Annotated in this window: 48 protein-coding genes, 2 tRNA genes and 2 pseudogenes (1 of these 52 running past the window's edge); 21 read left to right on the forward strand and 31 right to left on the reverse strand. The window is 52.4% G+C overall.

What is annotated here, in order from left to right; all coding sequences use genetic code 11:
• On the forward strand, positions 1-265 hold a 265-nt coding region (locus tag WH50_RS26660), incomplete at its 5' end, for a hypothetical protein (protein ID WP_207780353.1).
• 194 nt (positions 266-459) lie between these two features.
• Here WH50_RS26660 and tyrS read toward each other — a convergent pair.
• Positions 460-1,752, reverse strand: a complete 1,293-nt coding sequence (tyrS, locus tag WH50_RS16510) for a tyrosine--tRNA ligase (protein ID WP_110188304.1) — start codon at positions 1,750-1,752, stop codon at positions 460-462.
• Between the two features lie 221 nt (positions 1,753-1,973).
• Here tyrS and WH50_RS16515 point away from each other — a divergent pair, with 221 nt between their 5' ends.
• Complete coding sequence (locus WH50_RS16515; RefSeq protein WP_110188305.1) at positions 1,974-3,563, forward strand: M23 family metallopeptidase; 1,590 nt, start codon at positions 1,974-1,976, stop codon at positions 3,561-3,563.
• On the forward strand, positions 3,563-4,681 hold the full coding sequence (locus WH50_RS16520; protein ID WP_110188306.1) for an anhydro-N-acetylmuramic acid kinase: 1,119 nt from the start codon (positions 3,563-3,565) through the stop codon (positions 4,679-4,681). The genes WH50_RS16515 and WH50_RS16520 overlap by 1 nt, the downstream gene beginning before the upstream one ends.
• A 110-nt stretch (positions 4,682-4,791) precedes the next feature.
• Here the strand turns inward: WH50_RS16520 and erpA are convergent, their stop codons facing one another.
• On the reverse strand, positions 4,792-5,139 hold the full coding sequence (erpA, locus tag WH50_RS16525; protein ID WP_104151765.1) for an iron-sulfur cluster insertion protein ErpA: 348 nt from the start codon (positions 5,137-5,139) through the stop codon (positions 4,792-4,794).
• Between the two features lie 427 nt (positions 5,140-5,566).
• On the opposite strand from erpA, the gene WH50_RS16530 reads away from it, so the two are divergent.
• The 4 genes from WH50_RS16530 to WH50_RS16545 all read left to right on the forward strand — a co-directional run bounded on the left by WH50_RS16530 (position 5,567) and on the right by WH50_RS16545 (position 9,968).
• A complete protein-coding gene (locus tag WH50_RS16530; RefSeq protein ID WP_110188307.1) occupies positions 5,567-7,300 on the forward strand; it encodes a chloride channel protein in 1,734 nt (577 codons plus the stop codon).
• Positions 7,297-7,944, forward strand: a complete 648-nt coding sequence (gene thiE / locus WH50_RS16535) for a thiamine phosphate synthase (RefSeq protein WP_110188308.1) — start codon at positions 7,297-7,299, stop codon at positions 7,942-7,944. Before WH50_RS16530 ends, thiE begins: the two co-directional genes overlap by 4 nt.
• A 153-nt stretch (positions 7,945-8,097) precedes the next feature.
• Entirely contained in the window at positions 8,098-9,378 is a 1,281-nt protein-coding gene (gene hemL / locus WH50_RS16540; protein WP_110188309.1) for a glutamate-1-semialdehyde 2,1-aminomutase, read from the forward strand.
• Positions 9,375-9,968 (forward strand): hypothetical protein, encoded by a 594-nt coding sequence (locus WH50_RS16545; RefSeq protein ID WP_110188310.1) that lies wholly within the window; start codon positions 9,375-9,377, stop codon positions 9,966-9,968. Before hemL ends, WH50_RS16545 begins: the two co-directional genes overlap by 4 nt.
• Here the strand turns inward: WH50_RS16545 and WH50_RS16550 are convergent.
• Positions 9,946-10,617: a tetratricopeptide repeat protein gene (locus tag WH50_RS16550; protein ID WP_133251351.1), complete on the reverse strand. Its 672-nt coding sequence runs from the start codon at positions 10,615-10,617 to the stop codon at positions 9,946-9,948. The two genes, WH50_RS16545 and WH50_RS16550, sit on opposite strands and share 23 nt — an antisense overlap.
• A 2-nt stretch (positions 10,618-10,619) precedes the next feature.
• Complete coding sequence (mrcB, locus tag WH50_RS16555) at positions 10,620-12,968, reverse strand: penicillin-binding protein 1B (RefSeq protein ID WP_110188312.1); 2,349 nt, start codon at positions 12,966-12,968, stop codon at positions 10,620-10,622.
• 72 nt (positions 12,969-13,040) lie between these two features.
• Between mrcB and WH50_RS16560 the strand changes: the two genes are divergently transcribed.
• A complete protein-coding gene (locus tag WH50_RS16560) occupies positions 13,041-13,370 on the forward strand; it encodes a Rieske (2Fe-2S) protein (protein WP_110188313.1) in 330 nt (109 codons plus the stop codon).
• Here the strand turns inward: WH50_RS16560 and sfsA are convergent.
• Positions 13,351-14,082 (reverse strand): DNA/RNA nuclease SfsA, encoded by a 732-nt coding sequence (gene sfsA, locus WH50_RS16565; RefSeq protein ID WP_110188314.1) that lies wholly within the window; start codon positions 14,080-14,082, stop codon positions 13,351-13,353. The genes WH50_RS16560 and sfsA overlap by 20 nt on opposite strands.
• Positions 14,079-15,275, reverse strand: a complete 1,197-nt coding sequence (locus WH50_RS16570) for a pyridoxal phosphate-dependent aminotransferase (protein ID WP_110188433.1) — start codon at positions 15,273-15,275, stop codon at positions 14,079-14,081. Before WH50_RS16570 ends, sfsA begins: the two co-directional genes overlap by 4 nt.
• Before the next feature lie 431 nt (positions 15,276-15,706).
• On the opposite strand from WH50_RS16570, the gene dksA reads away from it, so the two are divergent.
• From dksA to WH50_RS16615, 9 genes are all read left to right on the forward strand, one after another.
• Positions 15,707-16,138, forward strand: coding sequence for an RNA polymerase-binding protein DksA (gene dksA, locus WH50_RS16575; protein ID WP_110188315.1), 432 nt, complete (start codon positions 15,707-15,709; stop codon positions 16,136-16,138).
• Positions 16,139-16,296: 158 nt separating this feature from the next.
• Positions 16,297-17,205, forward strand: a complete 909-nt coding sequence (gene gluQRS, locus WH50_RS16580; RefSeq protein ID WP_110188316.1) for a tRNA glutamyl-Q(34) synthetase GluQRS — start codon at positions 16,297-16,299, stop codon at positions 17,203-17,205.
• The gene (locus tag WH50_RS16585) at positions 17,205-20,165 is read left to right on the forward strand and encodes a sensor histidine kinase (RefSeq protein WP_110188317.1); all 2,961 of its coding nucleotides are present in this window, start codon (positions 17,205-17,207) and stop codon (positions 20,163-20,165) included. Before gluQRS ends, WH50_RS16585 begins: the two co-directional genes overlap by 1 nt.
• A 2-nt stretch (positions 20,166-20,167) precedes the next feature.
• Complete coding sequence (locus WH50_RS16590; protein WP_110188318.1) at positions 20,168-21,571, forward strand: sigma-54-dependent transcriptional regulator; 1,404 nt, start codon at positions 20,168-20,170, stop codon at positions 21,569-21,571.
• Positions 21,572-22,224: 653 nt separating this feature from the next.
• Complete coding sequence (gene pcnB / locus WH50_RS16595) at positions 22,225-23,700, forward strand: polynucleotide adenylyltransferase PcnB (RefSeq protein ID WP_110188319.1); 1,476 nt, start codon at positions 22,225-22,227, stop codon at positions 23,698-23,700.
• On the forward strand, positions 23,693-24,196 hold the full coding sequence (folK, locus tag WH50_RS16600; RefSeq protein WP_110188320.1) for a 2-amino-4-hydroxy-6-hydroxymethyldihydropteridine diphosphokinase: 504 nt from the start codon (positions 23,693-23,695) through the stop codon (positions 24,194-24,196). The genes pcnB and folK overlap by 8 nt, the downstream gene beginning before the upstream one ends.
• 122 nt (positions 24,197-24,318) lie before the next feature.
• Entirely contained in the window at positions 24,319-25,113 is a 795-nt protein-coding gene (gene panB / locus WH50_RS16605; protein ID WP_110188321.1) for a 3-methyl-2-oxobutanoate hydroxymethyltransferase, read from the forward strand.
• The gene (panC, locus tag WH50_RS16610; protein ID WP_110188322.1) at positions 25,113-25,961 is read left to right on the forward strand and encodes a pantoate--beta-alanine ligase; all 849 of its coding nucleotides are present in this window, start codon (positions 25,113-25,115) and stop codon (positions 25,959-25,961) included. Before panB ends, panC begins: the two co-directional genes overlap by 1 nt.
• A gap of 145 nt (positions 25,962-26,106) precedes the next feature.
• A complete protein-coding gene (locus WH50_RS16615) occupies positions 26,107-27,285 on the forward strand; it encodes an acetyl-CoA C-acetyltransferase (RefSeq protein ID WP_110188323.1) in 1,179 nt (392 codons plus the stop codon).
• 108 nt (positions 27,286-27,393) lie between these two features.
• Here WH50_RS16615 and WH50_RS16620 read toward each other — a convergent pair whose 3' ends face one another.
• The 16 genes from WH50_RS16620 to rlmE form a co-directional block, all read right to left on the reverse strand.
• On the reverse strand, positions 27,394-27,852 hold the full coding sequence (locus tag WH50_RS16620; RefSeq protein WP_165838454.1) for a c-type cytochrome: 459 nt from the start codon (positions 27,850-27,852) through the stop codon (positions 27,394-27,396).
• Positions 27,853-27,999: 147 nt separating this feature from the next.
• On the reverse strand, positions 28,000-30,090 hold the full coding sequence (gene pnp, locus WH50_RS16625; RefSeq protein ID WP_110188434.1) for a polyribonucleotide nucleotidyltransferase: 2,091 nt from the start codon (positions 30,088-30,090) through the stop codon (positions 28,000-28,002).
• A 212-nt stretch (positions 30,091-30,302) separates the two neighbouring features.
• Positions 30,303-30,572 (reverse strand): 30S ribosomal protein S15, encoded by a 270-nt coding sequence (gene rpsO, locus WH50_RS16630; RefSeq protein WP_110188436.1) that lies wholly within the window; start codon positions 30,570-30,572, stop codon positions 30,303-30,305.
• Positions 30,573-30,645: 73 nt separating this feature from the next.
• A complete protein-coding gene (gene truB, locus WH50_RS16635) occupies positions 30,646-31,581 on the reverse strand; it encodes a tRNA pseudouridine(55) synthase TruB (RefSeq protein WP_110188325.1) in 936 nt (311 codons plus the stop codon).
• A gap of 10 nt (positions 31,582-31,591) precedes the next feature.
• Positions 31,592-32,008, reverse strand: coding sequence for a 30S ribosome-binding factor RbfA (gene rbfA, locus WH50_RS16640; protein ID WP_104151784.1), 417 nt, complete (start codon positions 32,006-32,008; stop codon positions 31,592-31,594).
• A gap of 12 nt (positions 32,009-32,020) precedes the next feature.
• Positions 32,021-34,558, reverse strand: a complete 2,538-nt coding sequence (infB, locus tag WH50_RS16645) for a translation initiation factor IF-2 (RefSeq protein WP_110188326.1) — start codon at positions 34,556-34,558, stop codon at positions 32,021-32,023.
• 27 nt (positions 34,559-34,585) lie between these two features.
• Positions 34,586-36,070, reverse strand: coding sequence for a transcription termination factor NusA (gene nusA / locus WH50_RS16650; RefSeq protein WP_104151786.1), 1,485 nt, complete (start codon positions 36,068-36,070; stop codon positions 34,586-34,588).
• A gap of 37 nt (positions 36,071-36,107) precedes the next feature.
• Positions 36,108-36,611 carry a ribosome maturation factor RimP gene (rimP, locus tag WH50_RS16655; protein WP_104151787.1) on the reverse strand — a complete coding sequence of 168 codons (504 nt, stop codon included), beginning with the start codon at positions 36,609-36,611 and terminating at the stop codon, positions 36,108-36,110.
• A gap of 76 nt (positions 36,612-36,687) precedes the next feature.
• Positions 36,688-36,764 (reverse strand) — tRNA-Met (locus WH50_RS16660).
• A gap of 67 nt (positions 36,765-36,831) precedes the next feature.
• Positions 36,832-36,917 (reverse strand) — tRNA-Leu (locus WH50_RS16665).
• Positions 36,918-36,923: 6 nt separating this feature from the next.
• A complete protein-coding gene (gene secG / locus WH50_RS16670) occupies positions 36,924-37,289 on the reverse strand; it encodes a preprotein translocase subunit SecG (protein ID WP_110188438.1) in 366 nt (121 codons plus the stop codon).
• Between the two features lie 6 nt (positions 37,290-37,295).
• Positions 37,296-38,039, reverse strand: a complete 744-nt coding sequence (gene tpiA, locus WH50_RS16675) for a triose-phosphate isomerase (protein WP_110188327.1) — start codon at positions 38,037-38,039, stop codon at positions 37,296-37,298.
• Positions 38,040-38,093: 54 nt separating this feature from the next.
• The gene (gene glmM, locus WH50_RS16680) at positions 38,094-39,449 is read right to left on the reverse strand and encodes a phosphoglucosamine mutase (RefSeq protein WP_110188328.1); all 1,356 of its coding nucleotides are present in this window, start codon (positions 39,447-39,449) and stop codon (positions 38,094-38,096) included.
• 10 nt (positions 39,450-39,459) lie between these two features.
• Complete coding sequence (gene folP, locus WH50_RS16685) at positions 39,460-40,284, reverse strand: dihydropteroate synthase (RefSeq protein WP_165838455.1); 825 nt, start codon at positions 40,282-40,284, stop codon at positions 39,460-39,462.
• A 116-nt stretch (positions 40,285-40,400) separates the two neighbouring features.
• A complete protein-coding gene (ftsH, locus tag WH50_RS16690) occupies positions 40,401-42,338 on the reverse strand; it encodes an ATP-dependent zinc metalloprotease FtsH (protein WP_207780361.1) in 1,938 nt (645 codons plus the stop codon).
• 54 nt (positions 42,339-42,392) lie between these two features.
• Complete coding sequence (gene rlmE / locus WH50_RS16695; protein ID WP_110188331.1) at positions 42,393-43,013, reverse strand: 23S rRNA (uridine(2552)-2'-O)-methyltransferase RlmE; 621 nt, start codon at positions 43,011-43,013, stop codon at positions 42,393-42,395.
• 220 nt (positions 43,014-43,233) lie between these two features.
• Here rlmE and WH50_RS16700 point away from each other — a divergent pair, with 220 nt between their 5' ends.
• Positions 43,234-43,542: a YhbY family RNA-binding protein gene (locus tag WH50_RS16700; RefSeq protein WP_207780354.1), complete on the forward strand. Its 309-nt coding sequence runs from the start codon at positions 43,234-43,236 to the stop codon at positions 43,540-43,542.
• Positions 43,543-43,677: 135 nt separating this feature from the next.
• Here WH50_RS16700 and WH50_RS16705 read toward each other — a convergent pair.
• Positions 43,678-43,930: pseudogene (locus tag WH50_RS16705) on the reverse strand (integrase core domain-containing protein); the annotation flags it as partial.
• A 113-nt stretch (positions 43,931-44,043) separates the two neighbouring features.
• On the opposite strand from WH50_RS16705, the pseudogene WH50_RS16710 reads away from it, so the two are divergent.
• Positions 44,044-44,393, forward strand: a pseudogene (locus tag WH50_RS16710) (helix-turn-helix domain-containing protein); the annotation flags it as partial.
• A 460-nt stretch (positions 44,394-44,853) separates the two neighbouring features.
• On the opposite strand, the gene greA reads toward WH50_RS16710, so the two are convergent.
• From greA to carA, 3 genes are all read right to left on the reverse strand, one after another.
• Positions 44,854-45,333, reverse strand: a complete 480-nt coding sequence (greA, locus tag WH50_RS16720; protein ID WP_110188332.1) for a transcription elongation factor GreA — start codon at positions 45,331-45,333, stop codon at positions 44,854-44,856.
• The gene (carB, locus tag WH50_RS16725; protein ID WP_110188333.1) at positions 45,330-48,551 is read right to left on the reverse strand and encodes a carbamoyl-phosphate synthase large subunit; all 3,222 of its coding nucleotides are present in this window, start codon (positions 48,549-48,551) and stop codon (positions 45,330-45,332) included. The genes greA and carB overlap by 4 nt, the downstream gene beginning before the upstream one ends.
• A gap of 66 nt (positions 48,552-48,617) precedes the next feature.
• On the reverse strand, positions 48,618-49,754 hold the full coding sequence (carA, locus tag WH50_RS16730; RefSeq protein ID WP_110188334.1) for a glutamine-hydrolyzing carbamoyl-phosphate synthase small subunit: 1,137 nt from the start codon (positions 49,752-49,754) through the stop codon (positions 48,618-48,620).
• Positions 49,755-50,196: 442 nt separating this feature from the next.
• Between carA and smpB the strand changes: the two genes are divergently transcribed.
• A complete protein-coding gene (gene smpB / locus WH50_RS16735) occupies positions 50,197-50,673 on the forward strand; it encodes an SsrA-binding protein SmpB (RefSeq protein WP_104151796.1) in 477 nt (158 codons plus the stop codon).
• Positions 50,674-50,735: 62 nt separating this feature from the next.
• Here the strand turns inward: smpB and fkpB are convergent, their stop codons facing one another.
• The 5 genes from fkpB to murJ all read right to left on the reverse strand — a co-directional run bounded on the left by fkpB (position 50,736) and on the right by murJ (position 57,384).
• The gene (gene fkpB, locus WH50_RS16740; protein WP_110188335.1) at positions 50,736-51,185 is read right to left on the reverse strand and encodes an FKBP-type peptidyl-prolyl cis-trans isomerase; all 450 of its coding nucleotides are present in this window, start codon (positions 51,183-51,185) and stop codon (positions 50,736-50,738) included.
• 64 nt (positions 51,186-51,249) lie between these two features.
• Complete coding sequence (lspA, locus tag WH50_RS16745) at positions 51,250-51,762, reverse strand: signal peptidase II (protein WP_110188336.1); 513 nt, start codon at positions 51,760-51,762, stop codon at positions 51,250-51,252.
• A 53-nt stretch (positions 51,763-51,815) separates the two neighbouring features.
• A complete protein-coding gene (gene ileS, locus WH50_RS16750) occupies positions 51,816-54,686 on the reverse strand; it encodes an isoleucine--tRNA ligase (RefSeq protein WP_110188338.1) in 2,871 nt (956 codons plus the stop codon).
• A 12-nt stretch (positions 54,687-54,698) separates the two neighbouring features.
• Positions 54,699-55,655, reverse strand: coding sequence for a bifunctional riboflavin kinase/FAD synthetase (ribF, locus tag WH50_RS16755; protein WP_110188340.1), 957 nt, complete (start codon positions 55,653-55,655; stop codon positions 54,699-54,701).
• 166 nt (positions 55,656-55,821) lie between these two features.
• Positions 55,822-57,384: a murein biosynthesis integral membrane protein MurJ gene (gene murJ / locus WH50_RS16760; protein ID WP_110188342.1), complete on the reverse strand. Its 1,563-nt coding sequence runs from the start codon at positions 57,382-57,384 to the stop codon at positions 55,822-55,824.
• A gap of 243 nt (positions 57,385-57,627) precedes the next feature.
• Here murJ and rpsT point away from each other — a divergent pair, with 243 nt between their 5' ends.
• Positions 57,628-57,671, forward strand: partial view of a 30S ribosomal protein S20 gene (rpsT, locus tag WH50_RS16765; RefSeq protein WP_104151802.1) — the 5' portion only. 229 nt of this gene lie beyond the right edge of the window; the window shows 44 of its 273 coding nt (coding positions 1-44); it begins with the start codon at positions 57,628-57,630; the stop codon falls past the right edge of the window.

Raw genomic sequence — 57,671 nt, forward strand, 5'->3', positions numbered from 1 at the left:
AGTTCAATTCATACAGTGCTTTAAGTGCACCAAACTTGGCTCAGAGATCCACATTACTCAACGAATTGAGCATCGTTCTCTGACTATTTTGTCGAGTCAGGAACAAGTGCCCACACGAATTATCCGATTGATTTTTAAAGAGCAGCTGGTGATCGCAACCACCAGTGAAGAAGAGGTGCGCATTCTATCGAATCACCGGAAGATGTCAAGCCGCGTTTTCGCTTGGCTTTTCTCCAGCATTCGCCGTTGCCGGCTAAGGTACTGAATTTGAACATCTTCTTTTTCTTCCAGAGCACTCAGCGTGTCGCTGCGTGTTCAGTGGGGGCGCATTATAGGCACTTCCGGGAGTCTGTCAACACTCTTCTCAACAAAATGCCCCCCCTAAAACTGACCACCACAAGCGCAAAAGGCCCCGTAGGGCCTTATGTGATAAGCAAAGCGATTTTGAGTCCGATGAACCTAGCTTAACGTAAACAAGTGATGCTTTTTCTTACCCAACTTAACCAAGAAGTACCTTCCAAACAGTGCACGCTCGGCAGCAAACACGTTGGCAGCATTCATATTCTCTTCCATACCGATATCAACGCCATTGATACTTACCGCTCTGCGCTGCAAAGCATCCTTCACCTGCTTTCCGTTCGCTGCGATATCGGCATCAACAAACAGAGAGGTTAACGGCAGCTCCAACAGGTCATCAGATAGCACAGATGAAGGCAACCCGTCCTGCGACAGCTGCGCATAGTCCTGATCACTCAACTTGGACATATCACCAGAGAATAGCGCGTGAGTAATACGCTCTGCAGCAGTAACGCCATCGACACCATGAACCAAGCGTGTCACCTCACGCGCCAGCACTGTCTGAGCCTCAGGCTTACCTTGCCGTTCTTTATCCGCATCTTCTAAAGCATCAATCTCCCTGACAGAAAGGAAAGTGAAGAACTTGAGGAATCGATACACATCGGCATCTGGCGTCTGTAACCAGAATTGATAGAAGGCATAGGGGGAGGTTTTCTTTGCATCCAGCCAAACTGCACCACCTTCGGTCTTACCAAATTTAGTTCCATCCGACTTAGTGATCAGAGGCAGTGTCAGCCCGTACGCCTGGGTACCATTCATTCTGCGTGTCAGATCAATACCACCAGTGATATTCCCCCACTGATCGGAACCACCGATCTGCAGGCTGCAGCCATACACTTTGTTCAACTGCTGAAAATCATAGGACTGCAGAATCTGATAGGTAAATTCTGTAAAAGAAATACCCGAGTCTTCTCGCTCAATGCGCTGACGCACTGACTCTTTGGCAATCATCTTATTTACAGTGAAGTGCTTACCTATATCTCGCAGAAAGGTAAGAACATCAACATTCGCAGTCCAATCATAATTATTGACCAGTATCGCACCGTCTTTGTCATTGAAGTCGATAAAACGACTAATCTGGGCCTTGAGGCTATTACTCCATTGCTGAACAATTTCTGTGGAGTTCAGTTGGCGCTCTTGAGCTTTAAAACTGGGGTCGCCGATCATTCCAGTAGCCCCCCCCACCAGAGCGACAGGACGATGACCGTACTGCTGGAATCGTTTAAGCATCAGCAAAGGCACAAGATGGCCAAGATGAAGACTGTCTGCGGTAGGATCAAAGCCGCAATATAGAACGCGCACGCCACTTGATAGATGCTCTTCTAGCTCAGTCTCTGCCGTCATCTGAGCGATCAGTCCTCTGGCCTTTAGTTCTTGAATCAGCGCGTTACTCATTGTCTCTCTATTCCTTAGTCACAGGGCTGCCTAGTTGTCAATTACAGCATTCTTGCTAGGCCGCGGATTCTAACCCTTTGCCCTGTCAAGGGGAAAGAAAACCATCATAAAAATGGTTCAACCTATATAACTTTGATGATATTTTTGTTCACAGTTTTTATACTGTCGCTTTTTTACATAGTCAGTTTTTTCAAGCATCACTTTACATGGGTATCTGAAGTATGTTGGGACGCCTTCCCAAGTTGCACGTTGCAGCTATCTTTCTACTTGGCACAGTTGTCGGCGCTTTAATTTTTATTCCTTCAGAAAAGGTTTCTGCCACCCGCTCACCAGAAAGTGAGCAACGCTCACTGGCGTTGCGCCTGGAACTAACACCACCGAAACCTCCCTTGGTTAACTCCGACTCTGCAACTAACCTGAGTTCACTTCCTTTAACCCCCATAGAAGGTGATGAATCAAACAAGCCAGTTATCAGCATGAGTCTGTTCAATCAACAGGATAGTAGCGACAGTCCCCCTGATGACAATAGTGATGGCGACAGCACTTCATCACTCGACACGCCGGAAGACTACTCTGATGATGCTAACGCCCTAGATGATGACACTCTGCAAAAGCAGATGCTCAGCAAAGAAGAGCAGGACGCCCTGGCATCCGAAGACACAGAAGAGCAGCAAGCAATAAAAGAGCACGATAAAGATGACTCTGTACCCAATGACGGCTGGGTAAAGGTAACAGTAGAGTCTGGGGATAACCTTACGTCCGTATTTCAAAAAGCAGGATATAGTGTCGGCCAAGCCATTGAGGTCGATAACGCCTTCAAGAAAGAACGTCCTTTCCGCCGTATGCATCCGGGTGATGCTTTTGCATTCAAAGGGAAAGATGGCGAGATAGAACAGATCAAATATAAAGATGGTGCGTACAGTACATTAACCGTCTCAAAAACCGACAAAGGCTATGAATTAAGCGAAGACGTGCTGCCAACAGAGGTCAGACACAAGATGGTGTCCATGACCGTCAAGGACACGCTGTTCAATGCATCGAAGGCTGCAGGCATTCCTTATCGCCTCATTGCCAATATGTCTACCCTTTTCACAAACGATGTAGACTTCCGTACGGACGTACGTAAGGGCGACACCTTCACCCTCATTTATGAAGAAAAGTACATCAATGGAAAGCGGGTAGGCCTGGGTGACATTATTGCTGCGCGTTATACCAACAAAGGCCAAGCTTATTATGCTATCCGCAACATGGACGATGATGACGGAGAAGCACAATATTTTGATCAGAATGGGGAGGGCAAACAGAAAGCCTTTGATCGTAGCCCAGTAGCCGGGGCACGTATATCTTCCCCCTTCAGCCCTCGCCGCTACCACCCCAAACTCCATATCTGGCGTTCACATGAAGGCGTAGATCTGGCAGCCCCTTACGGCACCCCTATTCACGCCACAGGTTATGGGAAGGTTATTTTTGTTGGTCGCAAGGGCGGCTACGGCAATGTTGTAGTGCTGGCACACAGCAACAAGATCAGCACCCTTTATGCTCATATGAAAGGCTTTGCCCCTAATCTGTCCTTAGGAGACAAAGTAAAACGCGGCCAGGTTATTGGCTATATTGGCACCAGCGGTCTGTCTACCGGCCCACATGTGCATTACGAGGTGCGCCTTGGTGGTACTCACATGAACCCCATGACAGTTGCACTTCCGAAATCTGATAGCCTTACCGGCAAGGAAAAGGCTCGCTTCGCCGCTCGTGCCAGGCAGATAATTGCAGCCATGAATGGGAAGACATCACTACAAGTTGCACTGAAGTAATGGGCGACAACAACACACCACTACTTTTCATTGGAGTCATGTCCGGGACCAGCATGGATGGCGTTGACGCCGTGCTGGTCGACTTTGCAACTACACCACTTCGCACTATTGCCTTTAACCACCTCCCTTATCCTGAAGAGTTGAGAGCTGACGTTCTATCACTCTGCCAACCTGATGACGATGAAATCAACCGCCTCGGTCAACTAGATGTGCAGCTTGCGCGTTTATATGCAGATTGTGTAAATGAACTTATCTCTTCGGCTGGTGTGGAAAGACATCAGATCCACGCCATTGGCTGCCACGGACAAACCATAAGGCATCAACCCAATCCTCCTCATGCGTTTACGCTGCAGATAGGTGATCCCAACACCCTGGCAGAGCTTACAGGAATATCTGTTGTAAGTGACTTTCGCCGCCGAGATATAGCTGCAGGCGGGCAAGGTGCACCGTTGGTACCAGCGTTTCATCACCACCTTTTCCATGTTGATGACAAAGTAAGATGTGTGGTCAATATTGGCGGTATCGCCAACATCACTCTCTTACAACAACGAGACATAGTCGGCTTTGATACAGGACCAGGTAACGTACTGATGGACTACTGGTGCAATAGGCACCAGCAACAACGCTATGACAAAGACGGTGATTGGGCAGCCAGTGCAGAGCCAGACGAGCAATTGTTAGCAACCATGCTACAGACGCCCTACTTTGCCATGGCCGCCCCCAAAAGCACGGGCAGAGAACTCTTCAATGCAGGCTGGTTGATGGAGCAACTCTCAGATTATGGGCATCTCGATACAGCAATAGTACAAAGTACACTCTGCAGTTTGACGGCCATTAGTATAAGCCAGGCAATCAATGCTTATGCAAACACCCATAATGGAGAACTGTACATTTGTGGTGGGGGCGCCTTTAACTCTGAGCTGTTGAAGCGCCTGGCACAGAGCTTGCCCGGATGGCACGTTGCTACAACAGATGAGATTGGCCTGGCACCTCAGTGGGTAGAAGCCACTGCCTTTGCCTGGCTGGCAAAGCAGCGCGTGAATGGAAAAACGGGAAACTTTCCAGCCGTTACAGGAGCACTTGCACCACGAGTTCTGGGTGCCATTTATCCGCCCTGACACCACGTCATGAGATTAAAAAATCCCATCCAACTCGAGCTGGATAGGATTTTTATCATGCATCTGGCGCGGTTGTTCACACACGAGCCAATTTCATTGGCCCAGAAACGTCAGATACTGAAGCTTGAACCACATCCACATGTAGTGGACGCATTCGGATTATTGACACTGAACTGCGAGCCCTGCAGCCCCTCTTTATAGTCAACCGTCGCACCCGATAGATACTGAAAGCTGAGTGGATCAACCACCATTGTCACCCCATCACGTTCCACGATGGTATCGTCTTCGGCTACAGCCTCATCGAACGTGAATCCGTAGGAAAAACCAGAACATCCGCCGCCTGTTACGAAAACACGAAGCTTCAGGTTAGGGTTTTCCTCTTCTTCAATGAGGCTTCTGACCTTGCGTGTCGCATTTTCAGTGATACTGATGGGCGCATCCAGAGCTTCTTCAAACATGCACCAGGCACTCCATATAAAACCAAGTAATTAAGTAGGGTATTACTTTACTATAATCCCTCTCCGACGCACAGCTCGGCTTTGGGATAAAGTTATTTCATAACAGAACAAATGCTGGCTCAAAACAAAACGGCACCGCAATAGCAATGCCAAGCTTCCGCACTGCCCATCTGCTCAATCAAGCTGAGTACAACCCCAGCCCACGTCGTTGAAGATTGTATGCTAGCCAATAACCTTGTTTTGCAGCGCAAGCACAAGAAAGTTCTACAACGATTCTGTCAGTTAAGCCTAAAATACCCGCCTCACCCGTAATGGTATTTCCAGCCCGCTCAACCATGAACCATGCCAATCATAAGGGTCTGATAATCAAGAAAAAAGACGTCTGCATGGATCAGGAGCGCTCTCCCATCAAAAAAATGGGCCTTACATGCTGAAGGATGTCTTTACCCTTAACCACTTCCGTGGCCGCCTGGCACACACAGGCGCCCTTCCACAGTTAGCACTGCTTGGCTTGCTCTCTGGTTTGGCTACCGGATTTGTGATGGTCATTTTCCGCTTTGCCATTGAACTTCCATTAGAGTGGTTACTGGGTGACCCTGAAGCGTTTGAGCAACTCCCCTGGTTATTAAGAGGCCTGTTCCCTCTACTGGGAGCTGGCGTTATTGCACTTATCCTTCTCCCCTTCCCCCCTTCTCGCCGACGGGTAGGCGTAGTTTACGTGCTCGAGCGTCTTAACTTCCATCAAGGTTATCTGCATGGCCGAAATGCCATCATCCAGTTCATCACCGGCTCCATTGCAATTATTTCAGGTATGCCCGGGGGCCGAGAGGGTCCCGCGGTCCATCTGGGTGCGGCCATCTGCAGCCAGTTGGGACAGCGCATAAAAGTGCCCAACAACACCATGCGACTGATGGTCGGTTGTGGTGTGGCTGCCGCCATATCTGCCTCGTTCAATACTCCTCTAGCGGGCGTACTATTCGCGATGGAAGTGGTGCTGATGGAATATACCGTCAACGGTTTTCTACCGGTGATGATTGCATCGGTCACTGCAGCAGTGATGAATTACTTACTCTTCAGCAGTGATGTCGCCTTTATAGTGCCTGAGCTCCAGTACCGGTCTTTGACTGAACTCCCCTTCATCATGCTGCTGGGCGTCGTACTGGGAGCACTGGCTGCCGCCTTTTGCAAGATCGTTACCCTATGCCAGCACTTACATCACTGGCCTCTCAGCGCACGCCTTTTCTGTGCGGGAGCAGTAGCAGGTATCGCGGGTATCGTTGCTCCTCAGGTGATGGGGATTGGTTACGATACGATCAGCGATATTCTGCAGCCCCATTTATTACTTTCCACCCTGCTGATCATCACCGTTGTCAAGCTGGTGGCTACAGCATTCTGTTTTGGCATGGGCATGCCGATGGGCTGTATTGGTCCCATTCTGTTTGTGGGGGCAGCAGCGGGTGGAGCCTTGGGCGTTATCGCCAACGTTGGTAGCCATCAACCAGTAGGTGCGATCGGTTTCTATGCGATGCTTGGTATGGGATCAATGATGGGTGCAACACTACAGGCACCGCTGGCTGCGCTAACTGCACTGCTGGAGCTGACTCACAACTCCAATATCATCTTTCCCGGTATGCTGGCTATCGTCGTAGCCAATCTGACCTGCACCTATGTCTTCAAACAGAAGTCGCTGTTCTGGTCACTGCTCCTGTCGTCCAATCAGGCCCAGCGCCAAACGCCGGTATCACAGGCACTCAGTCGAGAAAGCGTCGCTGCGATTATGCGCCGTGGCGTACCACTGTATCCTTACAAGGTGCCGCCAGAGCTGGCTCACAGCATGCTGGATCACAACGGTCCCTGGTATCTGATCAGTCGAGACGATGTACCCGTCTGCCTGCTCGCTACCAACGACCTACGCGCTTTTGTTCTGGCGGAACATGCCCCTACCCAGGAAGAAGATACGATTAACCTGCTTGCCATTCCCGCCATCCGTAAGGACGTCAAGGCCATCGCTATTCAGTCAACACTCAAAGAAGCCATGGACCTTTTCAATCAGAGCGGTGCGGAAGCTCTCTACGTTACGGGCTGGAACGGTAATATTGTTGGCGCTTTCACTCGTGACGATCTGACCAGCTATATGAACAATCAGCAGACTCTTTTATGACTTTCTCACTTACCCAAGGCGGCCTGTACGCCATCACCGATAGCCGCTGTCTGTCTGGCACAAGTCTGGAACAGGAAGTCGAGGATGCGCTGCAGGGCGGCTGCACACTTATCCAGTATCGAGACAAAAGCAGTGATCATGCAAAACGCAGCCAGCAGGCACAGGCCCTACTGAAACTCTGCCACAGTGTCGGTGCCTGTCTGCTGATCAATGACGACTGGCGTCTGGCTGCAGACATCGGCGCTCATGGAGTTCATTTGGGTCAGCAGGATGAGCAGCTGGAAATCGCTCGACGGGAATTGGGCAATCAAGCCATCATCGGTATCACCTGCCACGATCAGCTGTCACTTGCCGTTGAAGCACAACAGCAGGGGGCAGATTACGTCGCCTTTGGCGCATTCTACCCCTCCAGCAGCAAACCCAACGCCAGGCCTGCACCTCTGTCACTCCTAAACAAGGCTCAGCAGTCATTGCAGTTACCTGTGGTCGCTATCGGCGGCATTACACTTCAACGCGCCCCGGAACTGTGGCAGCAGGGAGCAGACTGGCTAGCCGTAATCAACGATATTTTTGCCAGACAGAATATCGCCGAGCATTGCCGCTCCTATCTGGCCTGCCGGCAACCATTGCGTGATCAGCGATGACGGGATTAACACCACTCAGGTTGAAATCAGTAAATCAAACAATACTAGTGGTGCAGCGATCTGCTAACCGGCATTGTCCAACCCTGTAGCCCAATGTCCGGAGCCACTACACAGCGTGCTCATTCTTCTACTATCTGACGAGAAACACTCCCAATGAACCGATCAGAAAGCCTGTTCAACGAAGCTCAACGTTATATCCCCGGCGGCGTAAACTCGCCCGTGCGTGCATTCAAGGCCGTCGGCGGCACACCGGTTTTCTTCAAAAAAGCCCAGGGCGCCTATCTGTACGATGTCGATGATAAGGCCTACGTGGATTATGTAGGTTCCTGGGGTCCGATGTTGCTGGGTCATAACCATCCGGACATCCTCGCAGCCGTCAAGGAAAGCATCGAACTGGGCCTGAGCTTCGGCGCCCCCACTGCTATTGAAGTGGAGATGGCACGTAAGGTATGTGAGCTCGTCCCTTCAATGGAGATGGTACGCATGGTCAACTCCGGTACCGAAGCAACCATGAGCGCGATCCGTCTCGCTCGCGGCTTTACGGGCCGGGACAAGATCGTCAAGTTTGAAGGCTGCTATCATGGCCACTCCGACTCGCTTCTGGTCAAAGCGGGCTCCGGCGCACTGACACTGGGAATTCCTAACTCGCCCGGCGTGCCCGCCGCCCTCGCGGAGCACACCATTACGCTCAATTACAACGATATGGATTCTGTACATCAGGCCTTCAGCGAGGTCGGTGAACAGATCGCCTGCATTATTGTCGAGCCCGTCGCTGGCAACATGAACTGCATCCCACCCGTTCCCGGCTTTCTGGAAGGCCTGCGTAGCGTCTGTGACCAATACGGCAGCCTCTTAATCTTCGACGAAGTCATGACAGGCTTCCGTGTCGCTCTGGGCGGTGCTCAGCAGCACTACAACATCCAACCCGACCTGACCACGTTAGGTAAAATTATTGGCGGCGGCATGCCTGTGGGTGCTTTTGGTGGTCGACGCGAAGTAATGCAGCATATTGCCCCCCTTGGCCCGGTATATCAGGCAGGCACACTGTCGGGTAATCCCATCGCCATGAGCGCTGGACTCGCCATGCTCAATGCATTAAGTGCTCCAGGCATACATGAGCAGATCACCGCGAAAACCGCCTATCTGACGGCAGGTCTGCGCGAACGGGCCAGTGCTGCTGGTGTAGCCTTTCTGACCAATGAAGTCGGTGGCATGTTCGGTCTGTTCTTTACTGAGCAGCAGCAGGTCAATCGCTACAGCGAGGTGATGGCCTGTGATAAAGAGCGCTTCAACCACTTCTTCCATGGCATGCTGAATGAAGGCGTGTATCTGGCCCCTGCGTTCTATGAAGCTTGCTTCATGTCGCTGGCTCATGATGACCAGGCTCTGCAACATACTCTGGATGCTGCTGAGCGAGTCATGGCTAAGCTATGACGGCGGTGATTGCTATCAATGTGCTGATTGCAGCGGTAGCCGTGACGATGCTGATCGGATTGAAGCATCGTCAGACTTCATCAGTACACCCCACTATCTCCGCCCTGATGCTGGGTTATCTGGCGGTTGTGGCGCAAGGACTGGTCGAATGGCTGTTACCTGATGCAAAGGATGCACTGCACCTCAGCCGCAATCTGGTGAATTTTGTCGCGGTAAGTTTTATAGGCTTTGGCGTACTCAGCCTCACCCTGACCAACCCATGGGCGAAAGCGATTTGGGGTAAAGGGCTGCTCGGGCTGATGGCCTGCTTTGAACTGTTCCGTCGTTTTGACTGGGCACTGCAGTGGCAGACCATACTATGGGTAATTACGGCGGGGGCGCTGTTACTGCTCGCCTGGAAAAGCAGAGGGATGGCCAAAGCTATCCCTCTGTGCAACTTACTCACTGGTCTGGAGTTACTCTCCACCCCGGAAGTGGGCTTACTCCACAACACCTGGGGGCTGACCAGCTTTCTGCTGTTAAGTAGCGTAGCGGCCGGCCGCCTGCTGCTGGTACGACAGCTACCAGCTACTGAGCCAGACGTGCTCTGAACGGTAACCGCTCGGCTTCGCTGCGGGCAACGCTGAGCCCGCGGCTGGCCATCTCTCTGGCCTGATCATGCTGACCGGCCTTGTCATACAACCCCATCAGGGTGCGATAGACGTTGGGATCGCGTGGGTCCAGACGCAACGCTCGCTCGGCACGACTGATCGCCTGCCCCAGATCACCACTGCTGGCCATAGTGGTAGATTGACTGAGCAATGCCAGTACCGCTGGTGATGAGCTGCTCAGTGAGCTGGTACTGGGCAAACTGCTCTGGCCAGCACTGCCGGACAGTGCAGCACCGCCAGCCCCCACACCACTTTGCTCGCTGTTGATATCACTATTGATCTCGCTGCTGAGATCCGAGCCTGAACTCAGATCAGCTCCTGAATTACTGTTCATGTCAGTACTGCCGGATACGCCCGTGCCCACCGTTACCGAACCGGAAACGCTACCGTACGAATCCAGCGGCATGGACTGCGCACTGCTTTCAACCTGCTGAACCTGCCTCTGCTGTGGCATGGCCGTCGCATCCACTACTGGCACCTGTCCGGTTTGTACGGAACTACAGCCTGCCATGATTGCTGTGAACGCCAGCAATGCCAGTCCCCGCACACGAACTACTCTGGGCGCTGATGCAAACATCGTTGTACTCACAATTAGCCTCCAAACAAGCGTTGAAACCAGCTGCGTTGTTGCCCGTCATCATCGGGCTGCGCAGCAGGTGCAGAATGACAACTATTAAACGTCTTGGGTTCTGAGCCAGGAATAAAAGGCAGCTGCCGTGCTCCGGGGCAATCCTGATCCGTCAGATTGCCACTGCTATCCACCCAGGCCTGACTCAGGCCCGGTGCCAGAGCGGGTTGCCAGGCGGCAGGCTGAAGCCCCTTCATCATATCGATCCAGACCTGCAGTGCACCCGTCGCACCCGTCAGCGGAGTCGGTTGCGGGTCGTCCTTACCCAGCCACACTACACCCAGATAGTTTTCGGTGAAGCCGGCAAACCAGCTGTCCTTCTGATCATTAGTCGTACCAGTCTTCCCGGCAGCAAAGATGTCAGGGGTCAGCACGGTACGAATCTGCCGCGATGTTCCCTCATTCACCACCTGTTCCATACCATAGGTGACCAGCCCCATGAAGCGGGGATCGACCACCTGTTTGGGCTGGAAGTGCAGCGAAGACTCCTGCAACGGCTTGCCTTTCTCATCCAGTACCGCGGTCACCGCGCGCAAGGGCATATAGAACCCCTGAGAGGCGATAGTCTGATACATCTGGGTTACTTCAAAAGGCGTCAGATCAATAGCCCCAAGTAATAAAGAAGGGACGGCATCAATCTGACTGGTGATCCCCAGTCGCTGTAACGTCTGGGCAATACGTGGCAGACCAACCGCCAGCCCGAGATGGGCCGTAGACTGGTTATAGGACTTTGCCAGTGCTTGCCACAGAGGCACCATGCCATGACTCTGGTGATCAAAGTTCTGCGGCTTCCAGCGTGTACCATCACCGGCCTTGATGTCTACCGGACCATCGTCCAGCGGCGTCGCCAGGTTATATTGCTGATACTCCTCCAGTGCCGACAGATAGACCGAAGGCTTGACCAGCGAGCCAATCTGACGGTGAGCATCCAGCGCCCGGTTGAACCCCTGGAAGCGTGGATCACGCCCGCCCACCATGGCGAGAATCTCTCCCGTGTTGGGGCTGGTCACAATCATGGCCCCTTCCAGTCCTTCCAGACGCTTGCCATAGCGTTTGTCCAGCTGTGCAGTGACGTCCTGCAAACTGCGCTCGGCGGTATGCTGTACATAGGGGTCAAGGGTAGTGAAGACTTTCAGTCCGGCACTGGTCAGGGTATCCGCATCGTAGTACTGCTGAAGCTGTTGTCTGACCAGTTGCATAAAAGCAGGGTAGCCTCCTTTCGAGCGCAGCGGCACATCACTGACACCCAACGGTTGCTTGGCCCAGCCCTCGGCATAGGACTGCGGCATGATGCCCTGATCGGCCAATACCTGCAGCACCACATTGCGCCGCTCGGTAGCGGTATTAGGATTACGTCGAGGATTGTATAGCGATGGCCCCTTCACCATCCCCACCAGCAAACTGATCTGCGCAGGATTCAGCTCGTTTACAGGCTGGCCGAAATAGAACAGGCTGGCCTGACCAAAGCCATGAATGGCACGAGAGCCATCCTGCCCCAGGTACACCTCATTCAGATATGTCTCAAGGATCTCCTGTTTGCTGTAATGCATCTCCAGCAGCAGGGCCATGGGCGCCTCACGCAGTTTACGAATCAGGCTGCGGCTGTTGTCATCCAGATAAAAGTTCTTGACCAGCTGCTGGGTCAGGGTGCTGCCACCCTGAACAAAACGCCCGGCGCGAATATTGGCCAGCATGGCGCGGGTAATTCCACGCAATGAAATGCCCCAGTGGGAATAGAAGTTACGATCCTCGACGGCGATCAAGGTAGAGACCAGCAGCGGCGGTACATCTTTCAGTGTGACCAGTTCACGATCTTCATTCTTACTGGGATAGAAACCACCAATCAGCTGAGGCTCCAGACGCATCAGGGGCAAGTCATGACCTTTGCCATCCCGCAGCGCCTGAACCCGGCCATTAGCCAGCTCGACCTCACCCAGCTGAGCAGGCTCGCGACCATCGGCAAAATTGAAGCTGCGGCCATAGATCACAAAGTCGCCCGCACCTTTACGCTGCACCTGTCCAACACTGTCGACCTTGTCTACCAGACGATAGCCCAGTGCCGCCAGCTCGGCACTCAGGCGCTTGTCAGTCAGGCTGAGGCCGGCATAGATTTCCAGAGGACGGGCATACACCTTGGCGGGAATAGCCCAGCGTTTGCCCTCAAACTTTTCGACTATCTGCGCATCGAGATAGGCCATCACTCCGGCAAGTACGACCACACCGACCAGCATCAGCTTTATTAACAGCCCTAACCATGATCTTCCCTTTGCTGACTTGCGAGCGGCTGGCTTCTTGTTCGGCTTCTTACTCATGAGTTCGCGATTTCACCCTTGGCTTCCGATATCCTTACCGCGCCCATCATACCGGTCACCTGGAGATACGTCATGTTCTTACTCTGCCCGCTGGAGCAGCTTGTCGAGGGAAAAAGCCGTGGTTTTCAGCGCAATGGAATAGCCATTGTTGCCGTACGCAAGAACCAGCAAGTCTACGCCTACGTGAACCGCTGCCCGCATCGAGGCATCCCGCTGGAATGGCAACCGGATGACTTCCTCGACTACAGTGCTGAATTTATTCAGTGTGCAACACACGGCGCCTTATTCAGCATCAGCAGTGGCGAATGCATTGCCGGCCCCTGTGTCGGGCAGGGATTAGAGCCACTGCAGGTCAGTATCGACGCGCAGCAGCAAGTATGGGTTAACGAGCTGGACGACTGATGGGCGCCATCAGCAAGACCGGCAGTTCCTTATGCAACTGCATACCTTCTTCACTGAAGGCTACCTGCCAGGCCAGCACCTCGACTCCCTGCTCAGCCACCTCCAGCAGTAAACGGGCATAGTCAGGGTCGATGTGCCAGGCCGGAGTGACGCTGTCGATGCCACTATGACAGACGCAAAAGAAGATCACTGCACGCTTGCCTTCCTCCACCATAGCTGCCAGCTCACGCAGGTGCTTGCTGGCCCTCACACTGACCGCATCGGGGAAATAACCCAGACCGCCTTCCTTCAAAGTCACACTCTTGACCTCGATAAAACAGTCTGCCTGCGCTCCGTCCTGTAACAACAAATCAATCCGGCTGTTTTCATGACCGTATTTCACCTCTCGCCGTACCTGCCGGTAGCCGGATAATGTCGGGATGTCACCCGCAATGACCGCCTCTTCCACCAGACGATTGGCACGCTGCGTGTTGATACAGGCAACCTCACCCGGGGCCGTTTCGACCAGCTCCCAGGTACAGGGAAGTTTGCGTCTCGGGTCTTCCGAGTCCCAGAACCAGACCTTACTCCCCTCCTCGCCGCAGTTACGCATGGAACCGGTATTCGCACAGTGTAGGGTCAGCAGCCGACCATCATCAGTAACAATATCGGCCAGAAAACGTTTGTAGCGTTTAATCAGTCGCCCCTGCTGCAACGGCTTCGGCCATTTCATGCCTGACAGCCCCCGATAAAGCGGCGAATGCGCTCTACTGCTCGCTGTAAATTAGTCATGGACGTGGTGTAGGCAAAGCGAATGTAGCGCTCTGCATGATGACTGCCGAAATCCAGCCCGGGGGTAATCGCTACGCCCTCTGCTTCCAGCAAGTCAAAGCAGAAGCGGAATGTATCATCAGTCAGTGCAGAGGCATCTGCGTAAATATAGAAGGCCCCCTGAGGCGCAAAGGGGATATGCATGCCCAACTCCCGCAACGCAGGCAGTAAATAATCGCGCCGTTCTGCAAAAGAGGCGCGGCGTTGCTCCAGAATCGCCAGCGTGTCAGCCTCAAAACAGGCCAGTGCGGCGTACTGGGCTACGCTCGGTGCAGATATATACAGATTCTGCGCCAGCTTCTCCAACTCCGGCACTGCCGCTTGCGGTGCCACCACCCAGCCCAGCCGCCAGCCAGTCATGCCAAAGTATTTGGAGAAGCTGTTGAGCACAAAGGCATCGTCATCCACCTGCAGCACAGAGGGAGCCTCCATTCCGTAGCTCAGGCCGTGGTAGATTTCATCCACCAGAAGATGCCCACCCAATTCGCGCACGGTATCACAGAGCGCGCGTAAATCCGCTTCAGCAATGACGACACCTGTTGGATTAGCCGGCGAGGCCAACAACAATCCGGCGCAAGACTTATCCCAGGCAGATCGCACCGCATTCGGAGTAAGACAAAAACCATTATCCGGCTCGGTGGGCACCAGTTTGGCCCGCGCCTCGACCAGACGCAGGAACTGGCGGTTACAGGGATAGGCAGGATCCGCCATCATCAGCGTCTTGCCAGGATCAACCAGTAACGCAGACAGTAGCAGCAAAGCCCCAGATCCACCCGGCGTGACCACGACACGGGCGGGATCAAGGTCAAGGTCGTATCGCTGCCTATAAAAAGAAGCAATAGCCTGACGCAATGGCTGAATCCCCAATGCCGGGGTGTACTGCGTCAATCCGTCCGCCAACGCCTGCTGACCAGCTCGCACTATGGGCTCAGCGGTAGAGAAATCGGGCTCGCCGATCTCCATATGGATCACATCCCGCCCCGACGCCTCCAACTCTTTGGCACGACGCAACAGGTCCATCACCTTGAAAGACTGAATATCTGCGACTCGCTGTGCCCAAGGGGTCGTCTGCTTCTCCACGCTACTCTCCGTCATTACTGCTTTGATACCTGCCATTGTTCAGCCTGGCAGCGGTGCTACTTACAGCCCTGCTAAGCTCACTCGCCGAATCTGCAACCTGCTTGCCAGACAACCGGAAGCTACCACTCTGCGCAGCATCTCCTGAACAATTTCATCAAACATGCGTTGGTTATACACTCTGTTATCTGGATCAGCCGCGGTGGGCATTGTGAGATATTCACCCGTCACATGCCAGCCAACCAAAGTTACACAGAGCAACACCGTGGCATTCAGCAGAGGCTCCAATAAGGAGGTTCACTTCCCTACAACTAAGCGCTAAATTGCCAAATTAGCTATGGAGTAACAGGATAATATCTGGTAGCTTGTTTCGCCTTTGCGATAGGCGCTCTTTATTCATGCAAATATTGAGCGGCCTGTAACAGCTAAGTGATCAGTGAGGCTGTCCTATGCCGAATACTAATTCCTCTTTTTTGAACAACTTTCAGCCCTATCAGGCCAAGGCTGACGAGGAATATATGAACGAGGCCCAAAAGGCCCACTTCACCAAAATCCTTATGGGCTGGAAGAAAGAGCTGATGGAGGAGGTCGACCGTACCGTTCACCATCTGCAGGAAGAAGCTAACAACTTCGCCGACCCCAATGATCGTGCCAGCCAGGAAGAAGAGTTCAGTCTTGAGCTACGTGCACGTGATCGTGAACGCAAGTTGACCAAAAAAATCAACGAAACGCTGGAGCGTATCGAGAAGGATGATTATGGTTACTGCGAATCTTGCGGCATCGAAATCGGCATCCGCCGACTGGAAGCCCGTCCGACTGCCACGCTTTGCATTGACTGCAAAACGCTGGCAGAGATGAAAGAGAAACAGATGGGGGGCTGAGCCTCTGCAGGAAAAAGGCGATCACTATGGTCGCCTTTCTTCTTTCTACCCCACCGCACCTGATACTCTCTTCCCACCTGCAGACAACCTTAAAAGAGGGTATGTATAACATGCTCGCTGTTTATTCCTGCTTTTCGCCATCTGTTAGCTAACCACCTATGTCTGGCTATATCGGACGCTTTGCCCCCTCCCCTACCGGCCTGTTGCATTTCGGTTCGTTGCTGGCAGCACTGGCCAGCTATCTTGATGCTCGTGCTCATCAAGGGTTATGGCTGGTACGCATCGAAGATCTGGACCCACCAAGAGAAATGCCCGGCGCAGCAGCGCATATTCTGCGCACCTTGGAACGCCTGCAGCTACATTGGGATGGCCCTGTCCGTTATCAGCACCAGCAACATGAACGCTATCAGGCAGCGATTGATATCTTATTGACCCAGCAACAGGCTTACCCTTGCAGTTGCTCACGCAAACAACTGGATCAACGGCATGTGAGTCGAGGCCCCCAGGGGCAGGTGTATGACCGCTACTGCCTGACGCACCCTCCTGCTGCCGGTAACGCCTGCGCCATCCGACTCAAGGTGGAGCAGACACGTTGCCGTTTCATCGACCGTGTACAGGGGCCCGTTGAGTATGATTTCGCTAGCCTGGGAGATGTCGTCATCAAACGCAAGGACGGCCCCTTCGCTTATCAGCTGGCGGTAGTACTGGATGATGCTGAGCAGGGCATTACCCATATCGTCCGGGGTAGTGACCTGCTCGACTCGACCCCCTGGCAGGTGTCTCTGCAGCAGGCTTTGGCCCTTCCTCACCCCAGCCATGCTCACATCCCGGTTATCGTCAACAACGACGGGCAGAAGCTCAGCAAACAGACGTTTGCCCAGCCACTGGATGCCAAAGACAGCAGCCAGCTGATCTGTGCCGCATTGGACTGCTTGCATCACCCACTTCCTGACGAACTTCGTAAGGCTCCCGTACCTGAGCAGCTGGCATGGGCCGTGCGACACTGGCGGATTGCACACCTGCCTGCCGAACTAACCTTCCACCATCCGTACTGGGGAAAGCGCTGATGTCACTCACAGCTGTGGTGCTGACCTGTATCACCTACATACTTGCCCTGTTTGGTCTGGCTTGGGCTACAGACAATGGGCGCATCCCCAGCCGCTGGCTGCATCATCCGTTTGTCTATGTGCTGTCGCTCGGCGTCTATGCCAGTGCCTGGACATTCTATGGTGCCGTCGGGCTGGCCAATACCTATGGCATTGGCTTTCTGGCAGCCTATCTCGGCGCCTCGCTGGCCTTTGTTCTGGCGCCCGTGATTTTTGTCCCCATCCTGCGCCTGTGTCGTAGCTATCAATTCAGTTCACTGGCAGATCTGCTGGCCTTTCGCTTCCGAAGTCGGGTGGCTGGCGTATTGACGACCCTGTTCATGCTGATGGCATCCATTCCTCTCCTGTCCGTGCAAATCCAGGCTGTGGCAGAGTCAGTCAACATCCTGAATCAACGCCTGCAGGGCCCCGTCGTCGCCCAGGTGTTTTGCGTTACGCTGACGCTGTTCACCATGCTCTTTGGTGCGCGCCACCCCTCGATTCGAGATAAGCACGAAGGTCTGGTGTTCACCCTTGCGATCAAGTCCCTGCTCAAGCTGGCTGCGATGGTGATCATGGCCTGTTATGTGCTTTGGGGTATTTTTGATGGCCCGAACGACCTGCTGGAATGGCTGCAACTGGCCACATTGACCCAGCCCCAACCCATTAACGATGATGCTTGGCGCACCCTACTACTGGCATTCTTCGCCAGTGTCATCGTGATGCCTCATATGTTCCATATTTCCTTTACCGAAAATCTGAACAATCGGGCATTCCGACAGGCAGCTTGGGTGATGCCCTGTTTCCTGATTCTGATGTGTCTGGTGATTCCACTGATTGTCTGGGCAGGTATACGACTGGCCATCAATGGCAACCCGGAGTACATGATTCTTTATCTGGGGCAGCAACAGCAGCAACTTCTGCTGACCATCCTGTCGTTCGTCGGCGGCCTGGCCGCGTCCAGTGGCATCATGATCGTCAGTGTACTGGCCCTCGCTGCGATGATCCTCAACCACCTGCTGCTACCCACCTTTCAGCCCAACCCCAGGACGGATTTCTACCGCTGGTTGCTATGGTCAAAACGGAGTCTGATCGTAACCGTGGTATGGCTGGCTCATTTTTACTACAGCACTGTTGGTCAGGCCTATCCGCTGTACCTGCAGGGTCTCATCGCTTTCGTTGCCTTTCTGCAGTTCATGCCTGGCCTGCTTGCCACGCTATTCTGGCCTCGCGGACACCGCCTGGGATTTATCTGGGGCCTGCTTACAGGCATGGGATACTGGCTAGTGAGCATGCTGTTACCTCTGGTAACAGGACACACCGACGCCCCCAGCCTCAGCCTGTACACCGATAACTGGCATCAGTCGGCGCTGTACTCTCTGACCCTCAACACGCTGATTTTCAGTGTCATTTCCATCTACTCCAAGGCCACAGCCAAAGAACAGCAGGTGGCACAGATTTGCGCTCTTAATGCCCTGCCCAGCCCAGTGGGTAAACAGGTGATGGTCACCAACTGTCAGGACTTTATTCTTTGCCTGACTCCCCATCTGGGCTACCGCACGGCCGAGAAGGAAGTATTGCAGGCCATGGATGATCTGGCTCTGGAGCCGGATGATCATCGCCCTTCGAGCCTCCGACGGTTGCGTGACCGACTGGAGACCAATCTGTCCGGCCTGCTGGGCCCGACCGAGGCGGAAGAGATACTCGACTCCTCCATTCCGTCACAGGGTGACGACACGCTGTACAAAGCCACTGATATTCACATCATTGAGAGTCAGTTGAGCCAGTACAAGTCACGTCTCACAGGCCTTGCGGGAGAGTTGGACAGCTTACGCCGCTTTCACCGCAACATTCTGCTGCACTTGCCCATTGGCGTCTGCGCACTGGGAGAGGATCAGGAAATCGCGCTATGGAACAACGCCATGGTGACCTATACCGGCCTCAGTGCAGAACAGGTACTTGGCAGTACCCTGAATGACCTACCTCATCCCTGGCAGGATCTGCTCAGTGGATTTATCTGCAGTGGCCAGGCGCGCCAGAGCACCCAGGAAGTCAACTGGGAAGCTCACACTCGCTGGTTCAGTTTGCAGCGTCTGGATATTCAGGCCGAAACCGATGAAGCGCCAGTAGGAGAGCACAGCGTCATCCTGCTCGAAGATGAGACCGAGACCAAACTGATTGATGATCGCCTCGCTCACAGTGAACGACTCATATCCGTCGGCCGACTGGCAGCAGGCGTGGCCCATGAGATCGGCAATCCGGTGACCGCGATTGCCTGTCTGGCACAAAATCTCAAGTACGAAACGGATGTCCCGGAGATTCTCGAAATTGCTGGCCAACAGGTGCAGCAGACCGAGCGCATCAGCCGTATTGTTCAGTCACTGCTGACCTTCTCCCATACCGGCCAGCACTCCGACCCTCGCCACTATGAGCCGTTGAACATCAACGACTGCATCAGCGAAGCCATCCACCTTGTGCGCCTTGACCATCGCGGTCGCCAGTTGCATTTCATCAATCACTGTCATACGCAGTTGCTGGTTGCGGGTGATGCGCAACGCCTGATCCAGGTATTCGTCAACCTGTTCAACAACGCCAGAGATGCTTCTGCAGACGGGGCCCCTATCGAAGTTCGGGGTTACACCGATGAGTTTTCAGTGATTGTTCAGGTTGAGGATCACGGTCGTGGCATCCCGGCCGATGCACTGGAGCACTTGTTTGAACCCTTTTTCACCACTAAAGAGCCGGGCAAGGGCACAGGGTTGGGCTTGTCCCTCGTCTACAGTATCATCGAGGAACATTATGGTAAGATCGAAGTCCAAAGCAGAACGGCTGCAGCCCCCAAGGACTCAGATGGAGCCGATGCCCAAGAACAATCAACCGGCACCTGTATCACCTTAACGCTTCCCCGCTACCTGTCGGTGGAAGCCTCGAGCGAAGGCTAATTATGCGCCGTATCCTGATAGTAGAAGATGAAATCATCATCCGTCAGGCGCTGAAGAAACTCCTTGAGCGCAACAGTTACACCGTAGACGACACTGGCAGTGTCGACGAAGCCCTAAGTAAAAATCTCGACGATTATCAACTTATTATCAGCGACCTGCGCCTGCCCGGGCGCCCCGGCACCGACCTTATAAAGGAAGCGGGCACAACGCCGGTACTGATAATGACGAGCTATGCCAGCCTGCGCTCTGCCGTAGATGCCATGCGCGAAGGGGCAGTCGATTACATCGCCAAACCCTTCGACCATGAGGAAATGCTGAACAGTGTTCAGCGTATTATCCGTCAACGTGAAGAACGTACGTCCCGCCCGGGACGTGCAGCTGCGAATAACAGCACGACGCCACAACGCAGCAGTGCCGAAATAAAGACGCGCATCATTGGCTCCTGCGAACCGATGCAGACACTCTTCAAGCGTATCGAAAAAGTAGCCGGGACCGACGCAACCGTTCTTATTCAGGGGGAGTCAGGCACAGGTAAAGAGCTTGCAGCACGTGCCATTCATGAGCTCAGCCGTCGTGCGGACAAAACCATGATATCGGTTAACTGTGCAGCCATTCCGGAAAGCCTGATCGAGTCAGAACTGTTCGGCCATGAGAAAGGGGCATTCACCGGCGCCGTGGCCGCCCGCAGCGGGCTGATTGAAGCCGCAGACAGTGGCACCTTGTTTCTGGATGAAGTGGGAGAACTGCCTCTGGAGGCGCAGGCCAGACTGCTGCGGGTACTACAGGAAAATGAAATACGCCGTGTCGGCTCCATCACCTCAAAGAAAGTCGACGTCCGCCTGATTACTGCAACGCATCGCAATTTGCGGGAAATGGTCAAGGAAGGAAAATTTCGGGAAGACCTCTATTACCGCCTGTATGTAATGGAAATCCGTATGCCTCCATTGCGTGAGCGCGGTCAGGACATTACCGAAATTGCTGAAGTATTCCTGCGTTTGACCAGCGATCGGATGGGTAAATCAGGCCTGCTGTTTGCGCCAGACACATTAGACACCATGCTCCACTATCCCTGGCCCGGGAATGTCAGAGAATTGGAAAACGCCATAGAGCGGGCGGTAATTCTGGTAGATGATCACCTGATTACCACCGAACTGCTGGGCATCGAGATAGAAGACGATGAACTGGAGCAGATCGAAGCGCGCCTTGCTTCCACAAGTCCAGCTCAGATGCGCCCACTCAGCTCACGTGCAGTCAAAGAAAATCTGTCGCTGGATGACTATTTCCTGCGTTTCGTGCTGGAACACCAGGACAAGATGAGCGAAACAGAGCTGGCACAAAAGCTCGGGGTCAGTCGCAAGTGTTTATGGGAAAAGCGCCAAAAGCTTGGCATTCCACGCAAGCGCTGATCGTTTCAGGCGGTAACATGGCAAGCAGGTAGCACCTGGCAAACTTTGTTACCGCGTTACCTTGATATGATCCCATAGGTAACACATTCCTTCTTTTCACTTCTTTAAAAAACATAAAATTCAATAAAATCAGCAACTTAAAAAGTTGGCACAGACTCTGCTCTATACATAGCAAAGAAAAATTCTGGCACCTCCAGATCGCCAATAAAAATAAAAATTGATCAGGAACGTGTAGAACGCCTCGGTAAAAATAAAAATAAATAGGGGCAGGAAAAAACTGATCGCTTTAGACATCCAGCTTTTTTAACAACCGTTGACGGCTGGAATGGGTTAGGCATAAGAACGAACCAAAAATAAAAATAAAACCGGTAGACGTACTTGCAACCCACTCCACAAAAGCCACTGGCTGTACTGGATATTTAAAGCGATCTGTTTGTTCTTCTTGTTACTCTCAACCACAAGAACAATGTCATGAGTCCGCGTGAATAAAAACAACAGCGGTAGATTCTGTTCACTGCATAAGTTTTCCTTCGAGTAACAGTTCCCGTTTTTACCTTTTCCCCGTCGGTGGTATCATCCGCTACTCTCGTAGTCGTCCAGCAGATGAGACGCTTACGGCACGATTACACTCCCTTTGCTAATCCAAGAGCGGTATGGAACATCAGGTTGATTTGTATTATCTGATTGGCTTTGCAGCCATCACAGGCATAGCGATACTGGTCGCCCGCCTTCTAAGCCGTCCTCGCAACTCAGACAGAGTAATGAATACAGGTCCGGCTCACCACGACACAGTTCCCGTTGCCCCTCAGGACTCGCGCATCATTCAACGCGATCACCATTCCATTTCCCGCAAAGACATTACCCCGAGCGCACTGAAGGTGTTATACCGCCTGCAGGAAGCTGGCTTTGACGCCTATATCGTTGGTGGCGGTGTGCGCGACCTATTGTTGAACCTGCATCCCAAAGATTTTGACGTCGCCACTAATGCCAGCCCAGAAGAGGTTCACCGGCTGTTTCGCAACTCACGTATGATCGGCCGTCGTTTCAAGATCGTGCACGTACAGTTCGGTCGCGAAATCATTGAAGTGGCGACGTTTCGCGCACACCACGCTGAACAGGAAGAGCAGGGCTCGGATCATAGCCGTCAGGCAGCCAACGGTATGCTGCTTCGGGATAATGTCTACGGTACGCTGGAAGAGGATGTTGAACGACGGGACTTCACAATCAATGCGCTCTACTACACCACAAAAGACTTCTGTATCTACGACTATCATGGCGGCATTAGCGACCTCAACAACCGCGTAGTACGAATTATCGGTGAGCCCGAAGCCCGTTACCGGGAAGACCCTGTTCGTATGTTGCGAGCGGTCCGCTTTGCCGGCAAGCTCGGGTTTGATATTGAGCCCGTTACCGCTGCCCCGATTCATCAGTTAGCGCCTCTTCTGGCTGCTGTTTCAAACGCCCGTCTGTTTGACGAAGTGCTCAAGCTGCTCAGTTCAGGTCACGGCCTGCCCACATGGAAACTGATGTGGCAGTACGGGCTGATCGCCCCCATGCTGCCTGACACTTGGCAGAGCCTGCAAGGCGACGATGAACAGACTGTGCAGAACCGGATGATGATTGAACTGGCCCTCGCCAATACCGATAAGCGTATTGCCGAAGGTCGTCCCGTTACCCCCGCCTTCCTCTATGCAGTACTGCTGTGGGCCCCTTTACTAGAAGAGCTCAGCTATTTGCAGGATGAAGAGCGCATGCCATTAATTCCTGCCATGCATGAAGCTGCGCAGCGCATCATGGATCGTCAGGTAAAGCATATCGCTATTCCCCGCCGCATCAGCAGCATCATGCGTGAGATTTGGGAACTGCAGTTCCGGCTTCCACGTCGTCAGGGAAAACGCCCGGACCAACTCATGGAACATCCTCGTTTTCGCGCCTCCTATGACTTCCTGCGCTTGCGAGAAGAGAGCGGTGAAGACCTCAACGGCCTGGGCATCTGGTGGGAGCGTTATCAGGAGCAGACTGACGACAGTCGCCGCTCGATGATTCAGGATCTCAAGGAAAACTACAGTGAGCCGCCACGCAGCAAGCGTCGACGCCGGCCACGTAAGCGGACCCCCTCTAATGAATGATGCCTGGCATGGTACGGAATTAGCCTGGATTGGTCTTGGTAGCAATCTGGAGTCACCTCACACTCAAGTGAGTACTGCACTGGAAGAGCTAGCAGGCATTCCAACTACTTGCGTACTGGCTCATTCAGGGTTATATCGTTCCGATCCGGTTGGCCCTCTTGGCCAACCTGACTACATCAACGCCGTTGCCTTACTCCGTACGCAGCTTGAACCTCATGATCTGCTGGATGCCTTACAGGTCATAGAACAACTGCATCAGCGTCGGCGCATTCAACACTGGGGGCCGAGAACACTAGACCTCGACCTGCTACTTTACGGACAACAGCAAATCAGCACTGATCGCCTCCAAGTTCCCCACCCTTACCTGAGCCAGCGTAGTTTCGTACTCTATCCGCTGGCCGAAATCAGCCCTGGACTCACCCTTCCCGGTCTAGGCGCTCTGTTCGATTTATTAGCCCAATGCCCGATGGGCACACTGAATCGTATTCCCGTATAATTTTGCTGCACTACAACAAAGAATAAGAGGACATGCGCTTGATCTTCGTTGTCATGACATGTCGCTCCAGTTGCATGCTCAACTAGTCTGGCTTCCATGCCTTGTTCAGGAACATTACTGAAATGAAAAAGGTAACCCTGCACACCCTGACGCAGATGAAAGCGTCTGGCGAAAAAATTACCTGTCTTACTGCCTACGATGCCTGCTTTGCCAAAGTGCAAGACGAGGCTGGTGTCGAGATCATCCTGGTGGGTGATTCCCTTGGCATGGTGCTGCAAGGCAATAACAGCACTCTGCCTGTTACCGTTGAAGAAATGGTGTATCACACACGAGCCGTGGCTCGCGGCACACAACGTGCTATGGTGATGGCTGATATGCCCTTCATGAGCTATGCCACTCCGGCACAGGCAATGCAGAACGCCGGTTTACTGATGCAGGCAGGCGCCCACATTCTAAAACTGGAAGGTGGCGCATGGCTGGCTGAAACAGTTCGCATGCTCAGTGACAGAGGCGTACCTGTGTGCGCCCACCTTGGCCTGACGCCGCAAGCGGTCAACAAGCTGGGCGGCTTTCGTGTTCAGGGTCGTACACCTGAAAGCGCCAGGGAGCTGCTTGACGATGCAGCGATTCTGGAGGAAGCCGGTGCAAGTATGCTACTTCTGGAGTGCGTCCCAAGTAGCCTCGCCGCCGCCATCACACAGCAAGCACAGGTGCCTGTCATCGGTATCGGTGCGGGTGCAGCAACCGACTCACAGGTACTGGTCATGCATGATCTGCTGGGCTTAAATACCGGTTACGTACCCCGCTTTGTTAAGAACTTCATGACAGAAGCAGAAGATATTCCTGGCGCTTTCCGCGCCTATGTCGCAGCCGTTAAGGAAGGTCGCTTTCCTTCTGACGAACATGGATTTGAATAATGCTAGTACTGCCCACCATTGCTGAGCTACGCCAGCAACTCCATGTCGAACGCATGCGTACTCACAAGATTGCCTTCGTGCCAACTATGGGTAACCTGCACGATGGCCATATTTCGCTGATTCACAAAGCCCGTGAAGAAGCAGATGTGGTCGTGGCGAGCATCTTTGTCAACCCGCTGCAGTTCGGCGCCAATGAGGATCTGGAACGCTACCCACGTACCTTTGCGGAAGACAGCGCCAAACTCGAAGAAAGCGGTTGTGATTATTTATTTGCCCCCAGTGTCGAGGAAATGTATCCGCAAGGTCTGACCAGTCAGACCATAGTTGATGTTCCAAGGCTGTCATCATTGCATTGCGGTGCCAGCAGACCAGGACACTTTCGTGGCGTAGCCACAGTCGTCGCCAAACTCTTTGGCATTGTTCAGCCTGATGTTGCCATCTTTGGCCTGAAAGATTTCCAGCAACTGGCGGTGATTCGCCAGATGGTCAACGACCTCTGCTTGCCCGTTACCATTCTTGGAGCAGAAATTGCGCGTGCAGAAAGCGGTCTTGCGTTAAGTTCACGTAATGGCTACCTGACCTCCGGCGAGTTGCAGACCGCGCCCCTGCTGTACCAGACTCTGCAGGGTATTGAGCAGCGCATTACCGCAGGAGAGGTAGACTTCAGACAGCTCGAAGCGGAAGCCAAGCAACAGTTGAATGAACTGGGGCTAGAACCTGATTACTTCAACATCTGTAACCAGGCGACACTGGAACTGGCAGAGTCCGATGACAAGCAGTTAGTTATTCTGGCAGCCAGCTACCTGGGCAAGGCACGACTGATCGACAATATTCGTATTCAACGCTGAGGCCGGTTATCCGGCCTTTTTATTATCTTGCGCCTTGTCATAGCCATTTAATCTAACCAGCAGCATAGTATCGGCTGGAATATTAACCCGGCCATCACCTATGATGGCCTAAGCAACCAAGTACAACTCATCAAGGGAGATCCTTATGCGTGATGTAGTGATCGTCGCAGCAGGCAGAACAGCAGTTGGAAGTTTTGGTGGTGGCCTTGCAGCTATGACTGCAGCGGAGCTGGGTGCAACAGTAATCAAAACCTTGCTGCAGCAAGTGGATCTTGATCCTGCACAGGTCAATGAAGTCATTCTGGGTCAGGTACTCACTGCCGGTTGCGGTCAGAATCCTGCCCGTCAAAGCGTCATCAAAGCGGGTCTACCTGATACCATCCCCGGTATGACCATCAACAAGGTTTGCGGCTCAGGACTTAAAGCCATCCACCTGGCCGCACAGGCCATTCGCTGTGGTGATGCAGACATCGTCATCGCAGGCGGCCAGGAAAGCATGAGTCAGGCCCCCCATGTGCTGCCGAAGTCGCGTGATGGACAGCGTATGGGTGACTGGAAAATGATTGACTCCATGATCACCGACGGCCTTTGGGATGCATTCAACAACTATCACATGGGCATTACGGCGGAAAATATCGTCAGCAAGTATGGTTTCAGCCGGGAAGAGCAAGATGCCTTTGCTGCTGAATCGCAGCGCAAAGCAGGTGAAGCCATGGCGGCAAATCGCTTTGCGGACGAGATCATTCCTGTCAGTATCCCACAGCGTAAAGGCGACCCTATCGTCATCGATAAAGACGAACAGCCCCGTCCAGGTACTACAGCTGAATCACTGGCGAAACTTCGCCCTGCCTTCAAACCTGACGGCAGCGTGACAGCAGGTAACGCCTCATCCCTGAATGACGGTGCGGCTGCGGTTATCCTGGCAAGTGCAGAGAAAGCCAAAGCACTGGGACTGCCCATTCTGGCTACCATCAAAGCGTACTCAAGCGCTGGTGTAGCACCTGAAATCATGGGTACCGGGCCAATTGACGCGACTCGCAAGTGCCTGGAGAAGGCAGGCTGGGATATCAACGAGCTGGATCTAATAGAAGCCAACGAAGCGTTCGCTGCCCAGGCAATGTCGGTTAACAAAGACTTGGGCTGGGACACCAGCAAGGTCAACGTCAACGGCGGTGCTATTGCGCTTGGCCATCCCATTGGGGCGTCAGGTTGCCGCATTCTGGTTAGCCTGCTGCACGAGATGATCAAGCGCGATGCCCACAAAGGCTTGGCGACCTTGTGTATCGGTGGCGGCATGGGAGTTGCTCTTGCCATCGAGCGTTAAGCTGTAATTTTCTCAACCAGTGTCATGAACAGAAAAAGCCACTTAGCGTGGCTTTTTCTTCATTAGATACTATAAAAGCAATATACGGCCCAAGCTGACGAATACATGCTAGGGCTGGCGGAAGCCGTCATGACAGCTTTTACATGCTCTACCCAGACCAGCGACATCCTTGGCTGCCAAATCCGGGTCATTCTTATCGACTGCCATTTTCACATTTGCCAGGGCCTCTTTGAAATTACCTTGCGCCTGCTTAAATAACTCGGGCTCTTCCCAGATTCTTGGTAAAGCCTCACTTTCACCTACGGCGGTTCCCGGCAGGAATGCGGCAAAAGCTCTGTCACTCGCCTGCTCCAGAGCCGAAACATAGCCTTGAGCAGCAGCTTGATCCCACTTGCTCTTGTCCTTCAGCATTGACCGGAGCATGCCGCTATTTTCTTTAAACTCATGAAAGGCATCCTGCCGGTAACTAACCACCTGCTCGGGTGACATGCCACTCAGATCATCTGCCGCCCAGACTGTCCCTGCCACCACACCTAATAACGTTGCAAACAACACGATTCGTTTCATCTTCGGCTCTTCCCGTCCATTATCCATGCCAATAACAGTCAAACCCCATCCTACTGTTACCCTGCAAAACAGCGCCAGCTTAAAACAGAAAAGGGACCTCAAGGTCCCTTTTTAGTGTTTCAGAATGTGATTCAGGATGCCAGCCGATTACTCAGCAGTCACATCTTTCATGGTCAGTTTGATACGACCGCGCTGATCGACATCCAGAACGCGCACAAGCACTTCGTCGCCTTCGTTAACAAAGTCGGAGACATTGTTAACGCGCTCCTGGCTGATCTGGGAAATGTGAACCAGACCGTCTTTGCCTGGAAGGATATTCACAAATGCACCGAAGTCCGCCAGACGCACAACTTTGCCTTTGTATACCTTACCTACCTCAGCCTCACAAACAATAGCTTCAATACGCTGCTTGGCCGCATCGGCAGCGACCTTGTTCTCTGCGTAAACACGTACAGAGCCATCATCTTCGATATCGATAGAGGCGCCAGTTTCTTCACAGATAGAGCGAATAGTAGCACCACCTTTACCGATAACATCACGGATCTTATCGGAATCGATTTTCATGGTCAGCATGCTAGGCGCATTTGGCGACACCTCAGGACGTGCATAACCGATAACCTTGGCCATTTCACGCAGAATGTGCAGACGTGCATCACGAGCCTGCTCCAGGGCAATTTCCATGATCTCTTCGGTGATACCCTGAATTTTGATGTCCATCTGCAGAGCAGTAATACCACTTTCAGAACCCGCCACCTTGAAGTCCATGTCACCTAGGTGATCTTCATCACCCAGAATATCGGTCAGAACAGCAAAGCCGCTTTCTTCCTTTACCAGACCCATAGCGATACCAGCGACCGGCTTCTTGACTGGTACGCCGGCATCCATCAGTGCCAGGCTGGCAGCGCAGACTGACGCCATTGAGCTGGAGCCGTTAGATTCAGTAATTTCCGAAACGATGCGAATGGAATAGGGGAATTCATCATCGCTGGGCAGCATCGCTTCCACACCACGACGGGCAAGACGACCGTGGCCAATTTCACGGCGTCCGGGTGGACCCATGCGACCACACTCACCTACAGAATAGGGTGGGAAGTTGTAATGCAGCATAAAGCGGTCTTTACGCTCACCTTCCAAAGCATCGATAACCTGTGCATCACGCATGGTACCCAAGGTACAGGTTGCCAGAGACTGTGTTTCGCCACGGGTGAAAAGAGCAGAACCGTGGGTGCGCTTAAGAACACCAACGTCCACATTTATAGGACGTACAGTCTTGTTGTCACGACCATCGATACGGGCTTCGCCACGGATGATGCGACCACGAACAATGTCTTTTTCCAGGCCATTGAACAATCCGGCGACTTCACTGGCATCTGCAGCATTCTCACCCACGGTCAGTTCAGTCAATGCTTTGCTACGCAGAGCATCAATAGCTTCACGGCGGGCAGTTTTGTCACTCACAATGTAGGCAGCAGCCAGCTCATCACCGACCAGTGACTGCAAACGTGACTTCAGCTCAGAGTTCACTGGCTCTGGTTGCCAATCCCAGGCAGACTTGCCTACTTCTGCGGCAAACTCGTTGATGGCCTTGATAGCCACCTGCATTTCCATATGGCCAAACAGAACTGCTCCCAACATTTCGTCTTCGGTCAGCTCTTTGGCTTCAGATTCAACCATCAGTACCGCTTCGTTGGTACCCGCAACCACCATGTCTAACAGTGAGGTTGCCAGCTGTGGGTAGCTGGGGTTGAGTACATAGCCGCTGTCTTCGCTAAAACCTACACGAGCAGCACCGATGGGACCATGGAAGGGAATCCCGGAGATAGTCAGGGCAGCAGATGCGCCCAGCATTGCAGCAATATCTGGATCCTGCTCCTTGCTTGCAGAAACAACAGTACAGATTACCTGCACTTCATTGTTGAAGCCTTTGGGGAACAGCGGACGAATCGGACGATCAATCAGGCGAGAGGTCAATGTTTCCTTTTCGGAGGCTTTCGCTTCACGCTTGAAGAAACCGCCAGGAATCTTACCTGCAGCGTAGGTTTTCTCCTGATAGTGTACAGTCAGAGGGAAGAAATCCTGACCGGGCTTGGCTTCGCGGGCACCGACTACGGTACAAAGTACCTGTGAGTCGCCCATAGTGACCATTACCGCACCAGAAGACTGGCGGGCAACACGACCGGTTTCCAGAACTACTTCCTGGCCACCATACTGAAAAGTCTTGGTAACGACGTTAAACATCGACATAGCTTCTTATCTTCCTTATTCGGACACCGATGAGGATGCTGCTATAGCCGTAAAGCCAGTACTGCGCTGGACTCAAGGGTGTAAACCCAGAGCAGTACAGGCTCAGAAAGTCAGCGTCCATTCAACTGTGTCTTGGATGTAGCACAGGAGCAAACCGCCCCCGCTAAATGACGAACGCCGCAGTAAACTGCGGCGTTCCATATCGCTTAGCGACGCAGGCCCAAGCGACCGATCAGCTGAGTGTAACGCTCAGCATCTTTGTTCTTCAGGTAGTCCAGCAGCTTACGGCGCTGGTTAACCATGCGGATCAGACCACGACGAGAGTGGTGATCCTTGGCGTTAGCCTTAAAGTGAGATTGCAGGCTGTCAATATTAGCAGATAGCAGAGCAACCTGAACTTCAGGTGAGCCGGTATCATTCTCAGCCTGAGCAAAATCTTTCAGAATCTGAGCCTTATGTTCAGCGGTCAAAGCCATTTCAATAACTCCAATAATCAATATGCAACCAACAGACGCCAACCGTGCATATTTACAGATGGCGCGCCCTCCCTTAGGAGGTTTTTAGCAAGCGCCGCGGATGCAGCATCCCCGAAGCTACAACTTCACCTAGACCTAAAAACTCACCCGTATTCGCGTAGATACGCAAGAGCGGATCAGCCTGCACATCAGTCAGCGCAATACGCTGCCCCTGACGTAGCCTCTCGGTCTGCAAAGGGTCTAATTCTACAGTATTCAGATGCATTACGGCAGTCTCTGCCAGCATTAAATGATGCAGCAAAGGATTGTCGATTTCTTCTGGCTGAGCAGTCTGTTGCAACTGCTCCAGAGTCATCGCGTTTGCCAGAGTAAACGGCCCTGCCAGGGTACGCCGTAATACCTCGACATGTGCACCACAGCCGAGCGCCTCGCCGATATCCGCTACCAGCGAGCGAATATAGGTCCCTTTACTGCACTTTACTTCAAGCTCCAGCGTAGACTCTGACCAGTTAAGCAAGCGCAGAGAAGAGATAGTAACCTGGCGACGTTTTGTCTCCATGTCGATACTTCTCCCCTCCCGAGCCAACTTATAGAGAGGCTGGCCATCTACTTTAAGAGCAGAATAAAGGGGTGGCAGTTGTTCAATCTCACCACGAAAACGGCACAAAACCGACTCAATCAGCTCAGCCGTCAACGCAGGGAGGGGACGCTGAAGCAATACCTGTCCTTCAGCATCAGCTGTGTCGGTGGTAGTACCAAGCCGAGCCACAGTCACATACCCCTTATCAGCATCGAGCAATAACTGGGAAAACTTGGTAGCCTCACCAAAACACAGAGGCAGCACCCCCGTTGCCAGAGGGTCAAGTGCACCGGTGTGACCCGCTTTCGCGGCTCGAAGCAAATGACGTACTTTTTGCAAGGCGGAATTGGAGGTCAGCCCCTGGGGCTTATCCAGCACCAGAATACCACTGACCTCCCGCCAGTAATTGGAAGACTTTTTCTGACTCATCAGCGAACACTTATTCGGTATCGTTATCCGCCTGACTGTCAGGCGTCGGATCCTGACGCGCCTTGTCTTCGCGCACAGCACGAGTTATCAAGGCACTGATCTGATTCCCCCGATTGAGGGTGTGATCATAGTGAAAACGCAGAGCAGGGATGACACGCATGGTTTTTAAACCGCGTGCCAGTTCGGTGCGAAGAAATCCAGCAGCCTGGTTGAGAATTTTCTCACCCTGACGATAAACCTCTTCGCCTTCTTCCATGCTCAATAATGTGAAATACACATCAGCATAGTTCAGGTCTTTGGAGACCCGGACATCGCTGATGGTGATGATCCCCAGACGGGGATCCTTCATTTCCAGCTGTACGATGCCAGCCAGATCCTTTTGGATCTGGTCGGCAACGCGCTGGGTCCGACTGAACTCTTTCGGCATCCAGTTCTCTCTTTAGAGACTACGCTCTACGGTAATCACATCGAAGACTTCGATCTGGTCACCAACGCGGACATCGTTGTAGTTCTTCACGCCGATACCACACTCCATGCCCTGGCGAACCTCGTTGACGTTGTCCTTGAAGCGACGCAGTGAATCAAGCTCACCACCTTCAAAGATAACCACGTTGTCGCGCAGTACACGCAGCTTCTTACCACGCTGAACCACACCATCGATGACCATACAACCAGCCACCAGACCAAACTTCGGTGAGCGGAACACATCACGAACCTCGGCAGTACCAAGGATCTGCTCATGGAACTCAGGAGCCAGCATACCGGACAACGCTTTCTTCACATCATCAATGATGTCGTAGATAACGCTGTAGTAACGCATGTCAATGCCTTCACGCTCAACGATGGTTTTGGCCCCCGCATCCGCACGGACATTGAAGCCAAACACCACGGCGCTGGACGCCAGTGCCAGGTTAGCATCAGATTCAGAGATACCACCTACACCGCTGGATACAATGGTGACCTTAACTTCATCGTTAGACAGGTCAGTCAGAGCCCCACTCAGCGCCTCAAGAGAACCACGAACATCGGTCTTCAGAACGATATTGAGGTTAGCAACCTTGTCGGAGCCCATGTTCTCAAACAGATTATCAAGCTTAGCAGCCTGCTGACGGGCCAGCTTCACATCACGGAACTTGCCTTGACGGAACAATGCAACTTCACGTGCTTTCTTCTCAGAAGCAACTACCGAGAACTCATCCCCAGCGTCAGGTGCACCATCCAGACCCAGAATTTCCACAGGAATCGAAGGACCCGCTTCATCAATCTGCTGACCGTTTTCGTCAAGCATAGCCCTGACACGACCGTAATACATACCAGCCAGAACGATATCACCTTTACGCAGGGTACCGTTTTGAACCAGCAGGGTTGCGACAGTACCGCGACCTTTGTCCAGACGTGACTCAACAACTGTGCCGCGGCCGGAAATCGCAGGAACCGCTTTCAGCTCCATAATCTCAGCAACCAGCAACACCGTATCCAGCAGGTCATCAATACCCTGACCCGACTTGGCTGAGACATGAACAAACTCGGTATCACCACCCCAGCTTGTGGGAATGACGCCACGCGAAGCCAGTTCACTGGTAACACGGTCCGGATCTGCCGCTTCCTTGTCGATCTTGTTGATGGCAACAACAATAGGCACTTCTGCAGCTTTGGCGTGCTGGATAGCCTCTTCTGTTTGCGGCATGACACCGTCATCAGCAGCCACAACCAGAATTACGATGTCAGTTACTTTCGCACCGCGAGCACGCATTGCAGTAAACGCCGCGTGACCGGGGGTATCCAGGAAAGTGACCATGCCTTTTTCGGTTTCTACATGGTAGGCACCGATATGCTGCGTAATACCACCTGACTCACCTGCAGCAACCCGCGTACGGCGAATATAGTCAAGCAGCGAGGTTTTACCGTGGTCAACGTGCCCCATAACGGTAACGACCGGCGCACGTGGCTCTTCAGTCCCCTCTTCAACGTCAGCACTGGCAGCACTTGCCAGATCATCTTCCAGAGCATTCTCATTGAGCAGTTTGACCTTGTGGCCCATTTCCTCAACAACAATGGCAGCAGTATCCTGATCAAGTACTTGGTTGATGGTAGCCATAGCTCCCATCTTGAACATGATCTTGATAACTTCTGCAGCCTTGACTGCCATACGCTCAGCCAGCTCTGCAACTGTAATAGCTTCAGGAATCAGAACGTCACGCACAATCGGTGCAGTCGGCTTCTCGAAGCCATGAGCATTCTGACCAAGCTTGCCTTTCTTGGGTTTGCGTGGTCCTGCTTTACGGCGAGCACCATCGAAGTCGTCGTCAGAAGCGCCAGCTGGGCGACGAACAGCCACTTTGCCTTTAGCTCGGCCACGCTCTTCTTCGTCACTGCGCTCTTTAGTCTTAACAACCTTGCCAGGCTTGTCTTTGCTCGCCTTACGCTTTTTCTCAGACTCACTCACTTCGGCAGCCTGAACATCAGCGATGGAAGCCACCTGAGGAGCTTTCACTCCATCATTGCTGCGCTTGGGTGCATCATTTCTGCGTGCCTGTTCTGCAGCAGCCTTGGGCACAGCCGTTTCAGTAGCTTTGCGAGCCACTTCATCGGCCTGCTTGCGCGCGGCAGCAGCCTCTTCTTCCTGACGTGCCTGCTCTTCAGCCTTGGCCTGAGCTTCCTGCTCGTCACGCTTCACATAGGTACGCTTACGGCGTACCTCGATATTAACTGTCTTCTTCTTGCCAGATGAATTGCTGACTTTAAGCTGACTCGTAGTCTTACGCTTCAGTGTGATTTTCTTGGGCGAAGCTTCACCTTCGTCCTCATCACCGCCGTGGCTGCGCTTCAGAAAGGTCAGCAACGTCATGCGTTCCTTCTCGGAAACGACGTCATTGGACCGGGTGTGTTCAAGCCCCGCTTCCTGCATTTGGTTCAACAAACGCTCAACAGGAACTCCAACCACTTCGGCCAGTTGCTGAACTGTAACTTCTGCCATCATGGGTCTCCTCTATCCGCTGCGTTCTTACTCTTGAGCAAACCAAGGAGCACGCGCGGTCATAATCAATTCGGCCGCCCGTTCTTCGGACATGCCGTCAACTTCCATCAGATCGTCGATGGACTGCTCGGCCAAGTCCTCCATGGTGACAACACCTTTGCTCGCCAGAACAAAAGCAAGATGTTTATCCATACCTTCCATATTCAACAAATCGTCAGCCGGAGTACTGTCCAGCTTCTCTTCGGAGGCTATGGCGAGATTCAGCAGCACATCCTTGGCTCGACTACGCAGCTCTTCAACCAGGTCTTCATCAAGATCTTCGATGTCCATGAGCTCTTCCTTAGGCACATAGGCAATCTCCTCCAGAGAGGTAAAGCCTTGTTCTACCAGCAAGGAAGCAAAATCCTCATCGATATCCAGGCGATCCATGAACAGGGTAACCAATTCACCGGTTTCCTCCTGCTGCTTGGTCGCCGCATCTTCTTCACTCATTACGTTCAATTCCCAACCAGTAAGCTCACTGGCCAGACGAACATTTTGTCCACTACGCCCAATTGCCTGGGCAAGATGGTCTGCGGCTACGGCCACATCCATCATGTGCGAGTCTTCATCCACAATGATCGATGCAACATCAGCTGGAGCCATAGCATTGATCACATATTGAGCAGAATTATCATCCCACAGTACGATATCGATACGTTCGCCTTTAAGCTCGTTTGATACCGCCTGAACACGCGCTCCACGCATACCAACACAGGCGCCGACAGGATCAATGCGACCATCATTGGTTTTAACTGCAATCTTCGCGCGTGAACCGGGATCTCGTGCAGCGCCCCGGATCTCAATCACCTCTTCGGCAATTTCCGGCACTTCAATGCGGAACAGCTCGATCAGCATTTCCGGGCAAGTCCGACTCAAAATCAACTGAGGACCACGGCCTTCAGCTCGCACTTCCTTCAGCAGGGCCCGCACGCGCTCACCAGTACGGTACGCTTCGCGAGGAATCAACTGATCACGGGGCAGTACCGCCTCAGCATTGTTTCCCAGATCAACAATAATATTGTCCCGGGTAACTTTCTTGACCGTAGCGGTGATCAACTCACCTAGGCGATCTCGATATGCATTGACAACCTTGGCGCGCTCAGCTTCTCGTACCTTCTGGATAATGACCTGACGAGCTGTTTGTGCAGCAATTCGGCCAAAAGCAATGGACTCGATCTGCTCTTCGTAGGTGTCGTCTGGTTGAAGCGCAGTATCAATCTCCATTGCTTCTTCCATGGTCAGTTCCGTACCCAACGCAGGAACAGCGTCATTGGATACTACCAACCAACGACGAAACGTGTCGTAATCACCGGTCTTCCGATTGATCGCGACACGAATATCCACTTCTTCTTCAAAACGCTTTTTGGTAGCAGTTGCCAAGGCGATCTCAATGGCTTCGAAGATCACTTCCTTGGAAACATCCTTCTCGTTGGATAGAGCTTCCACCACGTTCAGAATTTCTTTGTTCATGCCTATGCCTCGCCTTACAGCTCGTCGCTGACAATCCTCAAAATTCCGGTACAACATTAGCCTTGTCGATCAACTCGAAAGGCAAAAGATACTCGGCATCATCTACCTGCAATACAACTTCATCATTCTCGATTGCATTGAGGCGCCCAACAAACTTACGGCGCCCGTCAAAAGGCATACGCAAGCGTAATTTCACGATCGCACCGACATAGGCCTGAAATTGCTCAGGGGTATACAGCGGACGATCCATGCCTGGAGAGGAAACCTCCAGAACATATTCACCGGAAATGGGGTCTTCCACATCCAACAAAGCACTCGCTTGATGGCTGACTTTTGCACAGTCATCAACACCAATGCCAGACTCATGATCGATATAAATGCGCAACACACTACGACGACCTTGAGCCAGAAACTCTATCCCCCAGAGGGTAAAACCCAGGCCAGTCACAATAGGTGTTAGCATCTTATGCAGTGCAGCTTCTTTGCTTGTCACCGGGGCAACCTCTCTAGCGCACAAATAAAAAATGGGTCCATGACCCATTTCCTCCTCCCTTGACGGGATTATCTCCTTAGCTAACAAAAAACCCCTTCAGAGAGGGGTTTAAGGAGAAAATGCTTGGTTGCGGGGGCCGGATTCGAACCAACGACCTTCGGGTTATGAGCCCGACGAGCTACCAGACTGCTCCACCCCGCGTCAAAAACGAGAACGTATATTACATGCTAAAAAAACTCTACTCAAGAGCAAACACGTATTTTAAAATTGGTGCCGAAGGCGGGACTCGAACCCGCACGACCGTAGGTCACTACCCCCTCAAGATAGCGTGTCTACCAATTCCACCACTTCGGCAATTTATTAGTTAGAGGACTTATTCGAATTACCCACATCAGGCAAATCGCTATCCTTACTAACTTTATCTACAGCCTTGGACTGCTCAATCTGCTGCACAACATCAGCCGAAGGCACACCCATCTGACCAACCGTAGACACTTTCTCTTTTGCAAAATAAGCAAGAGCAAAACTTGTCACGAAGAAAAAGGCCGCAATACCTGCAGACAATCGAACCAAGAAAGAACCTGAACCTTGGCTACCAAAAACAGTCTGAGAAGCACCTGATCCAAATGCCGCCCCAGCATCAGCCCCCTTACCCTGCTGCAAAAGAACCAGAGCAATCAGAGAAATAGCCAGAGCAACATGAACAAAAATTACGAGCGTTTCCATCAGCACTTACACCTGCTGCCGCGCACGACAGATCGCTATGAATTCTTCAACCTTGAGTGACGCACCACCAACGAGAGCGCCATCTATATCATTCTTCGCAAACAACTCACAAGCATTGTCTGATTTCACACTTCCACCGTATAAAATCGAAACAACTTCAGCCCCCTCCGCATCAACATTCGCAATGCTGGCACGAATAAACTGGTGCATTTCCTGGGCTTGATCTGGCGTTGCAGTTAGACCAGTACCAATTGCCCAGACAGGCTCATAAGCAATCACAAGCCTTTTCAGCTGAGCTTTACTCAAGACAGATAAAACCGCATTCACTTGCCCAGAAACAACATCAAATGCAGCACCTGCCTCACGCTCTTGCATAGACTCACCTACGCAAAGCACCGGAATAAGATCAGCTTTCAATGCCGAGAGACACTTCTGAGCAACAAGCTCATCGCTCTCCCCATGCATCACCCGACGTTCGGAATGCCCTAACAACACATATCGCGCACCGACGTCTCGCAACATTTCCGTAGAAACATCACCAGTAAAAGCACCTGATGCATTTACTGAGCAGTCCTGACCGCCCATGGCCACATCGCTTAAGGCGACAATTCCCAGATACGGAAATGGAGGAAATAAAACAACATCGATGTCATCAACAGGAAGATGACTAGAAATTTCTAGACAGTATGCTCTAGCAAACTCAGAGCTACCGTTCATCTTCCAATTGCCTGCCACTACCTTGCGTCGCATTGGCAACCTCCTCACGGCTGAAGCGGCGCCAATACTACTCAAGTTATCAGTGACTTACAAGCCTTTAGCAATATTGTTGTAGAGTTTTTCCACCTCAGTTGCCAACCAGCCTCCAATGTCTGCCACCATCTGAGGATCAGAATGCTCCAACGTGACACGAATCTTTGGCTCAGTACCTGACGCACGCAACAATACCCTGCCAACTCCAGCCAGTCGCTTTTCAGCTTCCGCCAATAGCTCTGCCACTTCCGGAAGATCCTGAGGATCCTTTCGAACAGCCACACGAATGTTGATCGTTTCCTGAGGCACTCTATCAACCTCGGCACAGGCCTCAGCAAGTGACTGACTACTCCTAAGTAAGGCCGCCAACACCTGAAGAGCAGCTATAATCCCGTCCCCTGTGCTATGGAGATAGCGGCAGACGATGTGACCAGAAGCCTCTCCTCCCAACCACCACTCACGCGCCGTCAGCTGTTCCATCACATAACGATCCCCAACCTGCGCCCTAACAAAAGGAATATCGAGCCGTTCAAGTGCTCTCTGCAGACCAAGGTTGGACATCAAAGTACCTACAACCCCGCCATGTAACGAGCCACGCTGCTGCAAGTCACGAGCGATCAGATACAAAAGCTCATCACCATCGATAATGCGCCCTTGATGATCAACCATTACTACTCGGTCGCCATCACCGTCGAACGCAATGCCAAGGTCAGCATTTTCCAACAGAACTCGCTCGCTTAACTGAGCTGGATCAGTAGACCCCACGCCCGCATTGATGTTTGTTCCATTAGGAGCACAGCCTGTCGTGACAATTTGAGCCCCCAACTCCTGAAATACACTCGGAGCAACGTGATAAGTCGCCCCATGAGCACAATCCAGGACAATCTTCATGCCATTCAAACTGATGTGATTACCCAATGTACTTTTACAGAACTCAATGTAACGTCCAGCAGCATCATCAATTCGCTTGGCTTTCCCCAAGGCTGCAGAACTCACCATTTCCATGGGTTCATCCAACATATCTTCGATTGCAGCCTCGACAGCATCAGGCAATTTTTCACCATCTGCTGAAAAGAACTTAATTCCGTTGTCCTCAAAGGGATTGTGCGATGCACTTATGACGATACCTGCCACACACTTAAACGTACGCGCTAGGTAAGCAATAGCAGGTGTAGGCATAGGGCCAATTAACAGCACATCCACGCCCGCAGCTGACAAGCCCGCCTCCAGCGCAGACTCGAACATATATCCCGATAGCCGGGTATCTTTGCCAATGACAATGCGACTTCGGCCTTCTTTGGAAAATACCCGCCCTGCCGCCCATCCAAGCTTCATTACAAAGTCAGGCGTAATCGGTGCAACACCGACCTTCCCCCTTATACCATCAGTACCAAAGTAGCGTTTAGACATTACATTCCTTCTATACTTTCAGCACTTGGTGCGCGATTTTTAGCGCATCTACAGTCTCTGCGACGTCATGCACCCTGAATATCCACGCGCCCTTAATCAGCGCCATCACTGCCAGCCCCAAACTACCAGCCAAACGCTGGTCGACCGGCTTGTTTAGAATCTGCCCTATCATCGACTTGCGAGACACACCAATCAATAGCGGCATATCTAATACCGCCAGCGTATCAAGATGCCGAAACAGCTCGACATTATGCTCAAGCCCTTTACCAAAGCCAAAACCCGGATCAAGTATTAGCCTGGATCGATCTATACCCGCAGCGACACACTGACTCACACGCTCCTGCAAAAAAGCCAGTACCTCTACGGTAACGTTTGCGTAGTTCGGATGATGCTGCATGTTCTGCGGATCGCCCTGCATATGCATTAAACAAACAGCTGCATTACCTTGCAAAGTCGCATCAATTGCACCTGGACGGGTCAAAGCCCGGACGTCATTTATGATGCCAGCACCTGCTTTCACCGACTCACTTATAACCTGTGGCTCACTTGTATCTACCGAAACAACCACATCTAAGCGTGCAGCAATCGCCTCCACCACCGGCACAACACGCTCTAGCTCTTCCTGCTGGCTTACGATTGCAGCACCCGGGCGAGTTGACTCGCCACCAATATCAATAATTGACGCGCCGTCTTTCACCATTTGCTCCGCAATACGCAGCGCATGACCAACAGACTTATACGCTCGCCCACCATCCGAGAACGAGTCAGGGGTAACATTTAGAATACCCATTACCTGTGGAAAAGCAGGATCAAGATAGCGATTTCCGAATTGCATAGAAACTCCTACAAAGAAGGTAGACTCCCGCTTCAAGAACAACTCATGCCATATAAACCCAATAAAGACAAAAGGCCGAACGAGTCGACCTTTTGTCTTGCAACACCATATCACAATCAATGTGACGGCTGCCCTGCATCGGGATGACCACCACCTGCACGCTCATCATGAGCTGGGGTCTCTTTAAGATCTCCTCCTGAAGAAGCACCGGTAGTTGGTGGATCTTTCGGATGATCAGTCCAACCCTCAGGTGGGGTCACAGGCTTACGCGCCATCAACTCATCAATTTGTGATGCATCGATAGTCTCATACTTCATCAACGCCTCGGCCATGGCCTCAAGAATGTCACGATTCTCGACAAGAATCTGCTTGGAACGCTCGTAGCAGCTATCAATAATTCCACGAACTTCCTGATCAATCAGTTTGGCAGTCTCAGCAGAGTGAGCACTAGCGCCGCCACCAGCACCACGGCCAAAGGGATCGGAATCCTCTTCAGCATACAACAAGGGGCCAAGCTTTTCTGATAACCCCCAACGAGTCACCATGCTGTGCGCAAGCTTGGTTGCACGCTGAATGTCATTTGAAGCGCCAGTAGTGACGCCTTCTTTACCCAACGTCATCTCCTCAGCCAGACGACCACCATAAAGGCTACAGATCTGACTCATAATAGCTTGCCTGCTGTGACTGTACCGATCCTCTTCAGGCAGAAACATAGTCACCCCTAATGCACGACCACGAGGAATAATTGTCACTTTGTAGACAGGATCATGATCAGGAACCATACGCCCAATGATCGCGTGCCCAGCTTCATGATAAGCCGTATTCAAGCGCTCTTTGTAACTCATGACCATAGAGCGTCGCTCGGCCCCCATCATGATTTTATCTTTGGCTTTATCCAGAAGACTCATGCTAACCAATCGTTTGTTCTCACGAGCAGCAAATAATGCAGCTTCGTTAACCAGATTGGCCAAATCAGCACCGGAAAAACCAGGAGTTCCGCGAGCAATCAAGTCCGGACGCACATCATCGGCAATAGGAACTTTACGCAGATGAACTTTCATGATCGCTTCACGTCCACGGATGTCAGGCAAACCCACATGAACCTGACGATCAAATCGACCGGGACGTAGCAAGGCAGAATCCAACACATCAACACGGTTGGTAGCCGCGATTACAATGATGCCCTCATTTCCCTCAAAACCGTCCATTTCCACCAACAACTGATTGAGAGTCTGCTCACGCTCATCATGGCCGCCTCCCATGCCTGAGCCACGATGACGGCCTACAGCGTCAATTTCATCGATAAAAATGATACATGGTGCTTGCTTCTTGGCTTGCTCGAACATGTCACGTACACGAGATGCACCTACACCCACGAACATTTCTACAAAGTCAGAACCAGAAATACTGAAGAAAGGCACTTTGGCTTCGCCTGCGATGGCACGCGCCAACAGCGTCTTACCCGTACCCGGGGGGCCAGCCATTAAGACGCCGCGAGGAATTTTGCCTCCAAGACGCTGAAACTTACCAGGATCACGTAGAAAATCGACCAGCTCTTTGACTTCCTCTTTTGCCTCTTCGACCCCAGCAACATCGGCAAAGGTCGTTTTTATCTGATCTTCGCTAAGCAGCCTGGCTCGGCTTTTACCGAAAGCCATCGGACCACCCTTACCCCCACCGCCTTGCATCTGGCGCATAAAGAACATAAATACGGCAATGATGACCAAAATGGGAAAGCTTGCTACCAGCAACTGCGTCCATATGCTCTGCTGCTCGGGCATTTTTCCTTCAATAGTCACATTGTGCTGCAGTAGATCATCAATCAGCTTTTCATCGCGAACAGCAGGACGAACGGTTTCAAAACGGTCCCCATCGACACGAGTCCCCTGGATGGTATAGCTGTCAATGACTACACGAGTCACTCGACCAGCCTGCACTTCAGATACAAAGTCAGAGTAGCTCACACGCTGACCTTCAGACTCAACACTGAAGTTGTTAAATACAGTGAGAAGGACTGCAGCGATTATCAGCCACAGAACTAAATTTTTTGCCATGTCGTTCAAGAGCTTGTCCTCTTCAACCCAATCTGCTTTTCCTGAATGACATACTCAGGAGCGAAATCCCAGACCTACCAGATACACCTCGCGGGAGCGAGACCGGGAAGCATCTGGCTTCCGTGTTAACACACGCTCAAAGGAGCCCTTGAGCTCTTGCATATATTCAGGAAACCCTTCTCCTTGAAATACCTTGGCGACAAAGTTACCGCCAGGCTTAAGTACTGTGCGAGCCAAATCTAGCGCCAGCTCGACCAAATACATTGCAGCAGGTTGATCAATGTTGTGATTACCACTCATATTGGGGGCCATGTCCGAGATTACAAGATCCGCACAATCGCCCTGCATTTCAGCCACAATTGCTTCATATACTTCTTCAGAGGTGAAGTCTCCCTGAATAAAGCTCACCCCCGCAATGGGGTCCATGGTTAAAATATCAGAGGCAATTACTTTACCGTGATCACCCACCAGTTCCACGGCAACCTGCGACCATCCACCCGGAGCTGCGCCCAAATCTATCACACGCATACCCTGCCGAAACAGTCGATCCTTTTCATTTATTTCCATCAGTTTGTAACTTGCCCGACTACGGTAGCCATCTTGCTTAGACCGCTTCACGTATACATCTGAAAAGTGCTCTTGCAGCCAGCGCCCACTGCTTTTTGATCGTGCCACAGACTAAATATTCCTCGCAGACAAACCTTCTTAAATCAATAAGTTGTCAATTTAATAGCAAACGATCGCCCTACGAATAAAAATCCCTAGCCTACTCCGAACGCAGCACTCGATGCACCAAGTTTGTAATGCACATTTCCTTGCTACTCAAGCACCTGGCTTTTGAGTACAATTGCGCTTTCGGCTGAATGCCAATTCGTTTGACAAAGAATCCAACATTATGAGCTTATCGATTGAAGAAAAAAAGCGGCTGCGCGGCATTGGCCATCAGCTGAAACCTGTTGTCTATGTCTCTGACCGCGGTTTGTCTGAAGGAGTGGTACAGGAAATGGACCGCGCTTTGGAAGATCACGAACTGGTCAAAGTGAAGTTCAGCATCCCTGATCGGGAAGCCAAACGCGAGGTAATGGGTGATCTGGCGCAGGTGTGTGAAGCCGAACTCATTCATGTCATCGGCAATATGGGCTTATTCTTTCGCAAGGCACAGAAACCCAATCCCAAGTTATCCAACTTACATCGCCACCTCTGAGCCTCCCCAGCTCATCGCTATCACCTGCAGAGATATCTTTAACGCACAGCAGCAAAATCGCCGTCTTGATGGGCGCAAGAGTGTGAACTTTAGATCGATACCAATTAGGTCCACACCTATTGAGATAGGCCGCCCCTACAGCGCCCGATGCACCGCATCGGGCGTTTTGTTTTTTCAGGGCCATATGCGGCCGTTCCGTGTTGTGAATCTGCACAGCCTCGTCAACCATTCTCCTTATCTGTTCCAGATTATCAGGGCTGTGCAGCAAGAGTTCAGACTTGAGAATGCCGTTCACCCTCTCAGCCAGCGCATTCTGATAACAGTCGTAGCTATCTGTTATCGAACACTGTACGCCATACCGTTGATGGGGTGAATGATACAGGGAGGAGTACTATTGGGCGGATTCAACCGGTCGTCGCTACACCTTTAATCATGGGGGGTTTATGGGACGACCTGCGGGGTGGATGCAGCAGTTGACGGAGCGATGCGCTTACTAGGTGCCCGTCACTTCGCCGTGAGATCGAACGGCTATTTTGGGAGCAGATCGCACCGGGGTCACAAGCGAAATGGCAGCGTAAGCCGTTGACGTATCGTCTGCGGTAGGCAAACGCTGGTTCCGTCATCGCGGCAGGATGCCATTGTTCATGTCTAACCACATATCCGGAAGGCACTTGTCGTTCGGGGAGCGAGAAGAGATTGGACTACTCCGGGCGCAAAGTGTTGGCATACGTGAGATTGCTCGCCGTCTTGGACGAAGTCCGTCGGCTGTTTCACGAGAGCTGACTCGTAATGCTGCGACTCGTGGCGGCCGGTTCGAGTATCGAGCTTCAGTCTTGCAGCGGAAAGCGGAATGCCCCTTCGACCTGGGCCTGCGAGAGGACGCGCCGAGTCGCTTTTTGCCAGTGACACGCCGTAACCCTGTCCAGCACATGACGAGCTCGAAGAACTGAGCTTTCTGATGCGTCAGGTCAAGCTGCTGTTCCAGTTCCTTTGATACGCGGCTCTGGCGTAAGGGTTTGGGTATCTTACATCATGATACGTCTCTGCGCTCGCATGGACGGGACACCGCTAATTTAAAAGCCAGTGAGTAATCTCGTTGAGTACGCTTTACACCTTGTGCCATCGAATTCTCCGTCAACCCGGGATGAAAGGTGTAAACCTTATTCAGGACGGGACACACCTTGTGCCATCGTATTCTCCGTCAATCCGGGATGGAAGGTGTAAACCTTATTCAGGACGAGACAGGTAGACAAAAAAAGCCCGCATTAATGTCAATGCGGGCTTTTTTCGCGCTAGAGATATTTATTGAGCTTAGACGATATGTTCAACGCCACTCACTTCATACTCCACCGCACCATTTGGTGTTTGCACCACTACAACCTCCCCTTCCTCTTTGCCGATCAAGGCACGAGCAATGGGGGAGTTGACAGAAATTTTACCTACTTTCAGATCAGCTTCATCGTCACCGACGATACAGTATGTGACTGCAGCATCGTTGGCGATGTTAAACAGCTCAACAGTCGTACCAAAGATCACCTTGCCAGTATTAGGCAACTTACTGACATCAATAATCTGCGCATTGGACAACTTAGCTTCTATTTCTTTGATACGACCTTCACAGAACCCCTGCTGCTCACGAGCTGCATGGTATTCTGCATTCTCTTTAAGATCCCCATGCTCACGCGCCTCTGCAATCGCAGCAATGATGCGTGGACGATCAACGGTCTTGAGGCGCTGCAGCTCATCACGCAGCAGCTGTTCACCTCTTACTGTCATTGGGATTCTACTCATTCGCTAATTCCTGCATGCAAATCCTGTAGACGACGAACCTGGCTTAGCTCACCAAAACCAAGTGCCATGCAAACAGCATGCGCCCCGGCAACAGTGGTAGTGTAAGGAACCTTATAGCGCAGTGCTGAACGACGAATCAGGGATGAGTCTTCAATTGCCTGACGCCCTTCTGTGGTATTGATCACATACGCAACTTCTTCATTTTTGATCATGTCAACAATATTCGGACGACCTTCCGTCACCTTGCTCACATACTCGGCGCTAATTCCTGCCTCTACCAGAGCACGATGCGTGCCGCTGGTAGCAATCAAGCTAAAGCCTTGCTTCACCAGCTCATACGCCAATGCAATGGCAGCAGGCTTATCCGCATCGCGCACACTGATGAAGGCCTTGCCTGGACGTGGCAGCTTTTCACCCGCCCCCAGACTAGCCTTGGCAAATGCCTCAGAGAAGCTGTTACCGACTCCCATAACTTCACCGGTAGACTTCATCTCAGGACTGAGAATGGGGTCAACACCCTGGAACTTGGCAAACGGGAATACCGCTTCTTTTACTGCATAGTAAGGAGGTACGATTTCTTTGGTAAAAGCCTGCTGTACCAAGGAACTGCCCGCCATAGCTCGTGCAGCCACTTTCGCCAGAGACTGCCCAATGCACTTGGATACGAAAGGCACAGTACGCGAAGCACGAGGATTCACCTCGATGACGTAAATTTCCCCATCCTGCCAAGCCAACTGCACGTTCATCAAGCCAACAACACCTAGCTCAATGGCCATTCTCTTGACCTGTTCGCGCATCAGGTCCTGAACATCAGCAGGCAAACTGTAGGGCGGTAACGAGCAGGCAGAGTCACCTGAGTGAACACCACACTGCTCAATATGCTGCATGATGGCACCGATAACGACCTGCTGACCATCCGCTACTGCGTCGATATCCACCTCAATAGCATTGTGCAGGAAACGATCAAGCAACACGGGCGCATCGTTGGAAACCTTAACCGCAGAAGTCATGTAACGGCGCAGCTCATCTTCCTTGTGAACAATTTCCATTGCCCGGCCACCCAGCACATAAGATGGGCGAACGACAAGAGGATAGCCGATCTGCTCGGCACAACGCACCGCTTCTTCAATGCTGCGTACAGTAGCGTTTGCCGGCTGCTTCAACTGCAGCTTCTGCAGCATCTGCTGGAAACGCTCACGATCTTCAGCACGATCAATGGCATCCGGGGTTGTACCAATAATGGGCACACCCGCCTCTTCCAGTGCTACCGCGAGCTTCAAAGGGGTCTGTCCACCGAACTGAACGATTACCCCTTTGGGCTTTTCAACCTGAACAATTTCCAATACATCTTCAAGGGTAACCGGCTCGAAATACAGACGGTCCGAGGTGTCATAATCCGTAGAAACGGTTTCAGGGTTACAATTGACCATAATGGTCTCGTAACCATCTTCGCGCATGGCCAGCGCTGCGTGGACGCAGCAGTAGTCAAACTCGATACCCTGGCCGATACGGTTAGGACCACCTCCCAGCACCATGATCTTGTCACGTGCAGACGGGTTAGCTTCACACTCTTCCTCATAGGTCGAGTACATATAGGCAGTATCAGTAGAAAACTCGGCAGCGCAGGTGTCGACACGCTTATAGACAGGATGAATATCCAGAGCCCAACGACGTTTGCGGAATTCTTTCTCACTTACACCCAGCAGCTCCGCCAGGCGAGCATCCGAGAACCCTTTGCGCTTGATGCGGAACAGGCTGTCCTTATCCAGGTCAGCAATCGCCAGCTTGTGAATTCGATCTTCTTCATCAACCAGATCTTTAACCTGCACCAGGAACCAGGGATCGATACCGGACAGCTTGTAGCATTCTTCAATGCTCATGCCATAGCGGAATGCATCTGCCAGGAACCAGATACGGTCAGCCCCAGGCAGAGTCAGCTCACGCACCAGCGTGTCCTTGATCTCTGGATCATTCAGATCAGCTACAGGATTAAGACCGGTTTTGCCCACTTCCAGACCACGCAGCGCCTTCTGCAATGACTCCTGGAAGGTACGGCCAATAGCCATGACCTCACCCACAGACTTCATCTGCGTAGTCAGACGATCATTGGCCTGAGGGAATTTTTCAAAAGTAAAACGGGGCACCTTGGTGACAACATAGTCGATCGATGGCTCGAACGACGCCGGAGTACGGCCACCGGTGATGTCGTTCTGCAACTCATCCAGGGTATAACCCACAGCCAGTTTGGCTGCGACCTTAGCAATAGGGAAGCCCGTCGCTTTGGAAGCAAGTGCGGATGAGCGAGATACACGAGGATTCATCTCGATCACAACCATACGTCCAGTTTTCGGATCAATACCGAACTGCACGTTGGAGCCACCGGTTTCAACACCAATCTCACGCAACACTGCCAGCGAGGCATTACGCATGATCTGGTATTCTTTGTCAGTTAATGTCTGTGCAGGCGCAACGGTGATCGAGTCACCCGTATGCACGCCCATCGCATCAAAGTTTTCAATCGCACAGATAATGATGCAGTTGTCGTTTTTGTCACGAACAACTTCCATCTCATATTCTTTCCAGCCAATCAGAGACTCATCGATCAGCAGCTCACTGGTCGGAGAAAGATCCAGACCACGAGTACAGATCTCTTCAAACTCTTCACGGTTGTAGGCAATCCCACCGCCCGAGCCGCCCATAGTGAAGGATGGACGAATGATGCAGGGGAAGCCGATATCAGCCTGAACCTTCCAGGCTTCTTCCATACTGTGTGCAATGGAAGCACGCGGACACTCCAGCCCAATTTTCTTCATGGCCACATCAAAGCGATCGCGGTTTTCTGCCTTATCAATGGTATCGGCATTAGCACCGATCATTTCCACGCCAAACTTCGCCAGAACACCATGACGCTCGAGATCCAATGCGCAGTTCAGGGCAGTCTGCCCTCCCATGGTTGGCAGGATGGCGTCAGGACGCTCTTTCTCGATAATTTTGGCTACGGTATCCCACTGAATCGGCTCAATGTAAGTGGCATCAGCCATTGCCGGATCAGTCATGATGGTAGCAGGGTTGGAGTTAACCAGAATAACCCGGTAACCCTCCTCGCGCAGCGCCTTACAGGCCTGAGCACCGGAATAGTCAAACTCACAGGCCTGGCCGATTACGATCGGACCAGCACCAATGATCAGAATACTTTTAATGTCTGTACGTTTTGGCATTTCTCTCTACCGCAAGCAAGCAGGTTCAGTAAGGCTGCCTCACAGGCAACCACCTTGGCGCCTAACTCAGCGCTGCGCCCGATAGGCTTCGATTTCTTTGATAAAGCGATCAAAGAGCGGAGCCACATCATGGGGCCCCGGGCTTGCTTCCGGATGACCCTGAAAACTGAAGGCAACACAATCAGTACGCTCAATGCCCTGCAGAGAACCATCGAACAAGGATTTATGCGTTGCGCGAACATTGGATGGCAACGTTGCCTCATCCACCGCAAAACCGTGGTTCTGACTGGTAATCATGACCACTTTGCTATCCAGATCCTGCACTGGATGGTTACCACCGTGATGGCCAAACTTCATCTTCAACGTCTGTGCGCCGCTGGCTAGCGCCAGAAGCTGATGTCCAAGACAGATACCAAACACGGGAATTCTGGCAGCAAGGATGGTGCGAATAGCATCGATCGCATAGTCACAAGGCTCGGGATCACCGGGACCATTGGACAGGAAAACACCATCGGGATTCATCGCCAGCACATCAGCAGCGGGGGTTTTGGCTGGCACGACTGTCAAGCGGCAGCCGCGCTGGGCAAGCATGCGCAAAATATTGCGCTTGACGCCATAGTCATAAGCCACAACGTGGAAAGGTTGTGCGTCTGGCTGCTGATGGCCTTCGCCCAGCTTCCATACACCTTCGCTCCAGCTGTAGGCGTCAGAGACAGTGACTTCTTTGGCGAGATCCATTCCCTTCAGACCAGGGAATGCACGGGCAGCGGCAATTGCCGCCTCTTCATCAATACTGTCACCCGCCATCAGGCAACCATTCTGGGCGCCTTTCTCACGCAGAATACGTGTCAGTTTGCGCGTATCGATATCAGCGATACCCAGGATATTGCGCTCACGCAGATAGGCATCCAACGCTTCCTGATTTCGGAAGTTGCTGGCAACAAGAGGCAAGTCGCGGATTACCAGGCCAGCCGCATAAATCTGGCCAGACTCTTCGTCTTCTGAGTTGGTACCGGTGTTACCGATATGTGGATAAGTGAGGGTGACAATTTGGCGAGCGTAGGAAGGATCTGTCAGGATTTCTTGATAACCGGTCATAGAGGTGTTAAAAACGACTTCTCCGACCGACTGGCCATCCGCGCCAATCGCAACCCCCCGGAACACTGTGCCATCTTCAAGGGCAAGAATGGCTGGCTTAAACAATGTAACCTCCCGGCATGAGCGCAATGTGTAGTGGTGGTCGATATTATGCTGGCAGGTTGTCGCACGACAGTTGCAAAAAAGCGAGATGAAACCGTCGTCACATCTCGCTTTGCATCGAATCCGTCATCTTGCGGCAAACCTTCTGTCTAATCGCTGAGCCCGGCAAAACGGCATACTACCGGAGCGACAATTTGGACAAAGATCGGGATAACATCCCCACTGCAGCAGATTGCCCCAATCTGGGGCAGCTAAATCTTGCGTATGATAAACATCCACTTGTGAACTGTCCACCGCTTTAGGCTTCACTTTGCCTCAGACTTCAATATGCCGGGCTTTTTCCGCATAATGTGCGGCCTTGCAAGGAAGATAACCTGCCAACGCACTGTATTCGCTTCAGTCCATCCGCGATAACAGCCTTTGCAGCGGCGCCGAGAACGAGATCATGAGCAAGAAGAAAAAGTCGTCATCCGACAACACCATTGCGCAAAACAAACGTGCCCGCCACGACTACCATATTGAACAGCGCTACGAGGCAGGCATCGCCTTGATGGGCTGGGAAGTCAAAAGCCTGCGGGCCGGACGCGGCAGTCTCAATGACACCTATGTATTGGTCAAAGATGGCGAGGTATCACTGGTAGGCACGCATATATCACCGCTGCTGTCCGCCTCATCACACGTCGTGTGCAATCCCACTCGTGAGCGCAAGTTATTACTGCACAGCAATCAGATTCGTGAACTGGAAGAGGCTATTGCACAGAAAGGATACACCTGCGTTCCACTGGCCCTGTATTGGAAAGGCCACCTGGTGAAGTGCGATATCGCCCTGGTAAAAGGCAAAAAACTCTATGACAAGCGTGATGCTGAGAAGGATAGGGATTGGGCGCGCCAGAAAGAGCGCCTGATGAAACACGACAAGTAATTTATCCAGAGGAAAGGGGCGGCCTGCACTCGGCACAGGCCGTCTCTTCATAGCCACTGCGATCAGACAGCAGGTTCAACCTGCAGAATGTGCACCGTGAAGTGTATATCTTTGCCGGCCAGCGGATGATTGAAGTCCACTGTCACCTTATCACCTTCAACAGCCTGCACCACACCGGGCAACTCGCTATTAATGGCATCACTGAACGAGATCACCTCGCCCGGCTCAATCACCATCTCCTGAGGAAATTGTTCGCGCTTGAAATACTGCAAATTAGCAGGATTCCACTGGCCAAACGCATGCTCAGGGGACAACACGAAGGTTTCTCGCTGCCCTGCCTGCAGACCAAGCAACTTCCTCTCGAACCCTTCTAGCAGACTTCCATCTCCCACCACAAAGGCGGCAGGAGACCTGTCAAAGTTGGAATCAATAACCTGCCCATCAACCAGACTCAGCGAGAAATGCAACGTCACTCTCGCCCGGCTTTCCACTACTACATCACTCGTATGCATTCACCACATCTCATCAAGCCCTCTGCATCAGAACTGCAGAGTTATCAGACTTATCCACCCCTGTTCAATGTTGCTGGCGCTGTCCCGCACCTTTAAAACCCAGCATATCGGGAATTAGCATCAACGCACCCAGAGTGATTGCAGAATCAGCCAGATTGAATGCGGGGAAAAACCAGCCGTTGTAATGGAACGACAGGAAGTCAACCACGTAACCCAGCAGAATACGATCATGCAGATTCCCCAGCGCCCCACCCAGAATCAAAGCCAGGGCAACAGCATGCCAATACTGCTTTGACGACAGTTTCATCATCCACAGCAGAATAACAACACTCACCACGACAGCGATGGCTGCAAACAACCAGCGCTGCCAACCACCCGCCGCAGCCAGAAAGCTGAAGGCAGCTCCGGTATTGTGCAGTAGAGTCAGATCAAACACTGGCAGCACATAGACTGGCTGCGCATAGGTAAGCGATTCGCTTACCCACGCTTTGGTCACCAAATCCAGCACCACCACCAACACCATCAGCCACAGCCAGCGCAAGTTGCGCAGGTGATAGCCCTCGGGAAGACTCAACATATTGCGAGACTCATTCTACGATTAACAATCACCTGCACACGCTCACCCGACCATCAGGCAAAGAGGCGTCGCTCGCCTTCGCCAGCTACGTTCTCCACACAACGCCCACACAGGTCATCATGACCCTGATGTGAACCAACGTCCGGGCGATGATGCCAGCAGCGGCCACACTTCTTGTAGTCGGACGCCTTGACTGAAATCAGCAATCCTTCCATCTCACTGGGGTCAGCCCCTTCAGCCGCAGACACCGCATTTACAGCAGCAGCCGAGGTCAGAGTAACGAAACGCAGCTCTTCACCGAGAGCAGACAGCGCCGCAAACAGATCACCTTCACAGAACAATGCCACTTCGGCAGCCAGACCATTCTTGATCACGCCAGCATTACGCTTGTTCTCCAGCTCCTTGTTGACGGCCTGCTTGGCTTCCAGTACTAGTTCCCAATAAGCCGGAGTGATGACATCCCCCGCATTGAGACGGAACAGACCCTGATACCAGGTTTCAAGGTGCACAGACTCTGCACGCGTCCCTGGCATAGTCAGCCAGATTTCCTCTGCAGTAAAACTCAGGATAGGTGCAACCCAGCGCACAAGCGCCTCCACCAGATGGTACATCGCTGTTTGTGCCGAACGGCGTGCCAGACTGTCCTGCTGAGTGGTGTACTGACGATCCTTGATCACATCCAGATAGAAAGAACCAAGATCCAGCGAGCAGAAGTGATGCACTTTCTGATAGATAGTGAGGAACTGATACTGTTCATAGGCCTGATTAATCTCGTCCTGCAGCTGTGCAGCACGGTCAACCACCCAACGATCCAATGCCAGCATCGATTCAGGAGCCACCAGGTGCTGCTCAGGAACAAAGCCATTCAGGTTTGCCAGAAGAAAACGCGCGGTATTACGAATACGACGATAGGTGTCGGCAGTACGCTTCAGGATTTCATCCGAAACAGCCATGTCGCCGCTGTAATCCGTTGCAGACACCCACAGACGCAGAATATCCGCACCATAGGTACTCATTACCGTCTGAGGCACCACAACATTGCCCAGAGACTTGGACATTTTGCGACCTTCCTGATCCACCGTGAATCCGTGAGTCAGCAGCGCCTTGTAGGGGGCATGCCCATCAATTGCACACCCCGTCAGCAAGGAGGAATGGAACCAGCCACGATGCTGATCTGATCCCTCTAGATAGAGATCCGCACGGGGGCCATGATCATGTCCCAGACCATGCGAGCCACGCAGCACGTGCCAGTGCGTGGTACCTGAATCAAACCACACATCCAGCGTATCAGAGATCTTGTCGTATTGACCGGCTTCCTCGCCCAAAAGCTCAAACGCATCCAGTTTAAACCAGGCCTCGATACCTTCCTGCTCGACACGCTTTGCCACTTCCTCCATCAACTCCACGGTACGAGGATGAAGCTCTCCGCTCTCCTTGTGGAGAAACAAGGGAATGGGCACCCCCCAGTTCCGCTGACGGGAGATACACCAGTCAGGACGGTTGGCAATCATGCTCTGCAGGCGTGGCTTACCCCAGGCGGGAACAAACTGAGTTTGCTCGATCGCATCCAGTGCGCGAGTACGCAGGGTAGCTCCAGATTCAGGCTGAACGTCCATCCCCACGAACCACTGCGCCGTAGCACGGTAGATGACCGGAGTTTTGTGACGCCAGCAGTGCATATAACTGTGATTGATAGCACTGTGAGCCAGCAAGGCGCCGACTTCCTGCAACTTTTCAACGATGACGGGATTAGCCTTCCAAATCATCATGCCACCAAAGAAGGGCAGCGAATCTACATAAACACCATTCCCTTGTACCGGACTGAGAATCTGATCATTCTCCATGCCGTAACGCTTGCAGGAATGAAAGTCATCTTCACCATAGGCAGGTGCTGAGTGCACAATGCCAGTACCCGCATCAACAGCAACATAATCAGCCAGATACATCGGCGAGTAGCGCTCATAGAAGGGGTGGCTAAACTTGATCAGCTCCAGCGCCTCACCAGCACAACTGGCAACCACCTGACCTTCCAGGCCATAACGCTGCAGGCAGCTTTCCACCAGCTCAACAGCCAATAGCAGATACTTGTCACCCACGTCCACCAGCGCATACTGATGCTCAGGATGCGCATTCAGTGCCTGGTTGGCAGGAATAGTCCATGGCGTGGTCGTCCAGATAACTGCCTGCACTGGCTTGGTCAATTCTTTCAGACCAAAGGCAGTGATGAGTTTTGCAGGCTCAGCACACACAAAGCCAACATCGATAGCAGGAGACTTCTTGTCTGCATACTCCACTTCAGCTTCTGCTAGTGCGGATCCACAGTCAAAGCACCAGTTAACAGGCTTCAGCCCCTTGAAGACAAAGCCTTTTTCCACGATACGAGCCAGCGCCCGAATCTCGCCCGCCTCGTTGGCGAAGCTCATGGTCTTGTAGGGATTATTCCACTCACCCTGAACCCCAAGGCGAATAAAGTCCTGCATTTGACCTTCGATCTGCTCTGCAGCGTAGAGTCGGCATTGCTCACGCACAGCATCGGGTGATAACAGCTTGCCAGATACTTCAATAGTGCTGCCGTCTTCAGCCTTGACCTTGTGCTTGCTCGTCTCCACCTTGTGCTCAATGGGCAGACCATGACAGTCCCAGCCCGGCACATAAGGCGCATCAAAGCCCATCATGGTGCGAGACTTGATAATGATATCTTTCAGGATTTTATTGACCGCATGGCCGATATGGATGCTGCCATTCGCATAGGGCGGGCCATCGTGCAGAATAAAGCGCTTGCGACCTTGGCTCACTTCGCGAATCTTCTGGTAAAGATCAATTTCTTTCCAGCGCGCCAGCATCTCAGGCTCACGCTGTGGCAGCCCCGCTTTCATCGGGAATGCCGTTTCCGGCAGATTCAGTGTGCTTTTATAGTCGGTCATTGGGTTCTTCACTCAGGCTGAATAAGTCTCGTCAGCTGCCTCACGACGCTCAAACCAGTTGCGCGCATGAGCAATATCAAGATGGATCTGTGTCGTCAGTGCCTGCAGATCAGGAAAGCGCTGCTCGGCACGAATATAATGGCGAAACACAACATCGATGTGCTGACCATAGAGATTGCCGGAATAATCCAGCAGATGAACTTCAAGATTGGGCTTGATACCCTTCACGGTTGGGCGCATACCAATATTGGCAACTGCCGGCATCGGCAGGTCACCAAGCCCCAGAACTTCCACAGCAAATACGCCACGCAACGCAGGCTGCTTACCACGCAGGGAGATATTGGCCGTTGGCACGCCAATAGTGCGCCCCAGTTGCTGGCCATACTCCACCCTGCCACTGATCGCATAGGAGCGCCCGAGCATTTTCCCCGCCCGGGCCAGTTGTGCCTCTGCAAGCAACTCACGAATTCTAGAGCTACTCACCCTCGCACCATGCAGGCTGAAAGTGTGGGTGTTTTCCACCACGAAGCCACAAGCTGTACCAATTTGCTGCAATAGCGTGAAATCCCCCGCCCGATCACAGCCAAAACGGAAGTCATCACCCACCACAAAATGCCGCACTCGCAACCCTTCCAGCAGCACTGCGTTCACAAACGACAGCGCAGGCAAAGAGCGCAGCTTGTCATTGAAGGGCAGGCACAATACCGCATCGATACCCGCTTCCTGCAAATAGCGCACTTTGTCGCGCAGACGAGTAATGCGTGGTGGCGCAGAGGAAATATCAAAAAATTCCCTTGGCTGCGGCTCAAAGATAATAGCCAGCGCAGGGCAACCGAGGCGTTCGGCAGCGGCTCTCACCTGCGACAGCACTTTGACATGCCCAAGATGGACACCATCAAAATTACCGATTGTCGCGACACAGCCTTGGTGCCTCGGCTTCAGATTGTGCAGGCCTCGAATAAGCTCCATAACGACCAGGGAATACCAAGCAGCTCTCAAAGAAGCGGTGGATTATATATGAGCAAGACGCAACAGACCACGGCGCACTGCTTACCTGCACAGCTCGGTCACCAACTGACCACCCTGAACTGCCGTTACTGATGCAAACATAACGAATAACCAAGGCTATCACGCCTTACGCCGCAGCTCGCAGATGCCTCGGACGCAACCCCGTAGCCAGCAGCAACGCAGCATAAAGCACGACTCCGGCAACCACTAAAGCAGCCAGATGCCAGGCTCGCTCCATACCATGCCAGGCAAACCAAACCACCTTATCCGGCACGACTAGCCAAATCATCACAACCAAACCGCCGTTGGCCACCAGCAATTGCACAGTTCGCTTTGCCCAGCCCACCTGCGCATGCAACAACCCATCGCGATGGAGATACCACGCCAGGCAGCCTGCATTCATGAATGCCGAAAGCGAAGTTGCCAACGCCAGACCGGCATGAGCGAGAGGCCAGATCAGCAGCAGGTTCATAACCATATTGGCCACCATAGCCCAGATACCGATCTTGACAGGTGTACGGGTATCCTGCCGGGCATAAAACCCCGGCGCCAACACCTTGATCAGCATAAAAGCCAACAAACCCAGACCATAGGCGCGCAAACTCATGGCGCTCATGGCCACATCATGCTCAGTCAGCGCCCCATAATGAAACAATGAAATCAACAGAGGCTCTGCCAGCATCACCAGAGCCAACGAAGCCGGAATACCAATCAGCAGAATCATGAAGATGGCCCAATCCAGCGTTCGCGCAAAGTCCTCCTGTGAACGACTGGCATGCTGACGCGACAAACTGGGCAGTATCACTGTTGCTATCGCAATACCGAACACACCGAGTGGCAACTCAGATAACCGGTCAGAAAAATACAGCCAGGACACACTGCCAGTTTGCAGAAACGACGCCAGCACAGTGTCCAGCAACAGATTTATCTGACTGACCGACACACCAAACAAGGCGGGCAGCATCAACTTGAGAATCCGGCGCACACCCTCATGCTGAAAATCAGGCCGAGGCACTGGCAGCAATCCCAGACGATAGAGAAACGGCAACTGAAAGGTGAACTGTACCGCACCGGCGATCAACACTCCCCAGGCCAGCGCCATTACCGGGGTTTGCATCTGCGGAGCCAGCCATAATGCCGTACATATCATGCACACATTCAACCAGACCGGCGTAAATGCAGGCACAGCAAACTGCTTGTAAGCATTGAGAATACTGCCAGAAAACGCCGTCAGCGAGATCAGCAGCAGGTAAGGAAAGGTAATACGCAGCATCTCCACAGCCAAAGCAAACTTCTGTGGATCTGCATTAAACCCCGGAGCAAATATCCAGGTAATATAGTGCGCCCCCAGCATGGCAAGCAGCGTTACAAGCAACAGGCTCAGGCCCAGCGCTCCCGCTACACTGTCAACCAGTCGCTTAATGTCAGCTTTGGTGACTTTGGTTTGATACTCAGCCAGCACAGGCACAAAAGCCTGATTGAACGCCCCTTCAGCAAACAAGCGGCGCAGAAAATTGGGAATTTTAAACGCTACAAAAAATGCATCCGCCCCGGTACCAGCACCAAATGCAGCGGCGATGACCATGTCCCGGACCAAACCCAGCACACGTGACACCATGGTCATAATACCCACCACAGCACTGCTTCTCAGCAAACCCACCTGCCGTGGCTTATCGACTAACTCAGCCATACTATTGAAGACTCACTTGTAGCCAGCACATTACCGCCCTGCAAAGCCCACTTAACAGACGCCATCAGGGCCAAATCGGAGAGCGAGCATGATACGCCAATGCCCTCCCATTGTGAGCAGTTTCCCGCCAGATAAAATTGCAGCCGATATGTGGTTGACTTTCAACCAGCCTATGGGGATAATTTCGGGCCTTCAAATTGGCATAAACACACACCTTTTCTGGAATTCTCGAGGAGCCGGATTGTGGCAAATTCCGCAGGATCTAAAAAGCGTGCACGCCAGGCCGA

This window comes from Pokkaliibacter plantistimulans (assembly GCF_003194385.1).
GTDB classification, from domain to species: Bacteria; Pseudomonadota; Gammaproteobacteria; order Pseudomonadales; family Balneatricaceae; genus Pokkaliibacter; species Pokkaliibacter plantistimulans.

Coding starts and splice junctions, on each gene's coding strand:
- folK (WP_110188320.1), top strand. CDS start 23,693: ATGAATGATGCCTGGCATGGTACGGAATTAGCCTGGATTGGTCTTGGT.
- WH50_RS16615 (WP_110188323.1), top strand. CDS start 26,107: ATGCGTGATGTAGTGATCGTCGCAGCAGGCAGAACAGCAGTTGGAAGT.
- murJ (WP_110188342.1), bottom strand. CDS start 57,384: ATGGCTGAGTTAGTCGATAAGCCACGGCAGGTGGGTTTGCTGAGAAGC.
- lspA (WP_110188336.1), bottom strand. CDS start 51,762: ATGTTGAGTCTTCCCGAGGGCTATCACCTGCGCAACTTGCGCTGGCTG.
- ileS (WP_110188338.1), bottom strand. CDS start 54,686: ATGACCGACTATAAAAGCACACTGAATCTGCCGGAAACGGCATTCCCG.
- folP (WP_165838455.1), bottom strand. CDS start 40,284: ATGCAATTCGGAAATCGCTATCTTGATCCTGCTTTTCCACAGGTAATG.
- WH50_RS16520 (WP_110188306.1), top strand. CDS start 3,563: ATGGGCGACAACAACACACCACTACTTTTCATTGGAGTCATGTCCGGG.
- gluQRS (WP_110188316.1), top strand. CDS start 16,297: ATGTCTGGCTATATCGGACGCTTTGCCCCCTCCCCTACCGGCCTGTTG.
- ribF (WP_110188340.1), bottom strand. CDS start 55,655: ATGGAGCTTATTCGAGGCCTGCACAATCTGAAGCCGAGGCACCAAGGC.
- WH50_RS16590 (WP_110188318.1), top strand. CDS start 20,168: ATGCGCCGTATCCTGATAGTAGAAGATGAAATCATCATCCGTCAGGCG.
- WH50_RS16560 (WP_110188313.1), top strand. CDS start 13,041: ATGTTCTTACTCTGCCCGCTGGAGCAGCTTGTCGAGGGAAAAAGCCGT.
- fkpB (WP_110188335.1), bottom strand. CDS start 51,185: ATGCATACGAGTGATGTAGTAGTGGAAAGCCGGGCGAGAGTGACGTTG.
- pnp (WP_110188434.1), bottom strand. CDS start 30,090: ATGTTTAACGTCGTTACCAAGACTTTTCAGTATGGTGGCCAGGAAGTA.
- panB (WP_110188321.1), top strand. CDS start 24,319: ATGAAAAAGGTAACCCTGCACACCCTGACGCAGATGAAAGCGTCTGGC.
- WH50_RS16585 (WP_110188317.1), top strand. CDS start 17,205: ATGTCACTCACAGCTGTGGTGCTGACCTGTATCACCTACATACTTGCC.
- truB (WP_110188325.1), bottom strand. CDS start 31,581: ATGAGTCAGAAAAAGTCTTCCAATTACTGGCGGGAGGTCAGTGGTATT.
- sfsA (WP_110188314.1), bottom strand. CDS start 14,082: ATGAAATGGCCGAAGCCGTTGCAGCAGGGGCGACTGATTAAACGCTAC.
- panC (WP_110188322.1), top strand. CDS start 25,113: ATGCTAGTACTGCCCACCATTGCTGAGCTACGCCAGCAACTCCATGTC.
- greA (WP_110188332.1), bottom strand. CDS start 45,333: ATGAGTAGAATCCCAATGACAGTAAGAGGTGAACAGCTGCTGCGTGAT.
- tpiA (WP_110188327.1), bottom strand. CDS start 38,039: ATGCGACGCAAGGTAGTGGCAGGCAATTGGAAGATGAACGGTAGCTCT.
- WH50_RS16515 (WP_110188305.1), top strand. CDS start 1,974: ATGTTGGGACGCCTTCCCAAGTTGCACGTTGCAGCTATCTTTCTACTT.
- WH50_RS16570 (WP_110188433.1), bottom strand. CDS start 15,275: ATGACGGAGAGTAGCGTGGAGAAGCAGACGACCCCTTGGGCACAGCGA.
- dksA (WP_110188315.1), top strand. CDS start 15,707: ATGCCGAATACTAATTCCTCTTTTTTGAACAACTTTCAGCCCTATCAG.
- rpsO (WP_110188436.1), bottom strand. CDS start 30,572: ATGGCTTTGACCGCTGAACATAAGGCTCAGATTCTGAAAGATTTTGCT.
- erpA (WP_104151765.1), bottom strand. CDS start 5,139: ATGTTTGAAGAAGCTCTGGATGCGCCCATCAGTATCACTGAAAATGCG.
- ftsH (WP_207780361.1), bottom strand. CDS start 42,338: ATGGCAAAAAATTTAGTTCTGTGGCTGATAATCGCTGCAGTCCTTCTC.
- rimP (WP_104151787.1), bottom strand. CDS start 36,611: ATGGGTCATGGACCCATTTTTTATTTGTGCGCTAGAGAGGTTGCCCCG.
- smpB (WP_104151796.1), top strand. CDS start 50,197: ATGAGCAAGAAGAAAAAGTCGTCATCCGACAACACCATTGCGCAAAAC.
- pcnB (WP_110188319.1), top strand. CDS start 22,225: ATGGAACATCAGGTTGATTTGTATTATCTGATTGGCTTTGCAGCCATC.
- nusA (WP_104151786.1), bottom strand. CDS start 36,070: ATGAACAAAGAAATTCTGAACGTGGTGGAAGCTCTATCCAACGAGAAG.
- WH50_RS16530 (WP_110188307.1), top strand. CDS start 5,567: ATGCTGAAGGATGTCTTTACCCTTAACCACTTCCGTGGCCGCCTGGCA.
- carB (WP_110188333.1), bottom strand. CDS start 48,551: ATGCCAAAACGTACAGACATTAAAAGTATTCTGATCATTGGTGCTGGT.
- hemL (WP_110188309.1), top strand. CDS start 8,098: ATGAACCGATCAGAAAGCCTGTTCAACGAAGCTCAACGTTATATCCCC.
- rbfA (WP_104151784.1), bottom strand. CDS start 32,008: ATGCCGAAAGAGTTCAGTCGGACCCAGCGCGTTGCCGACCAGATCCAA.
- infB (WP_110188326.1), bottom strand. CDS start 34,558: ATGGCAGAAGTTACAGTTCAGCAACTGGCCGAAGTGGTTGGAGTTCCT.
- mrcB (WP_110188312.1), bottom strand. CDS start 12,968: ATGAGTAAGAAGCCGAACAAGAAGCCAGCCGCTCGCAAGTCAGCAAAG.
- WH50_RS16700 (WP_207780354.1), top strand. CDS start 43,234: ATGAGCTTATCGATTGAAGAAAAAAAGCGGCTGCGCGGCATTGGCCAT.
- tyrS (WP_110188304.1), bottom strand. CDS start 1,752: ATGAGTAACGCGCTGATTCAAGAACTAAAGGCCAGAGGACTGATCGCT.
- glmM (WP_110188328.1), bottom strand. CDS start 39,449: ATGTCTAAACGCTACTTTGGTACTGATGGTATAAGGGGGAAGGTCGGT.
- thiE (WP_110188308.1), top strand. CDS start 7,297: ATGACTTTCTCACTTACCCAAGGCGGCCTGTACGCCATCACCGATAGC.
- WH50_RS16620 (WP_165838454.1), bottom strand. CDS start 27,852: ATGAAACGAATCGTGTTGTTTGCAACGTTATTAGGTGTGGTGGCAGGG.
- secG (WP_110188438.1), bottom strand. CDS start 37,289: ATGGAAACGCTCGTAATTTTTGTTCATGTTGCTCTGGCTATTTCTCTG.
- WH50_RS16545 (WP_110188310.1), top strand. CDS start 9,375: ATGACGGCGGTGATTGCTATCAATGTGCTGATTGCAGCGGTAGCCGTG.